The following is a 57,671-nucleotide window of genomic DNA, read 5'->3' on the forward strand; positions in this document are numbered from 1 at the left end:
AACTCTCCAAAAAAGAATCCAAAACTGGCAAAAATCGATCAAGAGCAAAAATGCTACAAAAACGATCAAACCAACAAACAATTGGCATCAATCATTCGACACGCTGTTGAGTTCTCAAAAAACGACCAGACACTCACGTCCGCGCAGCAGGCGCCACGCATCAGCAAGAACTGTGCATCTTGGTTGATGTCCACTCGACTCTTGGGCGGCAAGTCCAGAACCGGAGGCTCTCGACTCTCGCGCACTTGGCTCCGAGCGACGTTGTCAGCCTAGCAGACCATCTGACCGGCTTCAAAATCCGATCAGCCAGTCTTTGGTGGGCGGTTACGAAGGGCTTTCGCTCTCCGCTGTGCCGCCCCGTTGGGCTGACATGAAGAACAGTAGACCACCGACGCGCGAACTACCAAATCGGGGCCATTCCGCCATTTTTCCGCGGTCTTCGTCGCTCGACGGCCGCGGAACCGACGACCAGAACGACCAGTGGCCGGCAGCGAGCTTGCTCGTGCCGGCGACGGCGCACGAGAACTCCATCGAACGACAGGTCCGCGCACCCAACAGCCGAGATCAGGCAACCGACAACACGTGGACGGCCGCAAGACGACGACCAAAACAGTCGGTGTCCGCCACGAGCGACGCTCGTGGCCGACACCGACTGATTTGCGAGGAGTCGAAGCAGACAGCTCGGCTCAGTCGACCAGCAGGCTCAGCAGATCGGCGCGGGTCAGGACACCGACCGGCTTGCCGTCCTGCACCACCATCACCGCGTCGTGTTTGTTCAGCAGGTCGCGTGCTCCCGACACGCGCTCGCCGGCGCCGATCATCGGCAACGGCGCCTCCATGTGACGCTCCACCGGGTCGGCCAGGTGTGCTGCCCCCGTGTAAAGCGCGTCGAGCAGCTCGCGCTCGCTCACCGAACCGGCGACCTCGCCGGCCATCACCGGTGGCTCTGCCTTCACGACGGGCATCTGCGAGACGTCGTACTCACGCAGGATCTGGATCGCATCGCGGATGGTCTCGTTGGGATGGGTGTGCACCAACGCCGGCATCGAGCCTGCCTTGGCGGACAGCACGCTGCCTACGGTCTGCTCCTCCGCCTGCTCCGGGAGGAACCCGTAGCTGCCCATCCAGGTGTCGTCGAAGATCTTCGACAGATAGCCGCGGCCGGAGTCCGGCAACAGCACCACGACGGTCGCCTCGGCAGGCAGCGTCGCTGCGTGTCGCAGCGCGGCCACGACCGCCATACCGCAGGAGCCGCCCACGAGCAGGCCCTCTTCGCGGGCCAGCCTCCGCGTCATCGCGAAGGAGTCGGCGTCGCTGACCGCGATGACGTCGTCGACGACCGACGGATCGTAGGCCCGGGGCCACATGTCCTCGCCGACGCCCTCGACCAGGTAGGGACGGCCGCTGCCGCCCGAGTAGACCGAGCCCTCCGGGTCGGCGCCGATGATCCGCACCCGACCGCCGGGTCGGTCCGCGGAGACCTCGCGCAGGAAGCGGCCGGTGCCGGTGATGGTGCCTCCGGTGCCGATGCCGGCGACGAAGGAGGTCAATTCACCGTCGGTGTCGGCCCAGATCTCCGGACCGGTCGAGTGGTAGTGGGAGTTGGGGCCCTCGGGGTTGGAGTACTGGTCGGCCTTCCACCCGCCGGGCGTCTCCGCGGCGATGCGGTCCGAGACGCTGTAGTAGGAGTCCGGATGCTCCGGCGGCACCGACGTCGGTGTCACGACCACCTGGGCGCCATACGCCTTGAGCACGTTGCGCTTGTCCTCGCTGACCTTGTCCGGGCAGACGAAGATGCACCGGTAACCCTTGCGCTGGCCGACGAGGGCCAGCCCGACACCGGTGTTGCCCGAGGTCGGCTCGACGATGGTGCCGCCCGGCTGCAACGCTCCGGACGCCTCGGCCGCCTCGATCATCCGCAACGCGATGCGGTCCTTGACCGACCCTCCGGGGTTGACGTATTCGACCTTGGCCAGAACGGTGCACGCGATGCCCTCGGTGACCTTCGACAGACGGACCAGCGGGGTACCACCCACCAGATCGGCAATGTGCTCAGCGAACTTCATGCACCGATCGTCTCAGATGTCGGATGATCGCGGGGCCTCATGCCACACACACCCGGCGGACCCGTCGCGGCGAAATGAGAGCATGGGCACCCACGGACGATGACGACATACTAGCGGCAGCAAGGGCGGGTGAGGCAGCGATGAGCCGGGCATCGGTGGCGCGCAAGGTCGCCATGTACACGGCCGAGATCGCCGGGGTGGGCGCGGCTGGGGTCCTCGGCGGATGGGGTGTGCTCAAGGGCGAGGCCGCGATCGCCCGACGGGTCGTCGGTCAGCCGTTCGACGGTGCACCGGACGACAACGGCACCTACGGGGCCGCTCCCGGCGAGCCGATCGACCTGCTGGTGCTGGGAGACTCGACCGCCAAGGGCATGGGCGCGGACAACGCGAGCCAGACCGTCGGGGCGATCATCGCCGCCGCCGTGGCCGCGTTCGCCGGGCGGCCGGTCCGGCTCACCAACGTCGCAGTCGTCGGCGCGACCTCACCGGATCTGGGCGGCCAGCTGGACGCGGCGCTCGAGTCCGTGTCCCACCCGGACGTGGCGTTGATCATGGTCGGCGCCAATGACGTCACCAGCCGGCTGTCGCAGACCGACGCCGTCGAGCACCTGGCCGAGGCCGTCCGCCGGCTGCGCGATGCCGGTAGCCCGGTCGTGGTCGGGACCTGTCCTGACCTGGGCGTCATCAAGCCGGTGCCCCAGCCGCTGCGCCAGCTCGCTCGTCGGTGGTCGCGCCACCTCGCGGCAGCGCAGACCCGCACCGTCGTCGAAATGGGCGGGCGCACCGTCTCGCTCGGCGACCTGCTGGGGCACGAATTCTCCGACAGCCCGACGGTGATGTTCTCTAAGGACCGTTTCCACCCCTCATCCGCCGGCTACGCCCGTGCGGCCTCCGCATTGTTGCCGAGCGTGCTCGACGCGCTCGGCGAGGTCTCCCCGGACACCGGACGCAAACCGGACCGGTTGCGCGGCGAGGCCGTCCGCCCGGTCGCCTCCGCGGCTCGGCGGGCCGCCCGCGACCCCGGCACCGAGGTCACCGGCACCGAGGTCAAGGGTATGGCGCGCAACGCCCGCGGCCCCTGGGCGGTGCTGCTGCGTCGTCACCGCCACCCGCTGCCGGATCCCGAGACCGCCGGCACGGCAGCCGCCGACATCCCGACCGCTCCGCCCGGTGATGCGTCAGCGCACCGGTCGGACGACGCCGCGGACGACACGCCGCCCGACTCCCCCGCGGCGCACCACCCGATCGGCTCGGACTGACCCCGCTCGCGGCCGCCGGCAGAGGTTTACAGTCGGCGGTATGACGACTGAGGCTGACTGCATCTTCTGCAAGATCGTGGCGGGTGCGTTGCCCGCGGACAAGATCCATGAGGACGAGCACACCGTTGCCTTCATGGACCTCAATCCCGGCACCCGCGGCCACGCGCTCGTGGTCCCGAAACAGCACGCCAAGGACCTGCTCGAGATCGCTCCGGACCAGCTCGCCGCGGTCGCCCTGGCCGGCCAGTCCGTCGCACGGCGCGCGATGGATCGGCTCGGCGCGGACGGCATCAACCTGCTCAACTGCTGCGGCTCCGAGGCGTGGCAGACCGTCTTCCACTTCCACCTGCACGTCATACCGCGTTACGAGGACGACCCGCTGCAACTGCCGTGGATCCCCCAACCGGGAGACCCGGACGAGATCGCCGAGGTTGCCGCCCTGCTGCGGGACTGACGCCGACGGCCACGAGGTGCCGGCGGGCCGTCGGCGCGGACGCCATACACTCGAAGGCGGCATACCCGCGAGTAACATCCCGCGATCGGCCACAGCACGTTCCGAAGACCCGCTCCTGCATCGACGGAGGACCCCATGCCCGAAGCTGTCATCGTCTCCACTGCGCGCACCCCGATCGGCCGTGCGTTCAAGGGATCCCTGAAGGACATTCGCCCCGACGACCTCAGCGTGCAGGTGATCCGGGCGGCCTTGGAGCGGGCGCCCGGTCTCGACCCGAAGCTCGTGGAGGACCTCTACCTCGGCTGTGCCGAACCGTGGGCCGAACACGGGAGCAACATGGCGCGCGTCGTGTCGGTGCTCGGCGGCTGGGACCACCTGCCGGGCGCGACCGTCAACCGCTTCTGCTCCTCCTCGGTGCAGACCACCCGGATGGCGGCGCACGCCATCAAGGCCGGTGAAGGCGACGTCTTCATCTCCGCCGGTGTCGAGTGTGTGTCCCGCTACGCCGACTTCTCCGGCGCCGGCGGGAGCAACGTCGCCTGGCAGAACCCGAAGTTCGAGGAGGCCAAGACCCGGACCGAGCAGATCGCCAAGGACAACACTCCCTGGTCCGACCCGCGCGAGGACGGCAAGCTGCCCGACATCTACATCGCGATGGGCCAGACGGCCGAGAATGTCGCGACGCTGCGCGGAGTGAGCCGGGCACGCCAGGACGAGTGGGGCGTCAGCAGCCAGAACCGCGCCGAGAAGGCCATCGCGGACGGCTTCTTCGCCCGGGAGATCGCGCCGGTCACCCTGCCGGACGGCACGGTCGTCAGCACCGACGACGGCCCGCGTGCCGGCGTCACCCTGGAGAAGGTCTCCACGCTGCAGCCGGTGTTCCGGGAGAACGGCACCGTCACCGCCGGCAACTGCTGCCCGCTCAACGACGGCGCGGCCGCGGTGGTGGTGATGAGCGACACCAAGGCCGCCGATCTCGGCCTCACCCCGCTCGCCCGGGTGGTGTCCACCGGCGTCTCCGCGCTGTCGCCGGAGATCATGGGCCTCGGGCCGGTCGAGGCGTCCCGTCAGGCGCTGCAGCGGGCCGGTATGACGATCGACGACCTGGACCTCTACGAGATCAACGAGGCGTTCGCCGCGCAGGTGCTGCCCTCCGCCGACGACCTCGGCATGGACTTCGACAAGCTCAACGTGCACGGCGGCGCCATCGCGCTGGGCCACCCGTTCGGCTCGACCGGCGCGCGGATCACCACCACGCTGCTCAACGGCCTGCAGGAAAGGGACGGCACCTTCGGTCTGGAGACCATGTGTGTCGGTGGCGGTCAGGGTATGGCGATCATCTACGAGCGGCTGTCCTGAACCTCGACGCCGGAACGTAATTCGGCCCCGGACCGCACGTGCGGTCCGGGGCCGAATGGTGGCCGGTGGGGTCAGCTCGTGGCCCCGGCGACCTCGTCGCCCGCGGTGGCCACCTTGCGGGTCCACTGGTAGACACCGGCGATCAGCACGACGAAGAGGACCGCACCCAGGCCCTCCGACCAGTGCAGGAAACCGTCGCCGACCACGGCGAGCGGCGAATCCTTGCCGGTGGCCGCGACGATCGCCGCGAGCAGCACCCCGAACAGGCTCTCCCCGACGATGAAGCCGGTCGCCACCAACACGCCGAGCCGCTTGACCCGCACCGGGTTCGCCGTGTTGCGGTCGGCCCACCGGTCGTAGAACGTCCCGATCACCGCACCCAGCGGGATCATCAGCGTCAGCGAGATCGGCAGGTACATGCCCATGCCGACGGCCAGCGGCGGCAGCCGCAGCCGACCGGTGGTCTTGCCCAGCACCTCGTCGATGACGATCACGACGACGCCGATGGCCGCACCCAGGCCGATCAGGCCCCAGTCGAGGGAGCCGCCGAAGACACCCTTGGCCAGCGATGAGATGAGCGACGCCTGCGGAGCCGCGAGCGCGTCCTTGCCGGCGCCCGGGGCGCCCAGGAAGCCGAAGCTGTTGTTCATCAGATCCATGATCGGCGGTATGACGAGTGAGCCGAACACGACGCCGATCACCAGCGCCACCTGCTGTTTCCACGGCGTGGACCCGACCAGTTGACCGGTCTTGAGGTCCTGGAGGTTGTCGTTGGAGATCGTCGCGACACCGAACACGATCGCAGCGGTGAAGAGGGTGAAGGCCACCAGCGCCTCGGCATGTGCACCGCTGCCGCCGCCGAACATCGCCTTGATGAGCAGAGCGGCTGCCAGCACCACGAGGATGCCGACGCCGGAGATCGGGCTGTTGGACGAACCGATCAGACCTGCCATGTAACCGCAGACCGCTGCGACGACCAGGCCGATCAGCAGCACGAAGATCAGGCTGAGCACGATGAGGCCCACCAGGCTGCCCCTGAGGTTGGTGTCGTGCGCAAAACCCCACAACAGCAACGCGATCGGGATCAACGACAGCAGCACGATGCCGGCGACGATGGTGATCGGCATGTCGCGCTCGGTGACGTCCAGCTCCTCACCGCCCTGCCGCGCACGGTTGGAGACGATCGCGTCCTTGATGCCGCCGATGATGGGGCCGATGATCTTCAGCAGCGTCCAGACTGCGGCGACCGCGATCGCACCGGCGCCGATGAAGCGCACGTCGGTGGCGAACACACCACTGACCGCGTCAGTGATGTCACCGTGAGCGGGCAGGTGACCGGAGGACTTGATCGGCAGCAACACCCCGAACGAGATGAGCAGGCCGACGATCATCGCGATGCCGACGCCGAGACCGACGAGGTGCCCGACACCGATGAGCGCGAGCGAGAGGCTGGAGCCGATCATCGTGCCGCCGCTGCCGACATGAAACACCTTCTGCAGCGATCCGGCGACGACCTTGAGCGCCGCCAGCAGCGAAAACGCCGCCGCGGCAAGCGAACCCACGATGATGACGCGCAGACCGCGCTTGTTCTCGTCCGCACCCTCCCGGGTGTCGCCGACTTTGAGCACCTCGGCGCCTGCGACGCCTTCGGGATAGGGCAGGTCGGATCCCGTGACCAGGGCGCGACGCAACGGGATGGAGTAGGCCACTCCGAGAATGCCGCCGACCAGGCAGACGGCCATGGTCGTCCAGTAGGGGAAGCCGTTCCACCAGCCCACGATCACCAGGCCGGGCAGCACGAAGATGATCGCCGACAGCGTGCCCGCCGCGGAGGCGATCGTCTGCACGATGTTGTTCTCGACCACCGAGTGGTCGGCGAAGTAGCGCAGCACGGCCATCGAGATGACCGCCGCCGGGATGGAGGTGGCGAACGTCAGGCCGACCTTCAGGCCCAGATAGACGTTGGCCGCCGTGAACACCAGGGTGATCAGACCGCCGATGACAATGCCGCGGACAGTCAGCTCCCGCACGACCGACCGGCCCGCAGAGCTCTCAGCGGACATGGAATGGAACCTCCTCGATGGAACACACGAACCAACCCACCCTAAACGCGTCGGCGCTCACGCCCGAATCCCGCCGTACCCGAGCGCCATACGCTGTGGTGGTGGACGACGTCACGACCGAACTGCGGCGGGTGACCCGACGCTGGCAGCAACTCACGGCGCAACAGACCCGCGAAAACGCTTCGCTGCTGCGCGATCTCGCGCAACAGCTGGCCGACCGAACCCGGCGCGAGCAGGCGCTGGAGCCGCTCGACATACCGGACCTGGGGGACGCCGTGCTGGCCGAGCAGCTGACCGTGACGGTGTATGACGCGTGCCGCACGGGCCTGGAGTCGCTGGCGCTGCAGGGCCTGACGCAGGTGCGCCGCGCGCTGCCCTGACGCTGCTCAGCGCAGCGGCGCCAGCACGGCGCGGTAGCGCTCGAGGTGCTGGGCGTCCGGCCGGAGATCGGACAGCACCCGGAAGATCGCGGCGCGCAGCATCGCCTGTCGGGGCGCACCTCGCGTCCAGTCCTGCATCAGTGCCGGATCCGCGCCGCACCACATCACCAGGTCGAGCACGGCCACTGCGTCGCTCCAGCGGACCGGGCGCCAGTAGGGGGCGAAGTCGATGACGACGGGGACATGGGCAGCATCCACCAGCACGTTGCCGGCCAGGTCACCGTGCACCAGCTGCTGCGGACCGAGGTCGTCGTCGGTCCGCAGCATCAGCAACTCGCGCGCCAACTGCGCCTGAGCACAGGAGTATTCGTCCAGCTGGGCCGCTCCGTGCGCGAAGGCGATGCGTTCGGCACGATCCCAGCGGCTGCGCGGTGGTTGTGCGGCGAGGGGCCACCGCCCGATCGCCCGGGCCAGCTCGGCGTGCAGCAGTGCGCCGGTGGCACGCACCACGGCCGGGTCGGTGCAGCTCGTGCTGCCCGGCTCGTAGCGGCTGGCGGACCACCCCTCGACCACCCAGTTGCCGTCACGGGCCGGGATCGGCATGGCGACGCGGACGCTGCGGCGAGCGCGGGTGTCCAGGTCCACTGCCAGCCGGGCCAGGCGGGGGCTGAGCTCGTCGGCGGTCGGGCGGTCGCGCCCCGGGCTGAGCACCAGGTCACCGGCCAGGACGCTGCCACCCTGGCCGCCCGGCAGTCGCCGTAGGTCGTCCGGCACGGCAAAGAGGTCGAGCACGCGCTCCGACGGAAGCGCGTGCTCGACCTGCGTGCTGCTGTGGGCGGCCAGGACTACCGGCTCTGGATCCGGGCGAACAACCGCAGCAACTCGATGTAGAGCCAGACGACCGAGACCAGCAGGCCGTGCGCCATCAACCACGAGTACTTCTGCGGAAGCTGCGCGGCGACGCCGCGCTGGATCGAGTCGAAGTCGACCGCCAGCGAGTATGACGCGAGACCGACGGCGATCACACTGATGATGATGCCGAGCGGGCCGGTGCCGCCGACGCCGAACGGGTTGCTGATCGCGCCGGTCCAGACCAGGGCGACGTTGACCAGGGCGAAGAGCAGGTAGCCGACCGCCATCAGGCCGAAGATCTTGCGCGAGCGTTCGGTCACCCGGATGAGCCCGGACTTCCAACCGGCGAACATGCCGGCGAAGACGCACAGCGTCGCGAGCACCGCCTCGGCGACGACACCGGGGTAGACGCGGTTGAAGAAACCGCTGGCGGCGCCGACGAACAGTCCTTCGCAGACGGCATACGCCAGGATTAGCGGGACCGAGATCTTCCGCTTGAACGAGATCACGAAGCCGATGGCCAGACCGATGAACATGCCGCCCAGCCACAGGGCCATGCCGGCGCCTTGGTTCTCCTTGCCGACGAACCAGCCGACGGCCGCGAAGACCAGCAGCACCCCGAAGAGGCCGAGTGTCTTGGTGACGACGTCGTCCAGGGTCATCCGGCCGGCCTGGAGCGCAGTCGCCGACGGCGCGTCGTACATCTTCTCCAGGTCGGGTCCCTGCGGGTAGCCCTGCTGCGGGTAACCCGGCTGTTGCGGGTAGCCGTAGCGCGAGGCCTGCTGCTGTTCAGGAGTGCTGAACTGGCCGTACTGCGGCTGCGATCCGGTCAACCGCCCCTTGGACAGGTCCTCGTTGAACCGGTTGAACACCGGATTTGATGCCATGGCAGTCCCTAACGTTGATCGATCACTGTGACGGTTGATGCCTGGTCGCAGTCTAGGCGACCGGAACCACACGTACATCCTGGTCAACGTTGCGGCACACCGTCGGTGTTCCGCCCGGGTGCCGGTGGTTCGGCCTCGCCGCCGGTCGTCAGAACTGCGCCAGCACCGAGTGCGCAGCCTCTCGGACCGCGGCGCGGAAGACGTCGGAGCCGGCGATCTCGGCGTCGAAGACCTGTCCGATGCCGAGCATCCGGTCGACCAGTCCAGCGGCCGGTCCGGCGGCCCGCTCGCGCAGCACGTCGGCGAGCGGATCGCGCAACGGCAGTTCCTGACCGGCGACGTCGCGGCCGCGGCGCACATACACCATCCACGCGGCGATCGCGAGCGCGCAGTGGTGCGGGACGGCGCCGGCGCGGAGCCGATCCCGCGCGGTGTCCAGCACCCGGATCGGCAGCTTCTGCGAGCCGTCCATCGCGACCTGGACGGTGGTGTGTCGCAGGTGCGGGTTGGCGAAGCGCTGCAGGATCTGATCGCCGTAGGCCGCCAGGTCCACGCCGGGTGGTGTCTGCAAGGTCGGGAGCGCGTCTTGGCGCTGCAGTCCGCGCGCCGCCTCGAGCAGCGACTCGTCGGCCACCGCGTCGGCGATCGTGCGGTGCCCACTCAACGCACCCAGATACGCCAGCAGGGAGTGGGTGCCGTTCAGCATGCGCAGCTTGGCCTGCTCGTAGGGCGCCACATCCGCGGCGAGGGTCGCACCGGCCTGTTCCCATGCCGGACGCTCGGCGGCGAAACGATCTTCGATCACCCACTGCCCGAACGGTTCGGCGACGACGACGGCCTCGTCCCGCAGGCCCGAGAGCTGCGCCGCCTCGGCACGGTCCTGGTCGGTGGTCGCGGGCACGATGCGGTCCACCATCGTCGACGGGAAGGTCACCGCCTGCTCGAGCCATGCTGTGACGTCGTCGGGTCCGGACGCCGTCACCAGCTCGGTCACGAGTCGGCGCAGCTGTGACCCGTTGCCGGGCAGGTTGTCGCAACTGAGCACGCTGACCGGCTCGGCGCCTGCCCGGAAGCGGGCGGCCAGACCCGCGGCCAGCATGCCCACCGACGATCCGGTGCGGGTGTAACCCTTCTCCGTGATGGTGAGGGTCACCACGCGCACCGCGGGGTCTGCTATCGCGGCGAGCACGTCGCTCGGATCGCCGCCTCCATTGGCAACCCGTCGAACACACCCGACGACATGGAGGGACGAGCGGTCGGACGACTTGGTCAGCACGCCATACAGACCATCCTGCGGTTGCAACTGCTGCACGACCGTCGCTGACCGCCCGGTCACCGCCCACTCACCCCACCGGTCATCTCCCGTCGCCGCGCACGCTCGCTCGGTGTAGACCGCCTGATGCGCTCGGTGGAAGGCACCGATCCCGAGGTGCACCACACCGATCGAGAGGCTGCGAGGATCAACTTCCGGCAGGGTAACTGCGCCGACGCGAGCACCCGGCAACGTCGCGAGGGAGAGCCGATCCACTGCGTCAGTCCTTCGAATCCTCGACGCGGGCGACCAGCTGGGTCGGGTTGACGAAGCGCAACGCGACCACGAGCAGCACCAGCATCGACAGCATGTAGATCACGGCCATCGCGTCCACGGACTGCTGCGCGCGGATGCCGGCGCCCGTCATGGCGGTGAAGAGAGCCACGACCAGGGTGTTGGAGCTGGAGTCGGAGGTGAGGAATGTCAGCTCGAACATGCCGACAGTGCGCACCAGCACCAGCACCGCCGATGCGAGCATTCCCGGGATCAGCAACGGTGCCAGGATGCGCACGAACAACTTCGACGTCGAGGCGCCGCACATGCGGGCCGCGGACTCGATCGAGGGGTTGATCTGCTCGATGAACGGCGTCATCGTCAACACGACGAACGGCACGGACGGCACGAGGTTGGCGAGGATGACCCCGGTCAGCCCGGGAGCCAGGTGGTAGTAGTTCAGCAGCGTCGCGAGCGGGATGCCGTAGGTGATCGGCGGCATCATGATCGGCAGCAGGAAGAGCAGCATCACCAGCTTCGATCCGGGGAACTTCTTGCGGGCCAGGACGTATGACGCCGGCACGCCGATGAGCACCGAGAGCGCCACCACCACGATGGCGACGATCAGCGTCGTCAGCACCACCTGTGTCAGGTCGTACTGCGACCAGGCGGTGCCGTACCACTGCCCGCTGTAGCTGGTCGGCAGCCAACTGTCGAACCACTTGCCGGCGAAGGAATTGACCACGACGGATGCGATGACCCCGAACAGCAGGATCAGGAAGATCGCCATACCGCCCCAGGTCAGGAACTTCCCGGGTGACGCGACGATCCGGCGGCGGCGTCCGGTGGCCACCGGACGCTCGGCGAGAGCGCTCATCAGCCCTTACCTCCTGCCGTCGAACCCTTGTACATGGTCGATCGCAGCATCAGGACGATGCCGATCACGATCATCTCGACCACTCCCATCACGATCGCGGACGCGGACGCCAGCGGGTAGTTGAACATCTGGCCCCATGCGTTGTAGGCGACGTATGCCACGACCCGGGTCGAGCCGGACGGGTCGCCGACGAGGATCGCCGAGGGGAACACACTGAACGCCAGCACGAAGGTCAGGCAGAAGGTGGTGGCCAGGCCGGGTGCCAGCAGCGGCATGATGATCCGGCGGAACCGTTGTTTCCAGTCGGCACCGAGAGTCTTGGCCGCCGCCTCCAGCGACGGGTCGATCCCGGACATGTAGGACAGGATCAGCAGGAACGCGAAGGGGAAGCCGGAGATGATCAGCGACCACAGCACACCCCAGTAGTTCTGCACCAGTTGCACCGGGCCGAGGTCGAAGAGGCCGAGGAAGCGGTTGAACCAGCCGCGCGGACCGAAGAAGTTGAGCAGGCCCTCGGCCGTCAGCACGGTGCCCAGCGTGATGGGCACGACCAGGATGGTCGTCAGCAACCGCTTGCCGCGGAAGTTGCCGCGCATCATGTAGGCCAGCGGGATCGACGCGACGACGTTGATCAGAGCCGCCGGTAAGGAGAGCTTCAAGGTGATCCACAGCGAGTCCCAGCCGCGCATCTCGGGATCGGTGAAGAACGCCTTGTATGCGCCGAACATGCCGCCGTTGTTGGGGTGCAGCGACAGGTTGAGTCCGTAGAGGAACGGATAGACGAACAGCACGATGACGAACAGCAACCCGGGCACCAGCAGGAGCAGTGTGCGATCAATGCCGTGTTCGGCGAGCCGGTGCACCAGTGACGGCTTGTGCGACGGACCGTTCCCCGGCGTCTGCCGCCGCTTGTCGATCACCGGTGCGCTCATGTCGAGACACCAGCTGCTGCAAGGGTTTCTGCTGAGCGGTCGGGCGGTTCAGAGGTGTCAGCAGCCGGCGGGAACACCAGCACGCGACGCGCTTCTGCGGTCAGTCGCACCACCTCACCGGTGGCCGGCCGTGCGCCGGTCCGCACATGGACGGCCTCACCCGAGCGCAGGTGCGCCTCCACGGCGAACTCCCTGCCCTGGTATTCGACCACGTCGACGGTGGCGTCCACGGTGAGCGCGGCCACCGCGCCCGGGTCCCCGATCGTCAGGTCCTCGGGTCGGATGCCGACCTGCACCCGGTCGCCTGGGCCGAGCGGGCCGGCGGCGACACCGCGCGCCGTCGTGCCCAGGACCGAGACGCTCACCTCGCCGCCCTCGACCCGCTCCACCATGCCGTCGAACAGGTTGCGGTAACCCATGAAATCGGCGACATGTGCGTTGCTCGGTCTCTCGTGCAGTTCCTGCGGGGTGCCGACCTGCTGCACCTCGCCGTGTCGCAGCACGACGAGCCGATCGGCGAGCGACAACGCCTCCTCCTGGTCGTGGGTGACGTAGATCGTCGTCAGCCCGAGAGACTGGTGCAGGCGCCGGATCTCGGTGCGCATCTCCAGGCGCAGCTTCGCGTCGAGGTTCGACAGCGGCTCGTCCATCAGCACCAGTGGCGGCCGCAACACCACGGCGCGCGCGATCGCGACGCGCTGCTGCTGGCCGCCGGACATCTGGCCGGGTAGCTTCGTGGCGTGCGGCCCGAGCTGCACCAGCTCGATGGCTTCCGCCACACGACGCTTGATCTCGGCTCGCGGCACCTTGCGCATCTGCAGACCGAAGGCGATGTTCTTGCGCACCGACAGGTGCGGAAACAGGGCGTAATTCTGGAACACCATGCCGAATCCCCGCTTCTCGGGCGGCAACTGGTCCACTGGGTGATCGTCGAGCATGATGCGGCCGGCGGTCAGCGGCAACAGTCCGGCGATGCAGTTCAACGCCGTCGACTTGCCGCAGCCGGAGGGGCCGAGCAGCGCGATGAACTCGCCACGCTGGATCTCCAGGTCGAGACCGTGCAGTGCCGTGTGACCGCTGAAGCTGCGGGTCAGCCCGTCCAGCCGCAGGGTGTTGAAGTCCTCGTGTCGGCCGGTCACTGACTCCCCGCCTTCCCGCTGCCGACCTTCTTGTCCCACATGCTGAAGGCCTTCACCAGCTTCTGCGCGTCGATCGGCGTGACCACCGGGTGGGACGCGATGAGGTCGGCGTACTCGGGCCGGCCGTATTCCTTGATCACCTGCTGGCTCTTGGGCGGCGCCATGTCGATCGTCACGCCCTTGACCGCCGGCCCCGGGTAGAAGTAGCCGTCGTCGAACGTCTTCGCCTGCTGCTTCTGGGTGAGCGCGTAGTTGAGCACCTGCAGGATCGCCGACATCTTGTCCGCCGAGACGCCCTTCGGCACCGCGGCATACTGCGCGTCCGACACCCACTTGAACCCGTCGAGCGAGGTGACCTTGAAGTTCTTCGGCACCTGGTTGAGCGCCCGCGGATTGATGTCCCAGCCGGTGGTGGTCAGGGCCATGTCCCAGGCACCGGTCTTCAGGTTGTTCATCGTGACGCTGGTGCCGGTCGGGTAGGTCTTGACGTACTTGCCGAGCTTCTGCAGGTAGTCCCAGGTCTTGGTCCAGCCGTTGACCGGGTCCTTGGGGTCCTTGTCGCCCAGGATGTAGGGCAGCCCCATCAGCCAAGTGCGGCCGGGGCCGGAGTTCGCCGGTTGGGCGTAGCCGAACTTGCCCGGGTGCGCCTTGGCCCACGCCAGCAGTTCGTCCGCCGTCTTCGGCGGGTTCTTCACCTTGTCCGGGTTGTACTCCAGCAGCGGACCGGACGGGTAGTAGACCAGCTCGACGGCCTGGTCCTGGGCGAGCTTCTGCATGTTCGCCGCGGGTGCCTGGTAGTCGGCCATGTTGGACAGCCGGTCGGAGAACTTCTTCATGTTGACGAACAGGCCCTGCTCGATGCCGGCGGACAGCCCGTCGGTGCCGGTGAGCACCAGGTCGATGTGCAGGTTTCCCGCGTCCTGCTGCGCCTTCACCTTGCCGGCCATGTCCGGCGCTCCCGCGGTCTGCCAGGTGACCTTCGAGATGACGTCGGGGTGCTCGTGGGCGAAGGACGAGAAGATGTCGCCGGTCAGCTGCTTGTTGCCGGCGACGTCGAGGATGTTGAGGGTCACGGGCTTCGATGGTGTGGTCGGCACCGCCGAGGCCTGGAGCGCCTTCGACGGATCGGAGCCGCCGCCTCCCGGCGTTCCGCACGCGGTCATGACGAGCCCTGCCGCCGCGAATGCGGCGACTGCTCCAACTGTGGTGAAACGCATAGGGTTTCGCTCCTTGATGTGTGCGAGCGTGTGGCTCACGCCCTGAACGAGAAAGAGTTCAGCGGTGGTGCGGGGGCACCGAGGTGGACTGCCGAACCACCAGCTGGACCGGCAGGTCTTCCACCGAAGTGGGCCGATCCGTGGGGTTGATCAGATCGACCAGGTTGTTGACCGCGGCCCGACCGACCCGCTTCAACGGAGAGCGCACGGTCGTCAGGCCGGGCGAGACCAGGGTCGCGACGTTGACGTCGTCGATGCCCATGACCGAGAGTTCCTCGGGCACCCGCACACCCCTGGTGCTCAGCCGCGCGAGTATGCCGAGCCCCACCAGGTCGTTGTATGCCAGCGCCGCGGTGGCGCCCGAGGCCAGCACCACATCGGCGGCCGACTGGCCACCGTCGAAGTTCGGCGCATAGGAGCCGACCTTGTCGACCTCGAGATCGTCGAAGGCCGGCGCGATCCGCTCGATGGCCGCCCAGCGTTTCTGGTTGGACCAGGACTTCTCCGGACCTCCGACGTAGGCCACCTTGCGGTGGCCGAGCGCGTGCAGATGCTCCAGCGCCAGGCGGATGATCTCCTCGTCGTCGACGATGACGGAGGTCAGTCCTTCCCACTCACGGTTGATCAGGACCATCATCGTCTGGCCGGCGACGGCCGCGATGTCGGAGGCCGACATACGCGGCGAACACAGGATGAGACCGTCCACCTGCTTGGACAGCTGATGCACCAACTCCAGCTCGGTCCTCGTGTCCTCGTCGGAGTCGGCGATGAACACCGAGTATCCGGCCGCGAGCGCGCGACTCTGCACGCTTTTGGTGATCGAGGCGAAGTAGGGGTTCTCCAGGTCGGGGACCAGCAGCCCGATGTTGTGGGTCGTTCCGGTGATCAGTCCTCGTGCGGCGAGGTTGGGCCGGTAGCCCAGCTGACGGGCGGCCTCGACCACGCGATCGCGGGTGTCGGCCGCTACGGCGGTGTTGCCGGACAGCGCCCGGGACACCGTCGACGCGGACACGCCGGCGGCTTTGGCCACGTCGTGAACGGTGATGGATGTCGCCACCGGCCACCTCCTTGATGTGCGGTGCAGCACAGACTGCAATCGTGCCCACGATCACGTCAATGTCCGTTATCAAACCGTTACCTTCCGAGTTCTGTGCCTCCTGCAAGTCGCGTGCTGGATACGGATTTTGTTGAAGACACTGCAAATAACTCTTGATCAATCCCCGGCCCGCGTGCATAGTGATCTCTGCAATCGGTTGCAAACCATTTCATCGAGAGAGTGCAATGACTGAGCGCTGGCAGCTTGATCCGGACCGGGCCCTCCCCGCCGACCCGACCACTCGCGGGCTGGCCCGCACGATCTACCGGCACGCCGCGGCATGCCCCCTGGTGTCGATGCACGGGCACGTCGACGTCGAGCTGTTCGCCGACGACACACCGTTCGGCGACCCGGCCGAACTGCTCATCACCCCGGATCACTACCTCGTGCGCATGCTGGTGTCGCAGGGCTACCGGCACACCGAACTCGGCGTCGAGTATCGCGGCACCGCGCATCCGCAGGGCGCCACCGGGGCCGAGGCAGGCGCCGGGGACGTCGAGCGTGACCCACGCGCCATCTGGCGCCGCTTCTGCGAGAACTGGCACCTCTTCCGCGGGACGCCGACGCGCTACTGGCTCGAACACGAACTGGTCGAGATCTTCGAGCTGCCCGCACCGCCCTCGGCTGCCGACGCAGACGATCTCTACGACCACCTCATCGCGACGCTGCAGCGCGTCGATTTCCGGCCGCTGGCTCTGCTGGACCGGATGAACGTCCAGATCCTCGCCACCACGGACTCGGCCCTGTCCGATCTGTCGGCACATGCCGCGCTCGCCCAGCGGCTGGGGCCGGACCGGATCGTTCCGACGTTCCGCCCCGATTCACTGGTGCACGTGGGTCACCGGGCGTGGCCCGCCGAGATCGCCCGGCTCGCTGACGTCTCGCACATCGACACCGGCGACTACCGCGGCTACCTCGCTGCGCTGCGCGACCGGCGCCGCGCCTTCATCGCAGCCGGCGCCCGCGCCACCGACCACGGTCATCTCACCGCCGACACGACGCCACTCCCGGCCGCCGAGGCCGAGCGGATCTATCGCGCGGCGCTGCGCGGCGACGTACGTCCGGCGGATGCCGACGCGTTCGCGGCCCACATGCTCTTCCAGATGGCGCAGATGTCCGCCGAGGACGGCCTGGTGATGCAGCTGCACCCGGGCGTGCTGCGCAACCACAACAGTGAGATCTACCGGCTCCACGGCCCCGATCAGGGTTTCGACGTGCCCGTCCGGGTGGAGTTCACCCGCAGCCTGCAGCCGCTGCTGGAGCGGTTCGGCCTGAGCCGCGACTTCCGGTGCATCCTGTTCACCACCGACGAGACCGTCTACTCCCGCGAGCTGGCACCGCTGGCCGGTGCCTATCCCTCCATCCGGCTCGGAGCGCCCTGGTGGTTCCTGGACAGCCCCGAGCAGATGCGCCGTTTCCGGGAGTCGGCCGTGGAGACCGCCGGCTTCTACAACACCAGCGGATTCGTCGATGACACAAGGGCTTTCGCATCGATCCCGGCACGTCACGACCTCGCCCGGCGCATCGACGCGGGCTACCTCGCCAAGCTGGTCGCCGAAGGCCGGCTGGCGATGGACGAAGCCCTGGACACGATGATCGATCTGGCTCACCGACTCGCGCTGGCGGCATACGCCCGCCGCCTCGACTGATCCGCGCAGCGGGCAGGAAGGAGAATCATGGCAATCGCGTCAGCAGAGGTGCTGGTGACCAGCCCCGGCCGCAATTTCGTCACCCTGCGCATCACCACCGGTGACGGCGTCACCGGGCTCGGCGACGCCACGCTCAACGGCCGCGAGCTCGCGGCCGCGGCATACCTGCGCGAGCATGTCGTCCCGTTGCTCATCGGTCGCGACGAAGCGCAGATCGAGGACATCTGGCAGTACCTCTACCGCGGCGCCTACTGGCGACGCGGTCCGGTGACGATGGCGGCCGTCGCCGCCGTCGACATGGCGCTGTGGGACATCAAGGCCAAGACCGCCGGTATGCCGCTGTACCAACTGCTCGGCGGACGCTCGCGGCTCGGCTGCCTGGCCTACGGACATGCCTCCGGCAGCACCACGGACGCGCTGTTCACCTCCATCCGCAACCACCTGGAGCAGGGCTACCGCGCGATCCGGGTGCAGACCGGCGTGCCGGGGCTCGGCCAGGTCTACGGCGTCGCGTCGGACCAGAAGCCTGGCCAGCGCTATGACTACGAACCCGCCAAGCGGCAGCCGCTGCCGGCGGAGGAGTCCTGGGACACCCGCGCCTACCTGCGTCACGTGCCGACGGTCTTCGAAGCGGTGCGCAGCGAGTTCGGCCCCGAACTGCCGCTGCTGCACGACGGGCACCACCGGATGTCGCCGAACGAGGCGGCGATCCTGGGCAAGAGCCTGGAACCCTACGACCTGTTCTGGCTGGAGGACTGCACACCGGGCGAGAACCAGGAGGTGCTGCGGCGGGTGCGGTCCCAGACCACCACTCCGCTGGCCATCGGCGAGGTCTTCAACTCCGTCTTCGACTACCAGACGCTGATCACCGAGCAGCTCATCGACTACGTGCGATCCGCGGTCACGCACACCGGCGGCATCACCGCGCTGAAGAAGCTGATGGACTTCGCGGCGATCTATGGCATCCGGTCCGGTTTCCACGGCCCCACCGACATCTCCCCGGTGGGGCAGGCCGCCCATTTGCATCTCGGCGTCGCATTGCACAACTTCGGCATCCAGGAGTACATGAAGCACTCGCAGGACACGCTGCGGGTCTTCCGCACGAGCTACACCTTTCGCGACGGCCTGCTCGATCCGGGCGAAGCACCGGGACTGGGTGTCGAGTACGACGACCAGGCAGCGGCGTCCTTCGACTACGAACCGGCCTACCTGCCGGTCAATCGGCGAGCCGACGGCACGGTGCACGACTGGTGACGGAGGATCCGATGGCCCGACTGCTGGTGCTTGCCGCCGGTGACGACGTCGCGCTGGCGACCCGCACGTTGTCGGCGGGCGAGGAAGTGGTCGCCGGCGGGCACACTGTGCTCGTCCGCTCCACCGTCCCCCCGGGGCACAAGCTCGCGATCACTGCGCGCGCGGCCGGCGACCCCGTCCGCAAGTACGGTGCGACGATCGGCCGGGCGTCGACCGCGATCTCCCCCGGCGACCACGTCCACGTCCACAACCTCTCGATCACCGAGGCCGACGAACCGCACGAGTTCGGCACTGATCGGCACGTGCCGCCGCTGCCGCCCGGGCCACGGCCGGCCTTCCAGGGCTACCGCCGCGCCGATGGCCGGGTGGGCACCCGCAACTACATCGGTGTGCTGGCCTCGGTGAACTGCTCGGCCAGCACGGCACGGATGATCGCCGACCAGTTCCGCGGGCCGGTGCTCGATGCGTATCCCGACGTGGACGGCGTCGTGGCGCTCACCCATCGCAGTGGCTGCGGGCTGGTCAGCGACAGCGAGGGCGCCCGCATCCTGGTGCGCACCCTGCGCGGGTATGCCGCACACCCCAACATCGCCGGGTTGCTGGTGGTCGGCCTGGGCTGCGAGATGCTGCAATCGGCGAGCATCGTGGAATCGGGGAACATCCCCGCATCCACCGTGATCCGGCAACTGGTCATCCAGGACGAAGGAGGCATCCGCCGCACCGTGCGGGCCGGCGTGGATGCGATCACCGACATGCTCGAACCGATCAATGCGCTGCGCCGCACACCCTGCGATGTCTCCGAACTCGTGCTCGGCCTGAACTGCGGCGGTTCCGACGGATATTCGGGCATCACCGCGAATCCCGCGCTCGGCGTCGCCTCCGACCGGCTGGTGTCGTACGGCGGGACCTCGATCCTGGCGGAGACACCCGAGGTGCACGGCGCGGAGTGCCTGCTGACCCGTCGTGCGGTCTCGGAGGCGGTTGGTCGCAAGCTGCTCGCCCGGCTCGACTGGTGGCGCGCATACACCGCCGCGGGCGGAGGCAGCATGGACAACAACCCGTCGCCGGGCAACAAGGCGGGCGGGCTGACCACCATCCTGGAGAAGTCTCTCGGCGCGGTCGCCAAGAGCGGTCACGCCGAACTCACCGACGTCCTGGAGTATGCCGAGGCGCCGCACGGGCCCGGTCTGGTCTTCATGGACACGCCCGGCTACGACCCGGTGTCGGTCACCGGCATCGTTGCCGGCGGCGCCACGGTGGTGTGCTTCACGACCGGCCGCGGCTCGGTCTTCGGCTGCAAACCGGTCCCCAGCATCAAGCTCGCGACCAGCACCGAACTCTACGAGCGCATGCCGGAGGACATCGACATCAACTGCGGCACGATCGTCGACGGCACCCAGACGCTCGCCGACGTGGGCGACACGATCTTCCGTCAGATCGTCGACGTGGCGTCCGGTCGCCGGACGGTCAGTGAGGAGCTCGACCTCGGCCAGGAGGAATTCGTCCCCTGGCAGCTCGGCGCGGTGACCTGACGCGCATCGGTGCACCACGAATGTGCTGGTTCCGCGCCGAATCTCCGCCGGTCACGACGAGGTGCAATTAGTCGGCTCCGGCCACGTGGCTTCCGCACAATGGCCGACAGGATTCCCACCCCGGGATCCGGAAGATCTCCGACGGGCGCGATCCAGGGCAACCACCCGAGGGAGCGGAGCGGCCTGCCACGTCAGCAGGTCGGATCGGAGGATCCATGCGTCATCTGCGCTCGATCGTCGTCGGCTGCGCGGCAGCCGGTCTCACGGTCGCCACGCCGGGCATCGCCTCGGCGCACCCGAAACCGTCGCCGCCGAGGACCCTGTCGACCTCGGTGGGCGCACCGTTCAACCTGGAGGTCGACGGCCGGCGGGTCCTGATCGCCGACGGTGGGCCCGGCTACGTCGGGCAGCTGCAACGGAACGGCTCCGTCACGCCGGTCGTCGGCGACGTACCCGGCGCGGCCGGGGTCGCGACCCGCGGCCACTGGCTGGCCTACACCTCCACGGTCACCCAGGAGGAGACGTTCGAGAACACCGCGTCGGGGCTGCATGTCCGCCGGCCCGGCGGCCAGACCGTCTACGCCGACACCACGGCATACGAGGCCGCCCACAACCCGGACGGCGCGACCGAGTACGGCCCGCGCAGCACCGATCCGTGCGTGATCGACGTCGTCGGTCCGCGCTACAGCGGCATGCTGGACTCCCACGCCTACTCGGTCGCCAGCTACCGGAACGGCTGGCTGGTCGCCGACGCCGGTGCCAACGACCTGCTCTCGGTGAGCGACAACGGCGCGATCAGCACCGTGGCGACATTCCCGGCGCAGCCCGCGACCGTCACCCAGGAGGCGGCCGATGCGATGGGTATGCCGTCGTGCATGGTCGGCGTGACCTACGACTTCGAGCCCGTGCCGACCGATGTCGAGGTCGGTCCGGGCGGCACCATCTACGTCACCACCCTGCCCGGCGGCCCGGAAGGACCGGAGCTGGGTGCGCGCGGTTCGCTGTGGAAGGTCAACCCCAGCACCCACTCGGTCACCAGGATCGCGACCGGCTTCGCAGGGGCGACCAACCTGGCGATCGGCAAGCACGGCGACATCTACGTCGCCGAACTCTTCGGCGGCAAGATCTCCGTCGTGAACCGGCACGGAGTGTCGACCTTGGTGAATCTGCCCGGCGTGGTCTCGGTCGAGACCGCAGCGAACGGCACGGTGTATGCCGGCACGATGGGGATGGATCAGTCCACTCCCGGCAGCATCGTGGAGATCGCGAACGGCAGGATCCACGCTCGACACCACGTCCACTGAGCGGGTAGGTCGGTGGGCGGCCGATTCCCTGGACTCCGCCCGCCGGCCTACCTTTCGTCCCGGATGCAGCCACCCAGCTGTGCCGGATCCGTCGTGGTGCCCCCGACGGGACTCGAACCCGCACTCCAGCGATTTTAAGTCGCCCGCCTCTGCCAATTGGGCTACGAGGGCGAGAGTCAGGGTACGCGGGACAGTCCCGCTGACCTGGCCGCGGTGCCGCGAGCATCGCCGAGCAGCATCAGAAGTCGACGTTTTGTCCCACCCCAGTCGTAAATACAGCCGACGCTGTGCGACCATCGAACTGTGGACCGCCGTGACCTCACCCGCGCGGACCCGCAGCCGGGTCCGGTTCTCGGGGACAGCCGCGCCCGGGTGTTCTCGGCGTTGCAGCGGCGCGCCGAGGGCACGTCGGTGACCGACGTAGCGCGGCAGGTCGGACTGCACCCGAACACAGCGCGTTTCCACCTCGACGGTCTCGTCGAGCAAGGTTTGGCCGTGCGCGAGACGGAGCGCCGCGACGCGCCCGGCCGGCCGCGGACGCTGTATCGCGCCAGTACCGACAGCCACCGTGGCGGCCGCCGCAGCTACCGCCTGCTCGCCGAGATCCTCACCAGTTGGCTGGCGACGCAGTCCCCCCACGCCGGCGAGGCAGCGCAAGCTGCCGGGTCCGCGTGGGGCCGGTTTCTCACCGACCGCCCTGCGCCGTTCCGTCGGGTCGACACCGCGTCCGCCATACGGCAACTCACCGAGATCCTCGATGACATCGGTTTCGCCCCGGAGCCCGTCGCGGCCGCCGGCGAACAGCGGATCTTGTTGCACCACTGTCCGTTTCGCGAGGTGGCCGAGCAGCATCCCGAGGTGGCTTGTGCCGTGCACCTGGGACTCATGCGCGGCGTGCTGTCCGAGCTGAGCGCTCCTGCCGAGGCTGTTGCGCTGGACGCGTTCGTCGAGCCCAACCTGTGCGTGACTCGCCTGACCGACCGCCGATCGGAAGACGGCTGAGTTCGGCTGCATCGTCGGCGTCTGCCGGGTCGTCGCCCCCGGGCTGATCGCTCAGTTCCGCGAACCTGATCGCCCGCCGCGCTCGGCCCCGCTTCAACGCGCGCCGTTCCTCCGCGGTCAACCCACCCCAGATGCCGGCGTCTTCACCGCCCGCCAGCGCTGCCGCCAGACACTGCGCGGCGACGGGGCAATGACGACAGATCTCCTTCGCCCGCTCGATCTGCTGCAGCGCAGGGCCGCTGGTCCCGACGGGGAAGAACAGCTCGGGGTTCTCGCCTCGACATGCCGCCTGCTCTCGCCAGTTGTCCGCCATGGCACCTCCTGCGCGGTCCGATCCGTCCATGGGCGACCATCCCTGCCCATGTCACTGATGCGGTGCGAGGGCGCGATACAGATGCAACCAATCGCCGCCGACCTGCGACACCCATGACAACGCGGGTGTCCCGTCGAGCTCCGGGTAGCGTCGCGCGTCGCTCAGCACCGGATCGGTGTCGACGGCCAAGCGGAGGATTTCCCTGCCCAACCGGCGCACGGCATCCTGTCCGGACAACGTGGCACCGTCGACCAGCAGAACGGGCAACTGCGGCGCACCCATCTGCTGCCACTCGTTGCGCCATGCGCGCACCCGGCGATACGCACGCGAACTGATCGGATCGCGGTGCGGTCCGACGGCGTAACCGAACCGCCGCACCGGGTCGCAGTCCGCACCCGAGCGCAACATCGGCCCCGCCAACGGGCTACGCAGCACCGTGGGATTCCCGATGTCTGCACCGTCCGTCCAATAAAGATCGAACAGCAGCCGCCGCACCTCGGCATCCACCGGCGTGCCATGAGCCTGCGCGTACGCCGACACCGCCGCCTGCGTCTTGGGAACGAGCGCCGAAGGATGCCAGGGCAACCACTCGCCGGGCAACAGGAGTCGCTGCAGCGCCTGCATCCGGTACCGCAATCGCTCCTGCTCACCGGGGGTGGCGATGCCGGTGACCGGCCGGCCCGGGCAGCACTCGACGGCCCGCCAGTCCACCGTGACCGTTTCGGGTTGCGCTGGTCCGCAGCTCTGCGTCAGCGCATCGACGCGGCGGTTGGCCAGGTAGCACTCCGGCTCAGTGAAGTCCGCATAAACGACCAGGTCCACCGCGATCCTCCGATCGGGAGTCGTGTGGCGCGATACCACTCTTTTTAACGAGTATAATAGTTTTTATTAACGACGTGAAGGCTTCACCGCGAAGCGCAGCGGCGCGGGGGGGGTTTCGGTCAGGCGAGGCCGAGGGCGATGCCGTCGAGGATGTCGTGCTCGCTGGCCAGCACCGTGCGGATGCCGGCGGCGCCCGCGACCCGGGCGACGATCGCGCGCCAGATCAATGCCCCGGAGCCGATGACGTCCACGCGGCCGGGGTGCATGTAGCCCAACGCCGCGCGCTGGGCACGCGTGGCGTGAAGCAGCGCATCGCAGGACGCCTCGATCCGATCCACCGGCAGGCGTGCGCCGTGGATGCGCTCGGCGTCGTACCTCGGGAGACCGAGGGCATGCGCCGTGATCGTGGTGACCGACCCGGCCAGTCCGATCAGTGTCCCGGTCCGATCCAGCGGCACGACCGTCGCGGCCTCGTCGATCGCCGCGTGGATGTCGGTCAGCGCTGCCTCGATCTCCGCCTCTGTCGGGGGGTCACTGTGCAGGTGTCGTTCGGTGAGCCGGACACAACCGATGTTCGTCGAGAGCGCGGCGTCCACCTTGCGGCTGCCGAGCACGAACTCCGTGGAGCCGCCGCCCAGGTCCACCACGAGGTATGGCGCGGGCGCCGACGCATCCGCCGCGCTGGTCGCGCCGCGGAAGCTGAGGTGTGCCTCCTCGTCACCGGTCACGACCTCCGGTTCGATGCCGAACCGGCTGAAGGCAGCAGCGATCCCGCGAGTGAACTCGGCCGCGTTGCGCGCGTCCCGGGATGCCGACGTCGCCACGAAACGTATCCGCTCCACACCGGACGCGATGCACGCGGCGGCATACCGGCGCGCCACCCGCAGCGTGCGCTCCATCGCCTCGGGCGCGATGCGACCGGTGACGTCGACGCCCTGCCCCAGCCGGACGATCTCCATGGTGCGGACCACGTCGGTCAGCGTGCTGCCGTCGGTATCAGCGATGAGCAGCCGGATGGAGTTGGTGCCGCAGTCGACGGCGGCGACGCGGGTCACGCCTGCCCCGAGACGGGTTCGCAGCAACCGCCCTCCCACCAGGCGGGCAGCGCCGCCAGTGCTTCGTCGCCGAGCGGATTGACACCGGGCCCGACCGCCATGGCATGGGCGACCAGCACGTGCAGGCACTTCACCCGGTCGGGCATGCCGCCGGCGGAGATGCCGTCGATCTCCGGTACCTCACCCAGCTCCGCCCGGCGCCGGAGGTAGTCCTCGTGCGCTCCGCGGTAGGCGGCGGCCAGCTCGGGTTCGGTCGCGAGCCGCTCGGTCATCTCGCGCATCATTCCCTGCGACTCGAGCGTGCCGATCGCGGCGGTCAGCCGCGGGCACGTCGCGTAGAAGCTGGTCGGGAACGGCGTGCCGTCCGGTAGCCGCGGCAGGGTGCGCACCACGGCAGGGCAGCCGCACGGGCAGCGGGCGGCGATCTCGACGACGCCTCGCGGCAGCCGGCCGAGTTGGCGCTGGACGACGCCGAGATCAGCGGGGTCGACGGAAGGTGAAGGGTGCTGGGTCATCAATCTGTGATCGTTCGGCGTAGGGGTCAGTGATCGCCGGACGCTACGACGGACTGCCAGAGCGTGCCGTACCAGGTCTGCCGCGCCTGCGCCTGCTTCGCGGCGGCTTCCTCGGACTTCTGGTCGGTGACGTAGACGGTCAGCGTCTTGCCCGGCTTGGCGAAGCCGAGCCGCTGCCCGGCCTGCGCGGCGACATACTTGGGATCACTCCACTTGCGCTTGGTCTCCTGCAGCGAGGCGACATTCGCCTGCTGGGCGGCCACCTGGGCCTGCAGGCGGGACACGTGCTGACGCTCGGAGATGTACGAGCGCACGGTGGGCGCGATCACCACGGCCAGGAAGACGATCAGGGCTCCGAGTACGGCCAGGCGACGCATCGACCGTGGCGAACGCGGCGTGCGGACGGCCCGGCCGGTCGGTGAGCTGCCCCGCCCGCCGGTCTGGGCCGGCTTGGCCGACGCGGTGCGCACCGTCGTGGTGCGCCCGGCGCCGGACCGTCGGCGGGCGGCCGAAGGCCCCGAGGGGCGTGATGTCGCGCGGGACCGGCCGGGTGCGGTCTTGCGCGAATCGCGTGTCACAAGTCGGCCTTTCGTTGCGTGCGTGTCGTCGGGGCGGGAGATCGGCTCAGGCCGTGAAGCGTGGGAACGCCCCGGCGCCGGCGTAGACCGCAGCGTCGTCCAGCTCCTCCTCGATGCGCAGCAGCTGGTTGTACTTGGCGACGCGGTCGGAGCGTGCCGGGGCGCCGGTTTTGATCTGACCGCAGTTGGTGGCGACCGCGAGGTCGGCGATGGTGGTGTCCTCGGTCTCCCCGGAGCGGTGGCTCATCATGCACCGGAAACCGTTGCTCTGGGCGAGCGACACGGCGTCGAGGGTCTCGGTGAGCGTGCCGATCTGGTTGACCTTGACCAGCAGCGCGTTGGCCGTGCCGGACTGGATGCCCCGAGCCAGCCGCGTCGGGTTGGTCACGAACAGGTCGTCGCCGACGATCTGCACCTTCTCACCCAGCTCGTCGGTGAGGGTCTTCCAACCCTCCCAGTCCTCCTCGTGCAGCGGGTCCTCGATCGAGACCAGCGGGTAGGACGCGACCAGCTCTGCGTAGTAGGCGGTCATCTCGGCGGCCGACTTCCGGGCGCCCTCGAAGGTGTAGCTGCCGCCCTCGGAGAACTCGCTGGCGGCCACGTCGAGCGCGAGCGCGATGTCCTTGCCGGGGGTGTAACCGGCAGCCTTGATCGCGTCGAGGATCAGGTCGAGTGCGGCCCGGTTGGACTCCAGGTCGGGCGCGAAACCGCCCTCGTCGCCGAGACCGGTCGACAGACCGCGCTCCTTCAGGACACCCTTGAGGGAGTGGTAGACCTCCGCGCCCCAGCGCAGCGCCTCCCGGAACGAGCCGGCGCCGATCGGCGCGATCATGAACTCCTGGATGTCGACGTTGGAGTCGGCGTGCGCGCCGCCATTGAGGATGTTCATCATCGGCACCGGCAGCAGGTGCGCGTTGGGTCCGCCGACGTAACGGAACAACGGCAGGTCCGCGGACTCCGCTGCCGCCTGCGCCACCGCGAGGCTGACCCCGAGGATCGCGTTGGCCCCGATACGGCCCTTGTTGTCGGTGCCGTCGATGCCGATCATCTCCTGGTCGACCAACCGCTGCTCGCTGGCGTCATACCCGAGCACATGCGGGGCGATCTCCTCGGCGACCGCATCGACGGCGTCCTGCACGCCCTTGCCCAGGTAGCGCTTCTTGTCGCCGTCCCGCCGCTCGACGGCCTCGAACTGGCCGGTGCTGGCACCGGAGGGGACCGCGGCCCGGCCGACCGTGCCGTCGTCGAGGGCGACCTCGACCTCGACGGTCGGGTTGCCTCGGGAGTCGAGGATCTCGCGGGCGAGCAGGGCGTCAATCGTGGCCACTTGGTGAGTCTCCTGGCGCATCGTCGGTGAGTCCGGCAGGCACGATGCCCGCGTCGCTTTCTGCGCCCAGACTATCGCTGAAGACGGCCGGATCCGGGAGGACCCGCTCACACCGGGCCAACCGTCCCGACGGCCGGACGATCGCAGGTTCAGGCGACGGCCGCGACCGCGCCGATGTCGGCGATCTCGGTCGCGTCCGCGTTGCCGCCGGTGCATACGACGGCGCAGCGCTGCGGGCGGTCGGTGTGCTGCAGCAGGCCGGCGAGTGCCGCGGCGCCGGCGCCCTCGGCCAGCGTGTGCGCGGCGGTGCTGAACAACCGCATCGCCGCCATGATCTGCGCGTCGTCCACCAGCAGGAAGTCGTCGAGCCTCCCGTGCATCACCGACAGCGGCAGCTGCGAGCCGCGGGAGGTCGCCACGCCGCTGAAACGGGTGCCGCACTCGGCCTGCTCCACGCGGCCACTGCGCCAGGAGTTGTATGCCGCGGGCGCGGCCGCGCTCTGCACGCCGATGATCCGGCAGCCGGGGACCAGCTGGTCGCGGACCACGCACGCCCCGGCCGCGCCGGAACCGCTGCCGACCGGCACGTAGACGGCCTCCAGGTCGGGGTGCCGGCGCAGCAGCTCCAGATAGATCGTGGCGTGCCCGTGCACGATGGCCGGGTCGTCGCCCGGACTGACGAATCGCATGCCCCGCTCGGTCGCGAGCTGCACTGCGTGGTCGCACGACTCGCCCATCGTCGCGCCGTACCGGATGACCTCCGCGCCGAGCAGCCGCGTCGCGTGCGCTTTCTCCTCAGGCGCCGTCACCGGCATCACCACGATGGTGGGTGCCTTGGCGAGCCGGCCGGCATACGCCAGGCTCTGCGCGTGGTTGCCGGTCGACGCGCTGATCAGGCCGGCGCGACGCTCGTCCTCGGTCAGGTCCGCGGCGAGGGACACCCCACCTCGTACCTTGAAAGCGCCTGTCGGCTGGACGTTCTCGTGCTTGACGACGACCTCGGCACCGACTGCCTCATTGAGCGCTGGGTAGGTCCAGGACGGCGTCGGCGGCAGCTCGGCCGCGATCGCGTCGGCTGCGTGCAGGACTCCGGCGAAGGTCAGTGCGCTCATGCCGATCAGTGTGAGCGGTCCGCGTCCCATCGGTCCAATAGATGTTTTCTCGGAATGAGAACGACAACATCGATACATTGTCTGCATGCTCGATCTGCGTCGACTGCAGGCACTGGTCGCCGTCGCCCGCACCGGATCGGTGTCCGGGGCGGCCGAGGAGTTGCACTACGGCCAGCCGACCATCTCCCACCACCTGCGCCGGCTCGAGGCCGAGACCCACACGGTGCTGGTGCAGCGGGTCGGCCGCGGCATCCGGCTGACCGCGGAGGGCCAGGCGCTGGCACACCGCGCCGAGGAGATCCTCGCGCTCGGCAGGCGTGCCGAGGAGGAGCTGCAGCTGGCCGCCGGGCTGCGAGCCGGCCGTGTCCGGCTCGCGGCCTTCCCGTCCGCAGCCGCCACTCTGGTGCCGCCCGCGCTCACCTCGCTGCGCACCTCCGCGCCCGGCGTGGCCATCGAGCTCGTCGAGGCGGAACCGCCCGATGCCATCGAACTGCTGCGGGCCGGCCGGGTGGACCTGGCGATCACCTTCACGTATGACGACAGCGACGCCGAGCTGCTCAGCGCCGACACCGTGCTGACCGACCATCTCTACCTCGTCGAACCGGCCGGCGCACGGCGCCGGACCGCCGGGCGCGCGCTGCGCGCGCATCGTCATACGCCGTGGGTGGCAGGCTGCGAGCGGTGCCGGGCGCAACTGGTCCAGTTGTGCGCGGCCGGTGGGTACGAGCCCGAGATCAGCTTCGCGACCGACGACTACCTGGCCGTGCAGGCGCTCGTGGCCCAGGGCGCGCTGGTCAGCATCCTGCCCGGCCTCACGCTCGCCGTACACCGGCATCCCGGCGTGCGCGCCACCCGGCTGCCCGCCACCCGGCAGGTGCAGGTCGTCACCTACGGCGCACCGCCGCGCCCCCGGGCGGTCGACGCCGTGGCCGATGCCATCGTGGCCGCGGCCCGCGAGGTCGTGACACCGGACTGAGCGACGGAGACCGGATTGCGCTACCGCACGACCGCCGTCAGCAGTTCACCGCCCCGACACCGCGCATCGCCACGACGAGCGGCGTGGTGCCCGCCTCGGCCTCGATACCGTCAGCGGCGCCACCGCGGTCCGCGCTGCTGCGGTGGGCACTGACCTTGAACTTGCCGATCCGAGAGATCCGCAGCTCGACCCCGACGATCTTGTCGAGCTGTTCGGCGAGGTAGTCGGTGGGCGCCTGACCCATGTGCCACGCGTCATCGCGCCCCCGCTCCATCGCGCCGGTGAGCTTGGCGACCACGCCACGGGTCCAGCGCGGGTCGTCGTGTACGACGAGCTCGCCGTACACGTGCGCCACGAGGTAGTTCCAGGTCGGCACGACCCGGTGGTGCTCCTGCTTGGACGGATACCAGGTGGGCGACACGTAATGATCGGACCCGTTGAACACCACCAGCGTCTCCCCCTCGTGGTGGCCCTCGCGCCATACGTCGTTGGCCCGCGCGACGTGCCCGACCAGCCGGTCGTCGCCGCTCCCGCTCTCCAGCAGAAGCGGAATGTGGTTGGCGCTCAACGTGTTGCCGTCACTGGTCACGACCGTGGCAAGCGGCACGTCGGCGATCAGTCCGGCGATCTCGGCGGCGGACGTCGCTGCGTCGTGGGCGGGCAGATAGACCATGCGGTCATCGTGGCACTTCGGAGCCGTCGGCGCCGGGTCAGGGCGTCGGTCAGGGCGATGAGGGCCGCGCGACGCGGCGCAGTACGTCGCGCAGGGCGGCGTCGGCCGACGTCCCGGCAGCACCCGCCTCCGCCACCAGGGCGAGCAGCCGGCCACCGAGGTCCACCCTGTCGTCATACGCCAGTTGTATGCCGCGCCGGTCCGCGCGGGTCAGGACCTTCTCGGCCGTGAGCAACGGGGACAAGGACACCGGTATGCCGGCCAGCAGGTCGTCCTGGTCGCGGTCGGCCTTCTCCGCCGCCTTGATGCGCTCCCAGGACTGCTCAACCTCGTCCGGCGTGGTCGCGTCACCGTCGCCGAACACGTGCGGGTGCCGGCGGATGAGCTTGTCCACCAACCCCGCTGCGACCTGATCGATGTCGAAACCGGGGTCCTCGTCAGCGGCGATGCGTGCATGGAAGAGCACTTGCAGCAGCACGTCGCCAAGTTCCTCGGCCACGTGAGCGGTGTCGCCGATCTCGATCGCCTCGACCGTCTCGTGGGCCTCCTCGAGGAGATATTTGGCCAGCGATTCGTGCGTCTGCGCCGCATCCCAGGGGCAGCCGCCCGGCGACCGGAGGCTGTCCATGACCGAGACGGCGTCCAGCAGGCGTGCTCCCGGCAGGTCCCAGGAGCCCACCAGCACCTCGATCTGCGGCGGCGACTCCAGCCGGGTGAGTTCCTCGGCCAGCGCGTCGGTCAGTCCGGGATCGGCATCGGGCGAGCCGATCCACACCACCGAGCCGGCTGCCGCCGCTTCGACCAGCGCGCGAGCGGCCGCGGCGGCCGAGTCGAACGGCATCGCCGTGACCTCGAGACCGGAGGCGGCAACGGCCGACGGCAACGGGTCGTCCACATCCGCGGCGAGCACCCGATCGGCGTTCTCGAGCGCGACCCAGGCGTCCCGGGACATCAGCCCGGCCGGCACGCGGGGGCTGGTGACCAGGACGGTCAGCAACAGGTCGGCGCTCAACCCTGGCCTTGGGCCTGGCCCTGCGGCTGAGCCGCCTGACCCGACGGCGTCGCCTTGATCCACGGATCGGAGTCGGCGACCATGCCCTTGCCCTTCTCCCAGGCGCCGTACCGCGGATTGACCGTGACGTTGCTCTTCTTGGTCAGTGCCTGCAGGCTGGCGTTGTCCAGATCGCCGTTGTTGGCCAGGGTGCTGATCAGCGCATCGACCTCCAGCGCCTTCAACGCGACGTCGGACAGCTCGGCCTTGGGCTTCTGCGCCTGGATCTGGCTGGCCGTGATGGGCGACTGGCCCTTCTGCGCGGCATACTTCTCGACCTGCGGGCCGATCGCCAGCCGGCCGGCCACCACACCGGGATCCACCGGACCACCGACGAATGCGGAGATGTCCTTGGCCGCGGTCTGCAACTGATCGTTGGTCACCGTCTTGCCGTCATACGTCAGCGCGGTGCTGCCGTCGTGCATCACGCCGCTGCTCCCGCATCCTGCGAGCGCGAGGGTGCACAGCATTGCTGCGCCGCCCAGGGCGAATCGACCGCGACGGAAGCTCGGCATGGCAGATGGGCCTTTCTCGGTACGTTGTCGTCGTGGCGTGGAGCGACGCCACGCCTCATGCATCATGCCAGCCCGACCTGGGGCGACGCCGGTCCGGGTCGCGGGTCACGATGCAGCACCGGCGGCCGCCCCGATATCGTCCAGCAGCACCGCCTTGATCAGCTGCGCGGCCCAGCGCAACACCTCGGTGTCGCGCAGCGGCTTGCCGCCGACGGGTGCCGTCTTGGGCTGCGGCACCAGGATCTGATGGATGGCGGGCTTGACCATCGTGCCCTTGTAGAGCCGCTCCAGCCGTAGTTGCTGGCTCTCCCGCAGGTCGACCGGCCCGAAACGCACCATCCGGCCCTGCACCGCGATGTCGCCGATGCCGGCCCGGCGCGCGATGACCCTCAGTCGCGCCACCTCGAACAGGTGCTGCACCGGCTCCGGCGGGGCGCCGTAGCGGTCGCGCAGTTCGGCCTCGATCTCTCCCAACCCCGCCTCGTCCTCGACGATGGCCAGCTTCTTGTAGGCCTCCAGCCGCAACCGCTCCCCCGGCACGTAGTCGTGCGGCAGGTGGGCATCGACCGGCAGCTCGATCTTGACCTCCGTGGGCGCCGCGGAGGTGCCGTCGCCCCGGAAGTCGGCGACCGCCTCGCCGACCATGCGGACATAGAGATCGAAGCCGACGCCCGCGATGTGACCGGACTGCTCACCGCCCAGCAGGTTGCCGGCACCGCGGATCTCCAGGTCCTTCATCGCCACCTGCATGCCGGCACCGAGATCGGTGTGGCTGGCGATCGTCTGCAGGCGGTCGTGCGCGGTGTCGGTCAGCGGCTTCTCCGGCGGGAAGAGGAAGTAGGAGTAGGCGCGCTCGCGGCCGCGGCCGACCCGTCCGCGCAACTGGTGCAGCTGGGACAGGCCGAGCTGGTCGGCCCGGTCCACGATCAGGGTGTTGGCGTTGGAGATGTCCAATCCGGTCTCGATGATGGTGGTGCACACCAGCACGTCGAACTCGCGATCCCAGAAGGACGTGACGACGTCCTCCAGTCGATGCTCCGACATCTTCCCGTGCGCCGTCGCCACCCGGGCCTCCGGCACGAGCTCACGCAGCCGGGAGGCGACCTTCTCGATCGTGCCGACCTTGTTGTGGACGAAGAACACCTGCCCCTCGCGCATGAGTTCACGGCGTATGGCGGCGGCGATCTGCTTCTCCTCGTAGCCGCCGACGAAGGTCAGCACCGGATGACGTTCCTCCGGGGGTGTCGCCAGCGTCGACATCTCGCGGATGCCGGTTACCGCCATCTCCAACGTGCGCGGGATCGGGGTTGCGGACATGGCCAGCACGTCGACCGCGGTGCGCATCTGCTTCAGCTGCTCCTTGTGCTCCACACCGAAACGCTGTTCCTCGTCGATGACGGCCAACCCGAGGTCCTTGAACTTCACCTCGTTGCCGAGCAGGCGGTGCGTGCCGATGACCAGATCGACTGCTCCGGAACGCAACCCGTCGAGGACCTCACGCGCCTCGCGGTCGCTCTGGAAGCGGGACAGCGCCTTCACCACCACCGGAAAACCGGCATAGCGCTCGGTGAATGTCTGGTAGTGCTGCTTGACCAGCAACGTCGTCGGCACCAGCACCGCGACCTGCTTGCCGTCCTGGATCGCCTTGAACGCGGCCCGGATGGCGATCTCGGTCTTGCCGTAGCCGACGTCGCCGCAGATGAGGCGGTCCATCGGCACCGACTTCTCCATGTCGGCCTTGACCTCGTCGATGCTGCTGGCCTGGTCCGGGGTCTCGATGTAGGCGAACGCGTCCTCCAGCTCCCGCTGCCACGGGGTGTCCGGCCCGAAGGCGTGACCCTCGGTCGCCATACGGGCGGAGTAGAGCTGGATCAGCTCGGCCGCGATCTGCCGCACGTGCCGGCGGGCCCGCGATTTGGTGGTCTGCCAGTCGGATCCGCCCATCTTGTTCAGGGACGGCGCCTCGCCACCGACGTAGCGAGTGACCTGGTCCAGCTGATCGGTCGGCACGTAGAGCTGGTCGGCCGGCTGTCCCTTCTTAGCCGGTGCGTAGTCGATCACCAGGTATTCACGGGTGGCGCCACCGACGGTGCGCTGCATCATCTTGGCGAACCGTCCGACGCCGTGCTGCTCGTGCACCACGAAGTCGCCCGGGTGCAGCTGCAGCGGGTCGACGACGTTGCGCCGCCGCGACGGCATCTTGCGCATGTCCTTGGTGCTGCCGCCGTGGGTCGAGGAACCGGTGAGGTCGCCTTCGGTGAGGAGGACGAAATCGCTTGAGCCGAGCGTGAATCCGTGGCCCAGAGCACCTGTGGCGAGCTCGACCGAACCCGTCGCCAGGTCCTCGATCCGACGTGACGGCACGTCGTGGTCGCGCAGCACCTCCCCGATGCGGTGCCCCAGCCCGGGGCCCTCGGTGACGATCAGCACCCGGTTGCCCTCGCGGATCCAGTCGCGGATGTCCCCGATCGCCTGCTCGGTGTTGCCGCGGTAGAGCGGGACCTCTGCGGTGCCGAGGGTCACCTGCTCACCGGCCAGGGCGTCGTCCTCCTGGAACTGCGTGAGCTCGTCATCGCTGGCGAAGGACGAGAACGCCCACCAGGCAAGGCCTTCGGACAGTGCGTGGTCGCGCAGCTCCGGCAACGACCAGTAGGACGCGGTTCCGAGCACCGACTGCAGGTCGACCGGCACGGCGTTGCCGGCCGCCGCGTTGGCCCAGCTCGCGTCGAGGAACTCCGCACTGGTCGCGACCAGGTCATGGGCGCGCGTGCGCACGCGTTCGGGGTCCGCGACCAGGACGTGGGTGCCCTGCGGCAGCACGTCCAGCAGCGTCTCCATGCCTCCGGCGGTCCCACCGGCCAGCAGGATCGGCGCGAGCGACTCCATGCCCTCGACCGCGATCCCCTCGGCGACCTTCAGGAGCATGTCTTGCACGCCGGGCAGCTGAGTCGCCAAGGTGGCGGCGCGCGAGCGCACGTCCTCGGTGAGCAGCAGCTCGCGGCACGGCGGCGCCCACAACCCGTGCTCGGCGACCTCCAGGCTGCGCTGGTCGGCAACCTTGAACCACCGGATCTCCTCGACCGTGTCCCCCCAGAACTCCACGCGGACGGGGTGTTCCTCGGTCGGTGGGAAGACGTCGAGAATGCCTCCGCGCACGGCGAATTCGCCGCGCCGCTCGACCAGGTCGGTGCGGGTGTATGCCGCCCCGGCCAACGCCTCGACGACATCCGGCAACAGGGCATCCTGCCCTACCCGCAACGACACCGGCGCCAGGTCGCCCAGCCCCTTCGCGATCGGCTGCATGAGCGCCCGGACGCTGGCGATGACCACGCTGATCTCGCCATACGTCTCGTCGCCGGCATCGGGGTGCGCCAGCCGGCGCAGCACGGCCAGGCGCCGGCCGACGGTGTCGCTGCGCGGGCTGAGGCGTTCGTGCGGCAGCGTCTCCCAGCTGGGGAACTCCACGACGCGTTCGGCGGGCAGGAAGCCGCGCAGACAGGCGGCGAGGTCCTGCGCTTCCCGGCCGGTGGCTGTCACGGCGAGCACGGTGCGTGCCGGACGGCCGGCCGCGCCCTGGGCCACCATCGCCGTCAGCGGGCCGCGAGCGCCCGGCGCACAGGCGATGTCGACGACGTTCGCGGTGCCGACGTGACTCATCAGCCGGGCGACGGCCGCGTCGCGTGCCAGCAGGTCGAGGACGGGTTGCAAGCTCACCGGTGAGCAGCTCCTTCGGGCATCGTGGCCGCGCTCGCGGACACGCAAAAGGGCCCCGTTCGCAGGCGAGACGGGGTTGACGAGGTCAATTCTAGACGTGGCCGGCGACAGCCGCGGCGCCGCGACGGTTGCTCAGCGGGCGTGGACGATGTTCTGACTGTCCGTGAGCCCCTTGGTCATCAGCAGTTCGACGGCCTCGACGGCGTCGGGCACCAGGAAGTCCAACTCCTTGCGCTCGGTCGCGTTGAAGTCCTTCAGCACGTATGCCGCGGCGTCCATCCGGCCCGGGGGCCGGCCGATGCCGACCCGCACCCGCAGGTAGTCCTTGCTGCCGACCGACTTGCTGATCGACTTCAGGCCGTTGTGGCCGCCCTCGCCGCCGCCGCGCTTGAGCCGCAGGGTCGCGAAATCGATGTCGAGTTCGTCGTGCACCACGATGAGGTGTTCCAGCGGGACCTTGAAGAAGCGCAGCAGGCCCGCCACCGGGCCGCCCGACTCGTTCATGTAGCTGGTCGGCGTCGCGATGACCGCCGGCCGGCCGGCGACGTGCACCTGCGCGGCGAGTGCGCCGGCCTTGTGGGCTCGCAGGCCCGTGCCGGCATCGGACGCCAGCCGGTCGATCACCATCGCGCCGACGTTGTGCCGGTTGCCGGCGTACTTGGGGCCGGGGTTGCCGAGACCGACGATGAGGAACACGAGAACACGGTATACGGGCCGCCCGATCGACGACTTCATGACCCGATCCCCTGACGGTGCAATTAATCCGCGACGCCTTCCGGGGTCGGATTTACTGACTCGGCCGAGGGGACTTCACCCAGGTTTTACCGCAGTTATGAGGGGGCGGCCATTCGTTGTTCACCGATATCTCGGACGGTCGTCCCGCCGCAGTCGCGGCCGGTCGTGACCGCCGGAGGTGATGCCGCGATCAACCGTCCCCCGTCTCGTTCCGAGGGCACCGGGTCACACCCGTCCGCCACAGACCGGAGGTCACAGTTGATGGCTGCCAGAACCGCTGCCTCACCGCAGCCCGGAGTCGGCGCGGACCAGGTCTCGTCGTCGCTGATACTCCGCGTCGGCACCGACGTGCAGGCCATCGCCAGTGTCACCGAATCGATACAGCGGCACGGCCGGCGCTACCTGGATCGCATGTTCACCGCGCAGGAGGTCGAATCGTGCGGCGGCTACGACGCCGAACCGTACGTGCTCGCTCCGGGGCTGACGGCGCGGTTCTGTGCCAAAGAAGCCGTGCTGAAAGCGCTGCGGCCGCTCAGCATCATCCCCGAATGGCGCGACATCGAAATCGTCCGGATGCCCGGCGGGTGGGTGGGCGTGCGACTGGTCCGCGGCGCCAAGACACTCGCCGAGGACAACCAGCTGCTCAATTTCGAGATATCGCTCTCGCACGACCGGGAGGTCGCCGTGGCGACCGCCGTCGCCATCGGCTTCCGCGAACCGGAGGACGACCGATGACTGCCCCGACAGCTGGGCGTGGCGCTCGGACCATCGGCGACCACCAGCCACGACGTTCGAATCTTCGATAGGGAGGACTCAGCAATGGAAACACGCATCAAGTCGGTCCTGGCGGCATACGGCCGATTGCCCCGTCCGGTCGAGGAACTCGGCCGCGAGGACGACCTCTACCGAGCCGGACTCACCTCACATGCCAGCGTCAACGTCATGCTCGGTCTGGAGGACGAGTTCGACATCGAATTCCCGGACTCGATGCTGCGCAAGAGCACTTTCGAATCAATCATCGCAATCGAATCGGCGCTGCGCGAGCTCACCGATCAGACGCAGCTACCTGCCTGAAGCCGGAGGATCGCATGTCCAGCATTGCCGAGACCGTCGTCGCCCCCACCAGCCTGTCACCGGTCGAGATCGCGTCCGCGATCGCCGCGGACGTCGCCGCGCCGGCGGCCGAATCGGTCGACCGGGAGTCGCGTTTCCCCTCCGAGGCGATCGGGGCGATGCGGGATGCCGGCATGCTCGGCGCGCTCATACCCGTCGCCGACGGCGGGCTCGGGTGGTCACTGGAGGATGTCGCCCGGTCGATCACCGAGCTGGCCAAGGGCTGCTCGTCGGCCGCGATGGTCTACGCGATGCACCAGATCCAGGTCGCCTGCCTGGTGCGGCACGGCAGCAACGCGGCGCTGCGCGAATTCACCCGGCGCGTCGCCGCCGAGGGGCTCCTGCTCGCGTCCGCGACCACCGAGGTCGGCATCGGCGGCAACGTCCGCAACAGCAGTTGCGCGGTCGAGACCGACGGCGACCGCTTCTCATTGACGAAGCAGGCCCCGGTCATCTCCTACGGGCAGCACGCCGACGCCATACTGGCCACCGCCCGGCGCACGCAAAACAGCCCACCGAACGATCAGGTGCTCGTGCTGTGCCGAGGCGAGAACGTCACGCTGGAGCCGAAATCCGGCTGGGACGCGCTCGGTTTCCGCGGCACCTGCAGTCTCGGCTTCGTCCTGTCGGTGACCGGTGACCTCGAGGACGTCCTGCCGGTCCCGTACGGCGACATCTCCTCGCAGACGATGCTGCCGGTCTCCCACATCCTGTGGTCGTCTCTCTGGTTCGGGATCGCCAGCGCCGCGAGCGACAAGGCGCGTCGCTTCGTGCAAGCGGCCGCGCGCAAGAACCCGGATGTGACACCGCCCAACGCGTTGCGGCTGGCCGAGCTGACCACGGTGCTGCAGCAGTTCCAGGACCTGGTCATCGCCGCCCGCGATCGTTACACCGCGATCGCCGAGGACCAGTCGCAGACGACGTCGATCGGCTTCGCGATCAACATGAACTCCCTGAAGGTCTCGGCTTCCACACTCGTCGTCGACGTCGTCCAGCGAGCCCTGCTGATCTGCGGGATGGCGGGTTACGCCAACCACAGCCCGTTCACGCTCGGGCGGCTGCTGCGCGATGCGTATGGCGCCCAGTTGATGGTCAACAACGATCGCATCAACGCCAACAACGCCCAACTGCTGCTCGTGTCACGGGGTTGAGAACAATGGTCCAGCACACGACTCTCGCCACCGACCGGCTGGCGGCACAACGTGAATTCCGCACGGAGCTGATCGATTCCGGCGTGCTGGTCGCGACCTCGGTCGACGGTCTCTATCAGCGCTCGGCCGTCTTCGAGTCCGTGGTCCGCGGTCTCGAACGTCGGGTGTCGGCCGAGGGCGCCGACCGGTACGAACCGCTGCTGTTCTTCCCGCCCGTGCTGCCGCGGGACGTGTTCGTCCGCAGCGACTACCTGCGTTCCTTCCCCGACCTGACCGGGTCGGTGGACACCTTCGTGGGCGACGATCGTGACCATGCCGAGTTGCTGCAGGCGCTGGACTCGGGTGCAGACTGGACGCAGTACCTGACGCCCGCCGAGGTGATGCTGTGCTCGGCGGCCTGCCACCCGCTCTACCCGAGCCTGACGGGCACCTTGCCGGTGGGCGGCCGGCGGATGGAGGTGCAAGGGTTCTGCTTCCGCCACGAACCGAGCATCGACCCGGCTCGGATGCAGGTCTTCCGCCAGCACGAGTTCGTCGCCGTAGGCGACCCGGAGGTCTGTGTCGCGCACCGGGAGGAGTGGCTCGAGCGGGCGCTGCGCATCCTTGGCGATCTGGGTCTTGCGGTTCGCAAGGTCGTCGCCAACGACCCGTTCTTCGGACGCGCCGGCCGCATGCTGGCAGCGAACCAGCGTGACACCGCCCTGAAGTACGAGATCGTCTGCCCGATCACCTCCGCGGAGTTCCCGACAGCGATCGCCTCGGGCAATTACCACATCGACCACTTCGGCGGGCCGTTCTCGATCCGCACCGCCGACGGCGACACGGCGCACTCGGCCTGCATCGGCTTCGGGATGGAACGGATCACCCTGGCACTGTTGAAGACCCACGGCCTCGACCCGCAGTGCTGGCCGAGCACGGTGCGGACGCAGCTGGCACTATGACCATCCACCGCTGGCCCGCCGCCGAGGCACCGCCCTCGGTGACCACGCAGCTGCTGCCGGTGCGCGCCGACGACTACCGGACCCATGCACTGCACTCGACCGACCGGATCTGGACCGAGACCAACTGCTACGTCGACGTCTGGTGGGAGGTGCTGCACTGCCTCGGACTGGACCCGATGGTGGCCGGCGCCTTCGCAGTCGGCGCAGACTTCGAGGGCGACCAATGGACCTTCTTCAAGTACCCCGAGGCGGACCTGCGGCGTGCCTATGGCATCGACGTGCATGAGATGAACCCCTGGCGCGGCGTGCTCGAGCACGTCGTCGAACAACTCTCGCTCGGTCGGTTGATGACCGTCGAGGCGGACTCCTTCCACCTGCCGGACACACGAGGGGTCGCGTACCAACTCGAGCACGTCAAGTCGACGATCGTGCCGAATGCGGTGGATGTCGCGGGCCGGTTCCTCGGCTACTTCCACAATGCAGGCTACTTCGAGTTGCAGGGCGACGACTTCGACGGCGTCTTCCGGCGGGGCGAGCATGCAGCGTCCGGCGCCCTGCCGCCATACACGGAGATCATCCGGCTCGAGGGGATGCGCCGGCTGGCCGACCGGCAGGCGACCGCACTGGCCGTGGACCTGCTCGCCGAGCACATCGCGCGAGCACCGGTCGACAACCCGGTCACCCGCCTGGCGGGACGGATGACGACCGACCTGCCCTGGTTGCGGAACCAGCCACCGGAGACGTTCCACCTGTGGGCATTCGGGACCGTGCGGCAATGCGGAGCATCCGCCGAGACCGCGGCGTCGTTCCTGACCTGGCTCGCCGACCGCGGTGGTCCGGCCGATGCCCGTGCGGCTGCCGAGCCGTGGATGCACCTCGCGGACCAGGCCAAGTCCTTGCAGTTCGCGCTTGCTCGTGTCGCTCGCGGCCGGACGATCGATCTGCGGCAGAGCATGCGCCAGATGGCTCACGAGTGGGAGCGGGCCCGCACCCTCACCGCGGCGTTGGTCGGGTCGTGAACGCTGCGGCCGATCTGCTCGCCGGCGCCTCATGGGAGTGCGCTGCCGCAGCTGTGGGGTCCACGGATGCGCCCGGGCACGGCTGGACGCCCGCGCCCGTGCCCGGGACCGCGGCGCACGCGCTCGTGCTGGCCGGGGACCCGGGTGCGCTGGCGCGCGACTACGACAACGAGGACTGGTGGTGGCGCTGCGAGTTCGTCACTGACAGAGCAGGCCGCTACACCCTGGTCAGCGACGGGCTGGCGACGTATGGCGAGGTGCTGATCGACGACGAGCCCGTGCTGGAGACCCGCAACATGTTCGTCGGTCAGCGCGCCGAGATCAGGCTCGACAAGGGCGCTCACCTGCTCCACATCCACTGCCGCTCGCTCCAACCCGTGCTGGCCCGACGCCATCCCCGGCCGCGGTGGAAGAGCCCCGATCTGGTGCACCAGAACCTGCGCTGGATCCGCACCTCGCTGGTCGGTCGCCAGGTCGGCGGGGTCCCGGCTCCGGCCCCCGTCGGCCCGTGGCGACCGCTCACCCTGCATCGTGCGGACGACCGCCACGCCCGGACGACCGCGCTGCGGGCCGAGTGCGCTCCGGATGGGTCGGGGACCGTCCAGGTCACCGTCGAGGTCACCGGCATCGGCAGCACTGCACCCGTGGAGATCCGGGTCGGGCACGTCACCGCGCCCTGTGACGTCACCCGGCGGCGCAACGCCGCCGTCGTCAGCGCCCGGGTCCACCTGCCACACGTCGAACGCTGGTGGCCGCACACACATGGCGACCAGCCGCTCTACGACGTCGTCCTCGTCGCCGGGCAGACCGAGTTGCCGGTCGGACGCGTCGGCTTCCGCACGGTCGCGGTCGACCGCACCGACGGCGCCTTCACATTGCTGGTCAACGACACCCCGATCTTCACCCGTGGCGCCTGCTGGTCACCGACCGACCCCATCTCCCTGCAGGACGGGCCGGTGCGGCAGCAGCTGCAGACGGTGCGCGACGGCGGGCACAACATCGTGCGCGTCAGCGGCACCGGTGTCTATCCCAGCACCGACTTCCTGGACCACTGCGACGACCTGGGCCTGTTGGTCTGGCAGGACTGCATGCTGGCGTTCTTCGACGCGCCCGATGACGTGGACTTCGCGGCCGATCTGCGCGCGGAGGTCGAGCACCTGCTGCGGGCCTTCGGCGGACGGCCCTGCCTGGCAGTGCTGTGCGGGAGCAGTGACGCCGAGGAACAGGCCGCCTATCTCGGCCTGCCACCGGACCGGTGGGTCGCGTCGGTCGCGGCACAGGACATTCCGCAGCTGGTCGAAGAGTTGGCGCCCGGCACGCCATACGTGCGTAGCTCGCCCGGCGAGAGCCCCCTGCCCAGCATGGTCAGCTCCGGGCCCTCCCACTACTACGGCGTCGGCGCCTACCTCCAGCCGACAACCGACGCCCGCCGCGCGGGAGTGCGGTTCGCCTCCGAGTGCCTGTGTATGGCGTGCCCGGCCGATGTCGAGGACAGTGTCGACGGCGTCCTGGCGCACCGCCGGCTCGGGCACCATCCCTCGTGGAAAGCGTTGATCCACAGGGATGCCCAGTCGTCGTGGGATCTGGAGGACGTTCGAGAGTGGTACACCCGCCACCTCTTCGGGCTCGACCCGATCGAGCTGCGCCGGTCCGACGGCGCCCGCGCTGCAGCGGTCGCGCGAGCAACCGTCGCCACCGTCTTCGACGATGTGCTCTCCGAATGGCGTCGGCCCGGCTCCACCTGCGCCGGTGCGATCGTCTTCGAGGGTCACGATGTCGGCTTCGGCGGCGGGATCGGCATCGTCGACGGGCACGGCCGGCCCAAGGCACCGTGGTACGTGATGCGGCGGTTGATGCAACCGGTCGCCGTGATGATCACCGACGAGGGCGTCAACGGGCTCGGCATACACGTCGCCAATGACGGCCCGCGCACCTGGGACGGGACGCTCCGTGTCGACCTGGTCCAGGACGGGGAGCACATCGCCGATGCGATCACCGTTCCCGTACGAGCGCCCGCACCGGGAACCACGGTCGATCTGGCGACGGCGCTCGGCGGCTTCCGGGACATCAGCTATGTGCACCGCTTCGGTCCTCCAGCGTATGACGTCGTCGCGGTGACCCTCGTCGCAGCGGACGGCTCCGAGGTCTCCCAGGCGAGTTTCGTGGCCGGCGAACGGTTGCGGCCGGTGGACGCCCACCTCGGGCTGGCGGCGACAGCCCGCCAGGATGCCTCGCGGCAATGGGTGCTGGACGTCTCCGCTGCCCGTTTCGCGCAATGGGTGCAGGTGTGCATCGACGGTTGGCAACCGGAGGACAGCTGGTTCCATCTGTTGCCCGGTGTGCCGCGGTCGGTGCCGCTGCACCGCCGGGCCGACGCGCTGCCGGGTCCGCCGCGCGGCGACGTCACCGCGCTGAACGCCGTGCGCTCGACTCGGATCGAGGTGGCGATGTGATCGACACCCCCACCTGGTTCGGACCGGCGGACCGTGCGCTGTTCGGGTGGTTCTGCACGCCCGACTCCGGTTGCGCCGACTACGGCGTCCTGCTGTGCCCGCCGATCGGGGAAGAGGAACACAACGCCCACGAGACGATCCGTCGTACGGCCTGGGGCCTCGCCGGGAAGGGGATCGCGACACTGCGTTTCGACTATCACGGCACCGGCGACTCGATGGGCCGCTGGACCGACGAGGGCCGCGTCGCGGCGTGGTTGACCAGCATCACCGATGCGTACGACGCCCTGCGCGCAACCGGTGTCCCACAACTGGGCGGGCTCGGGATGCGTGTGGGCGCAACACTTCTCGCGACCGCACTGGCCCGTGGCGCCATTGATCAGAACCTCCTGGTCCTGTGGGACGCGTGCAGCGGCAAGAGCATGCTGCGGGAAGGTCTGGCGCGCAGCCCGGGCGCCACCGAACGCCACGACGGATCGATCGAGACACCGGGCTACCTCTATGCGCCGCAGACCGTCATGGATCTGCACACCATCGACCCCGCCACACTGGACGCCGGCATCGTGGGCGACACGGTGCTGGTGCTCAACCGTGACGACCGGCCGGCGCCGCGCGGACTGCGTCGGCGGCTGCCGCCCTCGGACCGAGTGCACTGGCAGACCTGCTCCGGCATGTCCGACATGCTCGACGTCCCGATGGACAAGAACACCGTGCCGGATGCCGCGGTCGAGCAGGTCGTCGGGTGGATCGAACAACACGTCGAACGTGGCGAGCCCGCGACACTGAAGATCCCGTGCGCCACGGTCGACCTGCCCCAGCATGACGGTCCCACGGTGATCGAGTCGGCGATCCGGCTCGGCGACGTGGGCCTGTTCGGCATCTGCACCGAACCGGCCGAGCGAACGCGCGGAGTGACGGTCGTGTTCGTCAATGTCGCCAACGACCGACAGACCGGTCCCGGACGTCGATGGGTCGACATGGCGCGGGCGCTCGCTGCGGACGGCTTCCGGTGCATCCGGCTCAGCCAGTCCGGCACCGGTGACAGTCCGACCGGGCAGGGACAGACCTTCGGCGATCTGTACTGTCCGCAGTGGCTCACCGACCTGCCGGACGCGCTGTCCGATCCACTGGTGTGCGGGACGCTCGGCGCTGAACGAATCGCGTTGGTCTCGTTGTGTTCCGGTGCGTACAGCGCGCTCGAGGCGGCGATGCGTGTCCCGGTCGCGGTCGTCTACCCGATCAACGTCATCCTGACCATCTACGACACCAGTCGTGGCCAGCGGCTGCACAGCGACGAGCGGCTGGTGGCCCGACCGGTCGGCCATGCCTTCCTGCCCCGTTCGATGCCGTGCTCGGCCGCCGTCGCGCGCAGGCGGCTGATCGCATGGCGGGTCTACCGGCAGGTCGCCGTGCGGAACGCACCGCTTTCCGCCATACACAGCCTGATCCGCCGTGGTACGGCGGTCGTGCTGCTGATGAGTCCGGACGACGGACGACATTTCTGGGAGTCGGCCTTCTGGTCCGGGCTCTTCTCCTGGCGCTGGCGGCGGGCCGGAATGTTCCGGCTGCCGATCGATGAGCGGATCGACCACCCGCTCATGACTCAGGACGGCCAACAGGCCGTGGTCACCTTCATCCATCGGGACCTTCGTGACCGCTTCCCGAGCGGGTAGTACGCGTCCCGGGCCAAGGAGCACAACATGAGCGATCGTCCGGCCCACCCCGTGCCAGCAGCACCCGTGGCCGCAGATGTGAACGATCCGGTCTGGACGGCGACCGCTGCCACCTACCGGACCCACTTCAACTGGAACGACGCCGGTGAACGCGTCGTCATCCGGCAGCTGGCCGACGAGGTCCGCGATAGCCGCATCCTGGACGTCGGCGTCGGCGCCGGACGGACCAGCTGGTTGATCGGGCTGCTCACCGCCCGGTACACCGGGGTCGACTACACGCCGGCGATGGTCGAAGCGGCCCGGCAGAACTGCCCGTGGGCCGACATACGGCTCGGCGACGCGTGCTCGTTGGAGTTCGCGGACCGGTCGGTCGACCTGGTCTTCTTCAGCAACGCCGGCATCGATTCGCTCGACCACGCGAACCGGTCGCGGGCACTGAGCGAGTTCGCGCGGGTGCTGCGCCCGGGTGGACTGCTGGTCTACTCGACCCTGAACCGGTCAGGGCCGTTCTTCGGTGCTCATCCCGGCCCCGTCCACGCACCCGGCAAGCCGCCGTCGCCGTACCGGGTGGGCAGGTTCGCGGCGCGGGCCGTGTTGCACCCGGCCATGCACCTGACCGGTTTCCGGAACGTCCGGCACCACACGGACCTCTTCGAGGATCACCAGGACTGGGCGATCGACACCATGCCGACGCACGACTGGTCCCTGATCGTGCACTACGTCACGCCCGACGCAGCCCGGGCCGAGGTGGCGGCCCATGGCTTCGGGGGGACGCGCCTGGTGGATCATCTCGGTCTGCCGATCGACCCGTCCGACGCCGCGGATCGTTCGGCGTGGTTCTACGTCGTCACCCGGCGACGACCGAATGACGAACCGTCGCGAGGAAATGAGGGTCCTGCGCCGGTGCCGGCCGTCAGCTGATCGCAGGCTGCGCGAGCAGTTCCCAGGCGGCCTGACGCACCGGCATCGCGGTGCGTGACTTGGCGGAGATCATCATCGCGACGTCCTCGGGGCGACACTCACCGGTGAAGTCGTGGATCTCCTTGTCGTGCATCGGCACGGTGCCCCAGTACTCGTGACACAGTGAGCGGCCCCGGTGGAGTTCGGGTCGGTCACGCCAACCGAGCACCTCGTCGGCGAAGACGCCGTAGAGGGTCCACTCCGAGAAGTGGAGCTGCCGTGCCAGCACCCGCTGCCAGGAGACACCGTGCCGGCGTTCCAGGTGAGCTCGCAACAGCTTCACCACCTCGGCGTCCACAGCGATGAAGCCGCTGATGTAGTCGTGGTACGGCGGTTCGATCATCGGCAATCCCAACAGCGCACGAGCCGCCTTGTGCCATCGCACGTGGTCCGGCAACGCCGTCGTGACCGCGTTGTCACGGCGGTAGAGCACCGTGCGACCGTCGTGCTGGAACACGTCCGCTCGGACCGGCCGGATGAGTTCGACGTCGGAGTCGGCCACCAGGACCGTCGCCGCCGCCAGTCGATCCGCTGCGGCGAGCTTGAGCACCTGCTGCAGGATCCAGCCCCGGATCGGCGGCAACGGGTGGCGCGGCTCGATCGCCACCACGCGCGCGGACGACGGCACGCGGGGCAGCCGGTCGCTGAGCCGGGACAACCACGGGGTCAAGCGGATCGATGTGGTGAGGAGCTCCCGCGCCGACCACACCACACAACTCGGTCCGCCGAACGGTGCGAAGAGCGGCACGTCCTCCTCGGGAACGATGAGGTAGTGGATCGTCCCGGGTGGCGCGAAGCGTTCGACCGACCGGCGCAATCGCGTGAAGACCGCGTAGTCGACCGAGTAGGTCGGCGTGACGATCGCCAGCGCGTCGCCGTTCTTGGCGTCCCTGGTGCTCATCGCGCACCACCCCCGGCGGCTCGGGTCAGCGACGGGACCGCACGGGTGGACGGCACCCGCTCGCCGGTGAGCACGACGTAGTCGGCGGGCATCGAGGGATCCGACGGATCCCTCGGCCCCACCCGGATCCGCGTGTCGTCGCGATAGCGACGCATGACCTGGTCGGGTGTCGCATCGGTGATGACTGCCCACAGGGCCGCCCGGGATCGCGCGCGCCGCAAGCGCAGGGTGTTCTCGAGCACGAACTGCGCCCGGCGCAACGCACCGCGGCCGGTCCGGCTCTCCCGGCGGATGCGATTGATCTGGGAGAGGGCATGCCGCCAGGGCGCGTTGGCGTCGCCGAACACGGTGCGGGCGACGACGGCTTGCGGCACGTACCAGACCAGCAGACCGGCCTGCGCGACGCGCTCGCAGAAGTCGACCTCCTCCTCGTACATGAAGTACTCCTCGTTCCACGGACCCACTCGATCGAGGCACTGCCCGGAGATGGCGAGGAGACCACCGCACGCCCATCCCACGGCATGTGCGCGCCCATACGCGGACGTGTCACGGATGACCTCCACCGGCAGCCCGAGCGCTGCGGTCCGCCGGGCGCCGACGCAGGCACTCACCAGCCCTGCCCACACATTGGGCAATCGACTGAGTGAATCGTCACGGACGCCGTGCTGGTCGACGATCTTCGGGCAGCTCACCCCGACGCCCTCCAGCTCCAAGGCGTTGACCAGCAACCTGACGGCACCGGGTCCCAGCACGACATCGGGATTGGCGACGACGAAGGCCCTGGCTCCCCCGGTCCTTCGAACATGGTCGACACCGACGTTGATGCCCGCCGCATATCCGCAGTTGGCCGTCATCACGCAGATGTCGACCGCCGGTGAGGCGGCCCGGACCACCTCCGGCGTGCCGTCCGTGGACGCGCTGTCCACGACCACGACCCGGTAGGTCGCGGTGGTGTCGTCGGCCCGGACGGCATGCAGGAAACCGGCGACCAGGTCGGCGCTGTTGTGGGTGACACAGATGATCGCGGCGTCCGCGCACTCCCGCGCCGGAGCCGGCCGGGAAAGCTCGTCAATCGACATGTCTGTCCTCCTGCTCGGCACGAATCACCCGTTGCGTGACGCGCGACTCGGCTAGGGGCTGCGGTGGGTCGGCCGCGTGGATGCGCGCCAGCGCCCCGATCATCCCGACGACGAGGAAGAGCAGGCACGGCACCATCGGAAACCCCATCGTGTCGAACGTCCCGAAGCTTGCGAACGCCGAGATCACCGCAGCCGCAAGCGATCTCGACAGTGAGTCCGACCACATGCCACGGGTCGAACTGCGCATGATGCGTACGGCGGTGACGATCGCGGCGCGGGCGAACCAGATCGTCAACAACAGACCCACCACCCCGCCGCCGATCAGCACACCGAGGGCCATGTTGTCGAGGATCCGGTACTGCGGCAGGAAGGTTCCGTAGCCTCGGCCGAAGATCGGCCAGCGTCCGATGAATTCAAAGGCGTAGGCGTAGCTGTCGGTGCGTGACTTGGCACTGCCGTCGGTGCTGATCCCGGTGAACATGCCGGCCAAGGTCCCGAGCATTCCGGGGACCAGTTCGTAGAAGACCACGAGTACCCCGAGGGTCACGAGGTACATCACCCGGCGCCGGTGGCGCGGCCAGGCCGCGACGACGACGGGCAGGGACAGCACCAGGCACATGATCGTGGTGCGGGAGATGCTCACCGGACAGGCCATCGCGAGCGCGGCCACCGGCCACCACCTGCGCAGCACCGATCGGCCCTCGCGGCCGTGCATGGCGTCGTGGATGGCGATCGGCAGGCACATGGCGATGATCACGCCGAACTCGATCGGGTGGGTCGCGGTCCCGGCCGGGCGGTCGAAGCCGCTCCGGCTGACCGTCTCCAGATCGAAGTTGAAACTCAGTCCCGGGATCTGGATCAGATCGATCCACTGTCGCTTGGTGACGAACTGGATCAAGCCGAGTGCCCCGACGGCACCGCCGGACACCGCGATCCGGTGCACGAGCAGGGCGAGGCGTTCACGGCTGGCGATGCCGTCGAGCGCGACCAGCAGCACGCCGCTCCATGCCACCAGGCTGATCAACGACCGATCCGAACCGTTGATCTCCAACGGAGCGATCGGTCGGGTCGCGGCAGCGACGTACGCAGCGGTCATCCCCCACGCATAGGCAGTCAGCCCGAACCGCACGGTCGCTCCGCCCACGTGCCCTCGCTCGCCGCGCCGGAGCCGCTCGGCGGCCCACCACAGGAACGCCAGGATGCCGAGCATCTGGGCCGGTGTGCCGGCGGCGCCCAGTGGTGCGAAGACCAGCACGGACGGGATGAAGGCGAACATCCACACATACAGCGACAGGACCGCCGTGGCGTCGAAGCGCCAGATGCGCCAGTCCGCGGCGGGCGCACCGGCCGGTTCGGCGTCCAGCGCCTGTTCCGTCGCACGGACCTGAAGGTCGGTCATCATTGCCTTCGCGACGCCGCCAGGTCAGGAACGACTGCTCAGATGCGGTGCGTCCAGACCGCTGAGTGCCGGCTCGTCGTCGGGGTCCAATGCGATGCGGGAGGAGGACGCGTCACTCGTCGCGCCGATCAGGTCGTCGACGGCCGCCGTCTCGCTGTCGCGGGGCACTGCCGGTGGTGTCAGGCTGTCGTGCCCCTTGCCCTTGCCCTTGCCCTTGCCCCTGCGCCGGCCACCGGGACGGGCTGCGCGCCGCCGGCTTCGCCGGCCGGCGAAACCATCGGTGAACGCCGCAGCAAGGACGGTCAATGCCACGCCGAGCGCCGCGACGAGCAGCGCGGCGCGTTGCTGACTCTTATGGCTGGCAACGGGTTTGCTGTCCTGCGCCACCAGGTCGGTGGTGATGTGCCCCGGTGACGGTGTGTTCGCCGCCGACTGCAGTTCGTTGAGTTGCTGCGGCGCCAGCGCGGCCAGCAGCTTCATCACGTTCGCGGCACCGGAGGACGTCGTGTCCTTCACATCGATGATGAGCACGGCGCCGCTCGTCGCTGGGTCCGGGGCCACCGTATAGCTCGCGGTGGGACTCACCTCGCGCACGGCCTGAGCGGTCTGTTGGCTGAGCATCGAATCGGACAGAACACCGACCACCGGCTGCATGCTGCCCAGGTTGAGGTAGGGATTGCCGGCTTTGGGCACGCTCGCGCCCGGTGGCAACAGCACCAGCATCGCCTTGGCCTCGTACTTGACGCCGACGAACTGCAGAGCGCCGAGGCACAACATCGGGGTGAGCAACAAACCGAGGAGGACGACATACCAACGCCGACGTAGCGCTCCTGAGAGATCTACCTTCAACGGGATCCCCCTCCGTTCAGATTTCGACGAAATTATTTCCGGTTCACCGTCGACCCGCTGTTACTTTATGGACCACCTCAGCGGAAGGCAGGTTTTCTCCGTGGTACCGGTCCTGCGAAAACAACCCCTCGACAACAGGGTTCGGTTGCTACGTACCCGTGCGCCATTGCTCCTCGTGCTGGTGTGTCTGACAGCGGGCTGGATGTGGGCTTATCGCATTCACGGCGCCTATCAGGGAACGGTTCAGGTGACCTTCGCCTCGCCGAATCCACAAGACGCTCGTGACCCGTTCACCCAGGCGATCAATCCGCTGACGTCCGAGTCCCGCCACAGCCTGATCGACCTGGCCGGCATCACGGTCCGCGCGGTCACCGGGCTGCACACCCCGCCACAGGCCGTGTCCGGCGACGTCACGCTGCTGGACAGCGGTGTGTATGACGGCTCCTCGGTCATCCAACCCAACGTCGGCGGCCAGTGGTCCTACTCCTTCAGCGAAGCGGGAATGCAGGTGCAGGCGACGGGGCCGACCGCCGAGGCGGTGACCGCGAAGATCGACAATCTGGTGAGCCGCATCCGCGCGAGTGTGACCGCCCGCGAGGATGCCAAGCATGTCGCCGCGAACCAGCGGGTGAAGATCCTGGTCAGTTCCGGACCGCCGCCGGTCTATTTCGTCTCCGGCAGCCGCACTCGGGCACTTGCCGGAATGGCGATGGTCTCCGCGCTCACCATCGCGGCCATGACACAGCTCCTGCGAGGTCGTGAATCCTGGTTCTGAACGGTCCGGTGCGGTGACATTCCGCGGGTCCGTGCGTCTTGCACAATCACCCCGTCCGGGGCCGTGCCGCCGCCATACTCGCCGGCATGATCGACGTGGACCGCTACACCGGGGGCATTCTCGTCCTTTCCTGCGACGAGCAGCGGGGCGGCCCTGATCCCGCCGTCGCGTTGCGACGTGCGGGCGTCATCGCACCCACCTCGGTGCGGCACGGCAACGTCACGGTGGCCGTCTGGGGGCAATTGGCGACGGAGCGGGCGGGTGGCTCCCCCATCGTCGTCAGTGGGTTGGCCCGAGGGCCGCACGCCGACGTCCCGACCGGGCAGATCGACCTGGCGAACGGTGTGGCCGGCGGCCACTCGATCGCCGAGCTGATGCCGCCGTTCGCTGCGGTGCAGATCGAGCACGATGCCCGCGACGCCGCCCCGCACAGCACGGTGCGGGCAGTCACCGACGCGCTCGGCTACCGGCACGTCTATCACCGCGAGGGCAACGGCTGGAGTGCGGTCTCGACCTCGAGCCTCGCGCTCGCACACCTCGACGACGCGCACCTGGACCGTGCGGGATTCGCGGTCCAGGCGATGCTGGGCTGGCAATTGGGGCATCGGACGCTCTTCGGCGGTGTCGACAAGTTGCGTCAGCGCGAGCGTGTCACTCTCCGCCACGGCCGATCCATGATCGACCACTACGCGCCCGACGCGCGCCGACCCCGCGCGCGGCTGGACCGGGCCGTCAGCGATGCCTCGGCGCTGCTGCGGGACTACGTGGTCGACTACCTCGACGACCACCCGGACGCGATACTGCAGCTGACGGGGGGCCTCGACTCTCGCATCCTGCTGGCGGCGATCCCGCCCGACCGGCGGCGCGGCATCCGGGTCCTGACGCTGGAGAGCGGTCCGGGTTCGGAGGACGTCCGCATCGCCCGGCAACTGGCCGAGCGCTACGGGATGCGGCACCTCGTCCAGGGACTGTCGCGGCTGGACGACATGGACCCGGCGGCGGCACACGACCTGGTCATGTCCGCCGCGCGCGACCTGAACGGTATGGCGGACCCGGTCGCCCACGCCGCCCTGCTGACCGTGGAGTCGACCTTCCCGCAGGGGGACCGGATCTCCGGCCTGGGCGGGGAGGTGGCCCGCGGCTTCTACTACGTCGGCCCGGTCGTCGGCTACCCCGTCGCGCGACCGCTGACGCGCGCCCTCGTCGGATGGCGGATGTTCGCCAACGACTCGGTGTCGCCCGATGCACTGGACCGCGAATTCGGTCCGTGGGCAAGGGAATTCGCGACCGATGAGGTGCACCGCATCCTGCAGGGATCCGGCATGGCGTGGCCGGACGCGACCGACCAGCTGTACCTCTACGAGCGCATGCAGCGTTGGGCCGGAGTGACCGACAGCGCGGTCTGCCTGGGCCGGGCGACGGTGAATCCGATGCTCGATCCGCGGTTCATCGACATCGCCAACTCACTGGCGCCCGCAGACAAGGCGCACGCCGGCTTCCTGGCCCGACTCGTCTGCCGGCTCGACCCCGGCCTCGCCGAAGTCCCGCTGGACGGCCGGCGCGCACCCTCGGCATACGCCGCTCCCGGGCCGCGCCAGCGGCTGGCGAACGGTGTTCCGATGGCGCAGAAGGCCCGGCGCAAGATCGTCCAACGGCTGCGCAACGACCGGCGGCCACCGGCGGGTGGCGACACCCTCACCGCCCTGGTGACCGAACACTGGCGGGGTCACCCGGAGCTGCTGGATCCGGTCCGGGAGACGCACCTCTTCGACGACCAGTGGCTGGACGCGCTGATCGCCGGCGGGTCGGCCGATCCCTCGACCACCGCGCTGCTCGCGACCACCGTCGCGCTCACGACGACCTGAGGTGACGGAGGCCTGCTTCGGCGAACTGCCTTCGCTCCGCGCCGCACTCAGTCACGCACTGCGGCGGCCGACGGTCGGCGCAGGTGGTGGTACAGCGGGTAGCGTGCCCAGTCCCCCAGCCCGACCCGGCCGAGCAACCGCATCACCCGGCCGGGGAGAAAACGACCCATCACCGGCAGTCCGAAGCCGAGGTAGACGACGCTGCCCACGGTCAGCCCCAGGGCGAGCCGCAACACCGTCACATCGGTCACCTGCTTGGCCGCCCACGCCGCGAGCGCGCTGACGACGGTGAGCCCGAGAGCCGGCATGGTCGACGCCAGCAGGATCCTGCCCAGGTGATCGACCAGCCGCCGGGTGAGCGCGAAGTATGCCGGCAGCACGACCAGCACGATGACCGCGACATGGGCCCAGGCCGCGCCTCGCATTCCGTCGAACTCGACACCGGCGAACATCGCCGGCACGAGCACGACGAGCCAGATCACCTGCACGACCAGGTTGCGGGTCGGCATCCCGGCACCGACCAGCAGGTTGCTGAGCAACAGCGAGCAGACGAAGAGGCTGCCGTAGACGCCCAGCACGACGATCACCGGGGCGGCATCGATCCAACGGTGCCCGTAGAGGGTGTCGACGATCTCGCCGGAGAGCACCAGGGTGAATCCGGAGATCGGGAACGCCGCCAGGCAGATGAGACTCAGTGAACTGCGCAGCGCCCGTCCCAGGCGGTCGGGGTCGCTCTTGGCATGGCTGAACATCGGCATGGCCACGTTCATCACCATCGAACTCAACGTCGCGGTCGCCCACGAACTGACGTTGAAGGCAAGGGTGTAGATGCCCAGCCGCACCGGGCCCAGCACTTTGCTCACGAACAGGTAGTCCGCGTTGAGGAGCATGAATCCCACGAGGTTCGCCGCCGCGATCGGCAGGCCGAAACGCAGCACGCGCCGGGCCTGCCGGGCGTCGAACCGGGGACGGTAGAACTTCCTGGCGAACCACAGCAACACACCACCGGTCACCAGCTGGCCGAACACTCGCGACCACGCGAAGGCGATGTCGCCCGGACCGTTGAGTGCGAGCAGCAACATCAGCACATTGCCCGGGACGAACGCTGCGGCCGCCCCGAAGAACATTGCGTCCTGGCGGAATTCGCGGGCGAGCAGGCCGCACGGCACGGTGAACAGACCGACCATCGCGATGCACAACGCCAGGATCCGCAGCGCGTTCGCGCTGTCGGGCGCACCGAGGAGGACCGCCAGCTGCGGTGCCAGGAGCAACATCACGCCTGCGAGACCGAGGCCGATGACGATGGACAGGAAGGACACCGTGGGACCGACCTCGGCCGGGTCCATGTCGGCCTGCGCCATACAGGCGGTGAGCCCGAGCTCGGAGAACGAGCTCACCACGGTGAAGACCGCGAGCGCGACGGCGTAATTGCCGAACTGCGCCGGCGTCACGATCCGCAGCATGACCATGGTGATCACCACACCGGACAAGCGCATGGCCACCGTGTTGACGCCGCTCCACAGCGCTGCCCGGGTCACTCGGCCGGCAAGCGAATCGGGCACGACGCCTCCCGCGCAGCCATGGTTGCGAACACTCCGAGCAATCGGAGGAGGACCCGGTGACCTCTGCTTGGTGTCACTCCCGGCCCAGCGCTAGGAACTATAGGGCTGCCGCGGAGGCCGCCATCGGTTATTTCAGCGGACCGTGAAACCGGAAATTCCGACCGGAAAGTGCTGATTCCCAGACGTTTTCGCCGCGCCGGGAAGGGACCGGGAACTTCTCGGCATCGGTGCCGCAACTCGTCCATCATCGGGTCATGCAACGGCGTGACGGAAGCGTCCCCCCGGCGGCGGCGTGGGTGCGGGCAGCCTTGTGGTTGATGTGCGGCGGCTGCCTGCTGCTGGCGGTGGTGCTCACACCGATGCACTGGATCGACGTGTCACGACCACGGTTGGTCGAACTGGCCGCCTTCACACCACTGGGCACCGTCTTCGCCCTCGCCGTGGTGGCGATCGGCGTCGTACTCCTCGCGGTACATCGAGCCCGCACGCGGGAGGTCGGTGCCATCCTCGCGGCCGGCGCAGTGCTGCTCGCCCTGCACCTGTGGTGGATCGGGCCGCTGTATGTCGGACCCCGGCCTGCGACCAGTGGCCGGCCATTGGTGATCCTCAGCCAGAACTTCGAGTACGGCGATCCGGCAGCGTTGGCGCGACTGGTGGCGCAGGAGAAGGTGGACGTCCTGGTGCTCACCGATCTCGACAGCCGGCGCGTCGCCGAACTGCAGGCGACCGACATACCGCGGCTGCTCCCGCACGCCATCGGCACCGAACCGGACCAGACGATCTCCTCCGTCGTCTTCAGCCGCTACCCCATCGATTCCGTCCGCAGCGGACCACATTCGTCCCACGCGGACCTGGTCCGGCTGCACACCCCGACGCTCGGCGATGTCGACCTGGTGGCCGTGCATCCGCAACCGCCGTACACCGTGCGCTGGCGCCCGGATTACCGGGCGCTGACGTCATACCTGCGCAGCGCCGTGCCACAACCGGCGCGCCGTCCCACGATCGTGGCGGGCGACTTCAACGCGACGACGGACAACGTGCCGTTCCGAGCCGTGCTCGGCCTGGGGTATGCCGACGCCATCGCACAACGACGTGGCGGTTTTCAGCCCACCTGGCCGGACTCGGCGACCAAGCGCTACCTGGGCGTGCCAGTCCCGCGGCTGGTGACGATCGACCACATCCTGCTGTCGAGCACGGTGGCCGCCTCGTCCGCGCGGACCGTGCACGTGTCGGGCGCGGACCATCGCGGCGTGCTGGCGTCGGTGGCTCAACGCGCCGGCTGAGCGGTCCGTCGCCGGCGCAGTGCTCGATCGGTCGCCCTGGCAGCGGACCGGGACAACACCGCGACCACGGTCTCCAGCGGCCCCTTCCAACGCAGCGCGGCGAACACGACACCGACGGCCAGGACCACCGAGACCTCCGGCAGCAGCCTGCGCTGACCGTAGTCGGGCCACGTCTGCGGCAGCACCATGATCAGGTGCACGCTGTAGAGGGTGAGCGTCATGGCGCCCGCCCCGCAGAGCACCTGCCAGCACCGGGCCGCCACCCGGGTCACCAGCAGGGCCAGCCCGATGACTGCGAGCGCCACCCCGCTCGTGAACGCCAGATCCGCAACGGAGCCGGAATGTGGTGCGTTCACCGCCAGCCACCACCAGCTGTGTGTCGGGGTGACGCCTTCCAGACCCGCCTGCACGTGCGGCTGCAGCGCCGGCCAGGACGACACGGCGGGACCGGTCCAGCTCTGCACGAGGCGTGCATGCACCGCCGTGCCGGACGTGAGGAGGTATGACGCGAGGCTCGCGGCCACCGCGAGCAGCGCACCGGCGCACATCACCTGGATCGCCCGGTCCTTGCGGCGCAGATCCAGCCGACCGACGGCCAGCCCGCAGGCCAGGTAGGCCAGCCAGGTGAACGCCGGGTATTCACCGGTCACCAGCAGCCGGAGCAGGATCCCCGCGACACTCAGACCGCTGAAGCCACCGGCGACCGATGTCGGGTCGAGCAGCCGGAACGCCTGAGAAGCCACCGGTGCCCACAGCATCCACACCCCGGCCACCAGGAACAGCCGTGACGGCCGCAGCCACAGCAACGGCAACCCGAGGACGAACAGCACCCCGTAGTAAGGCAGTATCACCGCGATCCCCGCCGGGTGCAGGTGTTCCAGCAGCATCCCGATCAGGCAGATCACCCCGGCCCGTACGACGATCCCCGCCGCGTCGGCGGTCCGGCGGCGACGCCCGGTGTGCGGTGTGGACCCTCCGGTCAGCAGCGCCAGCGACACCCCCGCCAGCACGGCGAACAGCGCCGCTGCATTGCCGGTCGCCACGCGCTGGGCCAACGGCACCCGGCCACCGATCATCTTCGGCAGGATGTGCGCCACCATCATGCCGAGCAGCGCCAGGCACCGGGCGACGTCGATCCCGACGAACCGGCCGCCCTCGACCGCGCTCCACCGTCGCGCCCGCACCGCCGCGGACGCCGGTGCGGCCGGCGACGACCCGGTCGCTGTCGGCAGTGAGGCAGCCGCCGGCGCTGATGCCGGTCGCGATCTCAATGTCCGCTCCCGTCGCCCGCCGGGCGCCTACAATGCGATGCATGGCGCGGCCACCGGTGACGGAGGGATGGCAGTCCGACACGCCTCCTCCGGACGACTTCGCAGATGACGTCTCTCCCAATTACGTCGACGCCGCCACCGTGGCGCTGCGTTTCGCGTCCACGTCGGTCGATGCGAGCGCGGCGCAGCCCTCCGGCCTGACCGAAGCGGTCACGCCTCGCTCGCTGCGCGACGCGATGGGTTGTCTCGCGACCGGCGTGTGCGTGATCACCACCTTCTCCGGCGACAACGACGTCGCGATGACCGCCAACTCGGTGACCTCGGTGTCCTTGGAGCCGCCGCTCGTGCTGGTGTGCATCGCAAAGACGGCTCGGTTCCACGAGGCGATCCTTCGATCCGCCCGGTGGGGTGTCAGCATCCTGGACGCCGGATCGCATGAGCTGTCAACCCAATTCGCGACCCCGGGCCGCGATGCCGCTGGTCAACTGGCCCAGGTGCGTTTCGATCGAGGACCCGAGACGGGTGTGGCGTTGCTGTCCGGATCGGTCGCCCAGTTGGAGTGCGTCACGACCGACGTGCACCCGGCCGGCGATCACGACGTGATCATCGGCGAAGTGAGATCCCTTGCACAGGTCGGCCCCGGCAAGCACCCGTTGCTGTTCCACCGCGGGCGCTACCGGTGGCTGCTCTGAGCGCACCCTCATCGGTCAGGCCCAGCTCTTGCGCAGTTTGTTCATCGCCGAACACACCCGGCGCGGCATACGATTCGCGTCCCGGACCATGCGAGACAGCGACTCCGGCGTGACTCCGCTCTGCACACTGAAGCGGGCCTGCAGCCAGGAGTCGACGGCGGCGGGCTGCCGGTCGCTGGTGAAGACGGTAGTGTAGCCGGCACTCCGAGCGGCCTTGAGCACTTCCCGGTTGTACTGGCCGAGCGGCAGAGCAGCGGTCCGGACCGCTTCTCCGCTCAGCACGCTGAGCGCGGCCCGAGCCTCGATCACCTCGCGCTCCAGTTCCTCGTCGCTGAACCTGGTCCACGGTTCGTGGGTCCATCCGTGGTTGCCGAGGGTCATGCCCGACCGCACCAGCTCGCGTACATCCGTCCTGGACAGGCTGCCCGGACGGCCCAACCGGTCGACGACGACGA

51 protein-coding genes, 1 tRNA gene and 1 pseudogene (1 of these 53 running past the window's edge) are annotated in these 57,671 nt (G+C 68.9%); 23 read left to right on the plus strand and 30 right to left on the minus strand.

Translation table 11 applies throughout. The features are described 5' to 3' along the window. On the plus strand, positions 1 to 273 hold a 273-nt coding region (locus tag ACYVBN_RS17990), incomplete at its 5' end, for a hypothetical protein (protein ID WP_460601710.1). A 413-nt stretch (positions 274 to 686) separates the two neighbouring features. On the opposite strand, the gene ACYVBN_RS17995 is transcribed toward ACYVBN_RS17990, so the two are convergent. Continuing rightward, a complete protein-coding gene (locus tag ACYVBN_RS17995) occupies positions 687 to 2,066 on the minus strand; it encodes a cystathionine beta-synthase (protein ID WP_460601711.1) in 1,380 nt (459 codons plus the stop codon). A gap of 140 nt (positions 2,067 to 2,206) precedes the next feature. Between ACYVBN_RS17995 and ACYVBN_RS18000 the strand changes: the two genes are divergently transcribed. The 3 genes from ACYVBN_RS18000 to ACYVBN_RS18010 all read left to right on the plus strand — a co-directional run bounded on the left by ACYVBN_RS18000 (position 2,207) and on the right by ACYVBN_RS18010 (position 5,138). Beyond that, positions 2,207 to 3,325, plus strand: a complete 1,119-nt coding sequence (locus ACYVBN_RS18000) for an SGNH/GDSL hydrolase family protein (RefSeq protein ID WP_460601712.1) — start codon at positions 2,207 to 2,209, stop codon at positions 3,323 to 3,325. Positions 3,326 to 3,365: 40 nt separating this feature from the next. Further along, a complete protein-coding gene (locus ACYVBN_RS18005) occupies positions 3,366 to 3,779 on the plus strand; it encodes an HIT family protein (RefSeq protein WP_440282347.1) in 414 nt (137 codons plus the stop codon). Between the two features lie 135 nt (positions 3,780 to 3,914). Further along, on the plus strand, positions 3,915 to 5,138 hold the full coding sequence (locus ACYVBN_RS18010; protein WP_460601713.1) for an acetyl-CoA C-acetyltransferase: 1,224 nt from the start codon (positions 3,915 to 3,917) through the stop codon (positions 5,136 to 5,138). A gap of 71 nt (positions 5,139 to 5,209) precedes the next feature. Here the strand turns inward: ACYVBN_RS18010 and ACYVBN_RS18015 are convergent, their stop codons facing one another. Continuing rightward, a complete protein-coding gene (locus tag ACYVBN_RS18015; protein WP_460601714.1) occupies positions 5,210 to 7,201 on the minus strand; it encodes an OPT family oligopeptide transporter in 1,992 nt (663 codons plus the stop codon). A 101-nt stretch (positions 7,202 to 7,302) separates the two neighbouring features. On the opposite strand from ACYVBN_RS18015, the gene ACYVBN_RS18020 reads away from it, so the two are divergent. Further along, positions 7,303 to 7,581, plus strand: a complete 279-nt coding sequence (locus ACYVBN_RS18020; RefSeq protein WP_440282350.1) for a hypothetical protein — start codon at positions 7,303 to 7,305, stop codon at positions 7,579 to 7,581. Between the two features lie 6 nt (positions 7,582 to 7,587). On the opposite strand, the gene ACYVBN_RS18025 is transcribed toward ACYVBN_RS18020, so the two are convergent. The 8 genes from ACYVBN_RS18025 to ACYVBN_RS18060 all read right to left on the minus strand — a co-directional run bounded on the left by ACYVBN_RS18025 (position 7,588) and on the right by ACYVBN_RS18060 (position 16,067). Continuing rightward, on the minus strand, positions 7,588 to 8,373 hold the full coding sequence (locus ACYVBN_RS18025; RefSeq protein WP_460601715.1) for an aminoglycoside phosphotransferase: 786 nt from the start codon (positions 8,371 to 8,373) through the stop codon (positions 7,588 to 7,590). Between the two features lie 53 nt (positions 8,374 to 8,426). After that, the gene (locus tag ACYVBN_RS18030) at positions 8,427 to 9,320 is read right to left on the minus strand and encodes a Bax inhibitor-1/YccA family protein (protein ID WP_460601716.1); all 894 of its coding nucleotides are present in this window, start codon (positions 9,318 to 9,320) and stop codon (positions 8,427 to 8,429) included. Positions 9,321 to 9,468: 148 nt separating this feature from the next. Beyond that, positions 9,469 to 10,848 (minus strand): mannitol dehydrogenase family protein, encoded by a 1,380-nt coding sequence (locus ACYVBN_RS18035; protein ID WP_460601717.1) that lies wholly within the window; start codon positions 10,846 to 10,848, stop codon positions 9,469 to 9,471. 4 nt (positions 10,849 to 10,852) lie between these two features. Next, positions 10,853 to 11,722 (minus strand): ABC transporter permease, encoded by an 870-nt coding sequence (locus ACYVBN_RS18040; RefSeq protein ID WP_460601718.1) that lies wholly within the window; start codon positions 11,720 to 11,722, stop codon positions 10,853 to 10,855. After that, complete coding sequence (locus tag ACYVBN_RS18045; protein WP_460601719.1) at positions 11,722 to 12,654, minus strand: ABC transporter permease; 933 nt, start codon at positions 12,652 to 12,654, stop codon at positions 11,722 to 11,724. Before ACYVBN_RS18045 ends, ACYVBN_RS18040 begins: the two co-directional genes overlap by 1 nt. Further along, on the minus strand, positions 12,651 to 13,793 hold the full coding sequence (locus tag ACYVBN_RS18050; protein WP_460601720.1) for an ABC transporter ATP-binding protein: 1,143 nt from the start codon (positions 13,791 to 13,793) through the stop codon (positions 12,651 to 12,653). The genes ACYVBN_RS18045 and ACYVBN_RS18050 overlap by 4 nt, the downstream gene beginning before the upstream one ends. Further along, positions 13,790 to 14,866, minus strand: a complete 1,077-nt coding sequence (locus ACYVBN_RS18055) for an extracellular solute-binding protein (RefSeq protein ID WP_460601721.1) — start codon at positions 14,864 to 14,866, stop codon at positions 13,790 to 13,792. Before ACYVBN_RS18055 ends, ACYVBN_RS18050 begins: the two co-directional genes overlap by 4 nt. 202 nt (positions 14,867 to 15,068) lie before the next feature. Further along, positions 15,069 to 16,067, minus strand: coding sequence for a LacI family DNA-binding transcriptional regulator (locus ACYVBN_RS18060; RefSeq protein WP_460601722.1), 999 nt, complete (start codon positions 16,065 to 16,067; stop codon positions 15,069 to 15,071). 224 nt (positions 16,068 to 16,291) lie between these two features. On the opposite strand from ACYVBN_RS18060, the gene uxaC reads away from it, so the two are divergent. From uxaC to ACYVBN_RS18080, 4 genes are all read left to right on the plus strand, one after another. Then, positions 16,292 to 17,755, plus strand: coding sequence for a glucuronate isomerase (gene uxaC, locus ACYVBN_RS18065; protein ID WP_460601723.1), 1,464 nt, complete (start codon positions 16,292 to 16,294; stop codon positions 17,753 to 17,755). 27 nt (positions 17,756 to 17,782) lie between these two features. Next, positions 17,783 to 19,009 (plus strand): D-galactonate dehydratase family protein, encoded by a 1,227-nt coding sequence (gene manD, locus ACYVBN_RS18070; RefSeq protein ID WP_460601724.1) that lies wholly within the window; start codon positions 17,783 to 17,785, stop codon positions 19,007 to 19,009. Continuing rightward, the gene (locus tag ACYVBN_RS18075) at positions 19,006 to 20,541 is read left to right on the plus strand and encodes a UxaA family hydrolase (RefSeq protein WP_460601725.1); all 1,536 of its coding nucleotides are present in this window, start codon (positions 19,006 to 19,008) and stop codon (positions 20,539 to 20,541) included. Before manD ends, ACYVBN_RS18075 begins: the two co-directional genes overlap by 4 nt. 215 nt (positions 20,542 to 20,756) lie before the next feature. Beyond that, complete coding sequence (locus tag ACYVBN_RS18080; protein ID WP_460601726.1) at positions 20,757 to 21,845, plus strand: ScyD/ScyE family protein; 1,089 nt, start codon at positions 20,757 to 20,759, stop codon at positions 21,843 to 21,845. Between the two features lie 94 nt (positions 21,846 to 21,939). Here the strand turns inward: ACYVBN_RS18080 and ACYVBN_RS18085 are convergent. Then, positions 21,940 to 22,016 (minus strand) — tRNA-Leu (locus ACYVBN_RS18085). A gap of 132 nt (positions 22,017 to 22,148) precedes the next feature. Here ACYVBN_RS18085 and ACYVBN_RS18090 point away from each other — a divergent pair. Then, a complete protein-coding gene (locus tag ACYVBN_RS18090; protein WP_460601727.1) occupies positions 22,149 to 22,847 on the plus strand; it encodes a helix-turn-helix transcriptional regulator in 699 nt (232 codons plus the stop codon). Between the two features lie 70 nt (positions 22,848 to 22,917). On the opposite strand, the pseudogene ACYVBN_RS18095 reads toward ACYVBN_RS18090, so the two are convergent. From ACYVBN_RS18095 to ACYVBN_RS18125, 7 genes and pseudogenes are all read right to left on the minus strand, one after another. Next, positions 22,918 to 23,160, minus strand: a pseudogene (locus tag ACYVBN_RS18095) (WhiB family transcriptional regulator); the annotation flags it as partial. A 51-nt stretch (positions 23,161 to 23,211) separates the two neighbouring features. Then, positions 23,212 to 23,982 carry a DsbA family oxidoreductase gene (locus tag ACYVBN_RS18100; protein WP_460601728.1) on the minus strand — a complete coding sequence of 257 codons (771 nt, stop codon included), beginning with the start codon at positions 23,980 to 23,982 and terminating at the stop codon, positions 23,212 to 23,214. 119 nt (positions 23,983 to 24,101) lie between these two features. Next, the gene (locus ACYVBN_RS18105; RefSeq protein WP_460601729.1) at positions 24,102 to 25,064 is read right to left on the minus strand and encodes a Ppx/GppA phosphatase family protein; all 963 of its coding nucleotides are present in this window, start codon (positions 25,062 to 25,064) and stop codon (positions 24,102 to 24,104) included. Continuing rightward, the gene (locus ACYVBN_RS18110; RefSeq protein ID WP_460601730.1) at positions 25,034 to 25,552 is read right to left on the minus strand and encodes a DUF501 domain-containing protein; all 519 of its coding nucleotides are present in this window, start codon (positions 25,550 to 25,552) and stop codon (positions 25,034 to 25,036) included. Before ACYVBN_RS18110 ends, ACYVBN_RS18105 begins: the two co-directional genes overlap by 31 nt. Before the next feature lie 26 nt (positions 25,553 to 25,578). After that, the gene (locus ACYVBN_RS18115; protein ID WP_460601731.1) at positions 25,579 to 26,130 is read right to left on the minus strand and encodes a septum formation initiator family protein; all 552 of its coding nucleotides are present in this window, start codon (positions 26,128 to 26,130) and stop codon (positions 25,579 to 25,581) included. A 46-nt stretch (positions 26,131 to 26,176) separates the two neighbouring features. Beyond that, on the minus strand, positions 26,177 to 27,457 hold the full coding sequence (gene eno / locus ACYVBN_RS18120) for a phosphopyruvate hydratase (protein ID WP_460601732.1): 1,281 nt from the start codon (positions 27,455 to 27,457) through the stop codon (positions 26,177 to 26,179). A 149-nt stretch (positions 27,458 to 27,606) separates the two neighbouring features. Continuing rightward, positions 27,607 to 28,569 (minus strand): threonine ammonia-lyase, encoded by a 963-nt coding sequence (locus tag ACYVBN_RS18125; RefSeq protein ID WP_460601733.1) that lies wholly within the window; start codon positions 28,567 to 28,569, stop codon positions 27,607 to 27,609. Between the two features lie 85 nt (positions 28,570 to 28,654). Here ACYVBN_RS18125 and ACYVBN_RS18130 point away from each other — a divergent pair, with 85 nt between their 5' ends. Further along, entirely contained in the window at positions 28,655 to 29,545 is an 891-nt protein-coding gene (locus ACYVBN_RS18130; protein ID WP_460601734.1) for a LysR family transcriptional regulator, read from the plus strand. A gap of 37 nt (positions 29,546 to 29,582) precedes the next feature. On the opposite strand, the gene ACYVBN_RS18135 is transcribed toward ACYVBN_RS18130, so the two are convergent. From ACYVBN_RS18135 to pth, 5 genes are all read right to left on the minus strand, one after another. Continuing rightward, complete coding sequence (locus ACYVBN_RS18135) at positions 29,583 to 30,218, minus strand: FMN-binding negative transcriptional regulator (protein ID WP_460601735.1); 636 nt, start codon at positions 30,216 to 30,218, stop codon at positions 29,583 to 29,585. Positions 30,219 to 30,267: 49 nt separating this feature from the next. Next, positions 30,268 to 31,230, minus strand: coding sequence for a MazG family protein (locus ACYVBN_RS18140; protein ID WP_460601736.1), 963 nt, complete (start codon positions 31,228 to 31,230; stop codon positions 30,268 to 30,270). Then, complete coding sequence (locus ACYVBN_RS18145) at positions 31,227 to 31,784, minus strand: YgdI/YgdR family lipoprotein (protein ID WP_460601737.1); 558 nt, start codon at positions 31,782 to 31,784, stop codon at positions 31,227 to 31,229. Before ACYVBN_RS18145 ends, ACYVBN_RS18140 begins: the two co-directional genes overlap by 4 nt. Positions 31,785 to 31,889: 105 nt before the next feature. Continuing rightward, complete coding sequence (mfd, locus tag ACYVBN_RS18150; RefSeq protein ID WP_460601738.1) at positions 31,890 to 35,498, minus strand: transcription-repair coupling factor; 3,609 nt, start codon at positions 35,496 to 35,498, stop codon at positions 31,890 to 31,892. Between the two features lie 132 nt (positions 35,499 to 35,630). Further along, a complete protein-coding gene (gene pth / locus ACYVBN_RS18155) occupies positions 35,631 to 36,233 on the minus strand; it encodes an aminoacyl-tRNA hydrolase (protein WP_440280812.1) in 603 nt (200 codons plus the stop codon). Between the two features lie 261 nt (positions 36,234 to 36,494). On the opposite strand from pth, the gene ACYVBN_RS18160 reads away from it, so the two are divergent. The 8 genes from ACYVBN_RS18160 to ACYVBN_RS18195 all read left to right on the plus strand — a co-directional run bounded on the left by ACYVBN_RS18160 (position 36,495) and on the right by ACYVBN_RS18195 (position 45,501). Continuing rightward, positions 36,495 to 36,968, plus strand: a complete 474-nt coding sequence (locus ACYVBN_RS18160; protein WP_460601739.1) for a holo-ACP synthase — start codon at positions 36,495 to 36,497, stop codon at positions 36,966 to 36,968. Between the two features lie 84 nt (positions 36,969 to 37,052). Next, positions 37,053 to 37,307, plus strand: coding sequence for an acyl carrier protein (locus ACYVBN_RS18165; RefSeq protein WP_440280810.1), 255 nt, complete (start codon positions 37,053 to 37,055; stop codon positions 37,305 to 37,307). A 14-nt stretch (positions 37,308 to 37,321) separates the two neighbouring features. After that, positions 37,322 to 38,497, plus strand: a complete 1,176-nt coding sequence (locus ACYVBN_RS18170; protein WP_460601740.1) for an acyl-CoA dehydrogenase family protein — start codon at positions 37,322 to 37,324, stop codon at positions 38,495 to 38,497. A 5-nt stretch (positions 38,498 to 38,502) separates the two neighbouring features. Next, positions 38,503 to 39,438, plus strand: a complete 936-nt coding sequence (locus tag ACYVBN_RS18175) for a class-II aminoacyl-tRNA synthetase family protein (RefSeq protein ID WP_460601741.1) — start codon at positions 38,503 to 38,505, stop codon at positions 39,436 to 39,438. Next, positions 39,435 to 40,457, plus strand: a complete 1,023-nt coding sequence (locus ACYVBN_RS18180; RefSeq protein WP_460601742.1) for a DUF1839 family protein — start codon at positions 39,435 to 39,437, stop codon at positions 40,455 to 40,457. Before ACYVBN_RS18175 ends, ACYVBN_RS18180 begins: the two co-directional genes overlap by 4 nt. Next, positions 40,454 to 42,910, plus strand: a complete 2,457-nt coding sequence (locus ACYVBN_RS18185) for a glycoside hydrolase family 2 protein (protein WP_460601743.1) — start codon at positions 40,454 to 40,456, stop codon at positions 42,908 to 42,910. Before ACYVBN_RS18180 ends, ACYVBN_RS18185 begins: the two co-directional genes overlap by 4 nt. After that, positions 42,907 to 44,580, plus strand: a complete 1,674-nt coding sequence (locus tag ACYVBN_RS18190; protein ID WP_460601744.1) for a hypothetical protein — start codon at positions 42,907 to 42,909, stop codon at positions 44,578 to 44,580. The genes ACYVBN_RS18185 and ACYVBN_RS18190 overlap by 4 nt, the downstream gene beginning before the upstream one ends. A gap of 27 nt (positions 44,581 to 44,607) precedes the next feature. After that, positions 44,608 to 45,501, plus strand: a complete 894-nt coding sequence (locus tag ACYVBN_RS18195) for a class I SAM-dependent methyltransferase (RefSeq protein ID WP_460601745.1) — start codon at positions 44,608 to 44,610, stop codon at positions 45,499 to 45,501. Here ACYVBN_RS18195 and ACYVBN_RS18200 read toward each other — a convergent pair. Genes ACYVBN_RS18200 through ACYVBN_RS18215 form a run of 4 tightly spaced genes read right to left on the minus strand, consistent with a single transcriptional unit; the run spans position 45,494 to position 49,768 of the window. Then, positions 45,494 to 46,441, minus strand: a complete 948-nt coding sequence (locus tag ACYVBN_RS18200; protein ID WP_460601746.1) for a DUF6492 family protein — start codon at positions 46,439 to 46,441, stop codon at positions 45,494 to 45,496. The genes ACYVBN_RS18195 and ACYVBN_RS18200 overlap by 8 nt on opposite strands. Beyond that, entirely contained in the window at positions 46,438 to 47,520 is a 1,083-nt protein-coding gene (locus tag ACYVBN_RS18205; RefSeq protein ID WP_460601747.1) for a glycosyltransferase family protein, read from the minus strand. Before ACYVBN_RS18205 ends, ACYVBN_RS18200 begins: the two co-directional genes overlap by 4 nt. Then, entirely contained in the window at positions 47,510 to 48,919 is a 1,410-nt protein-coding gene (locus tag ACYVBN_RS18210) for an O-antigen ligase family protein (RefSeq protein ID WP_460601748.1), read from the minus strand. Before ACYVBN_RS18210 ends, ACYVBN_RS18205 begins: the two co-directional genes overlap by 11 nt. A 24-nt stretch (positions 48,920 to 48,943) precedes the next feature. Next, positions 48,944 to 49,768 (minus strand): hypothetical protein, encoded by an 825-nt coding sequence (locus ACYVBN_RS18215; RefSeq protein ID WP_460601749.1) that lies wholly within the window; start codon positions 49,766 to 49,768, stop codon positions 48,944 to 48,946. 67 nt (positions 49,769 to 49,835) lie between these two features. Here ACYVBN_RS18215 and ACYVBN_RS18220 point away from each other — a divergent pair, with 67 nt between their 5' ends. Together ACYVBN_RS18220 and ACYVBN_RS18225 are read left to right on the plus strand one after the other, a co-directional pair. Then, complete coding sequence (locus tag ACYVBN_RS18220) at positions 49,836 to 50,543, plus strand: hypothetical protein (RefSeq protein WP_460601750.1); 708 nt, start codon at positions 49,836 to 49,838, stop codon at positions 50,541 to 50,543. 86 nt (positions 50,544 to 50,629) lie between these two features. After that, positions 50,630 to 52,408 (plus strand): hypothetical protein, encoded by a 1,779-nt coding sequence (locus ACYVBN_RS18225; protein ID WP_460601751.1) that lies wholly within the window; start codon positions 50,630 to 50,632, stop codon positions 52,406 to 52,408. Between the two features lie 47 nt (positions 52,409 to 52,455). Here ACYVBN_RS18225 and ACYVBN_RS18230 read toward each other — a convergent pair whose 3' ends face one another. Beyond that, on the minus strand, positions 52,456 to 53,970 hold the full coding sequence (locus ACYVBN_RS18230) for an MATE family efflux transporter (protein WP_460601752.1): 1,515 nt from the start codon (positions 53,968 to 53,970) through the stop codon (positions 52,456 to 52,458). Between the two features lie 254 nt (positions 53,971 to 54,224). Between ACYVBN_RS18230 and ACYVBN_RS18235 the strand changes: the two genes are divergently transcribed. Continuing rightward, positions 54,225 to 55,253: an endonuclease/exonuclease/phosphatase family protein gene (locus ACYVBN_RS18235; RefSeq protein WP_460601753.1), complete on the plus strand. Its 1,029-nt coding sequence runs from the start codon at positions 54,225 to 54,227 to the stop codon at positions 55,251 to 55,253. Here ACYVBN_RS18235 and ACYVBN_RS18240 read toward each other — a convergent pair. Next, positions 55,238 to 56,524 carry a heparan-alpha-glucosaminide N-acetyltransferase domain-containing protein gene (locus ACYVBN_RS18240; protein ID WP_460601754.1) on the minus strand — a complete coding sequence of 429 codons (1,287 nt, stop codon included), beginning with the start codon at positions 56,522 to 56,524 and terminating at the stop codon, positions 55,238 to 55,240. The genes ACYVBN_RS18235 and ACYVBN_RS18240 overlap by 16 nt on opposite strands. A 41-nt stretch (positions 56,525 to 56,565) precedes the next feature. On the opposite strand from ACYVBN_RS18240, the gene ACYVBN_RS18245 reads away from it, so the two are divergent. Next, positions 56,566 to 57,216: a flavin reductase family protein gene (locus ACYVBN_RS18245; RefSeq protein WP_460601755.1), complete on the plus strand. Its 651-nt coding sequence runs from the start codon at positions 56,566 to 56,568 to the stop codon at positions 57,214 to 57,216. A 15-nt stretch (positions 57,217 to 57,231) separates the two neighbouring features. Here the strand turns inward: ACYVBN_RS18245 and ACYVBN_RS18250 are convergent, their stop codons facing one another. Then, on the minus strand, positions 57,232 to 57,671 hold the 3' portion of the coding sequence (locus ACYVBN_RS18250) for a polysaccharide deacetylase family protein (RefSeq protein WP_440280793.1). 250 nt of this gene lie beyond the right edge of the window; the window shows 440 of its 690 coding nt (coding positions 251-690); the start codon falls outside the window, past its right edge — the gene reads right to left on this strand; it ends in the stop codon at positions 57,232 to 57,234.

The sequence above is a fragment of the Flexivirga lutea genome (assembly GCF_054778955.1).

Bases quoted from the DNA above. Each gene is read 5' to 3' on its own strand.
- ACYVBN_RS18235 (WP_460601753.1), top strand. From the start codon at position 54,225: ATGCAACGGCGTGACGGAAGCGTCCCCCCGGCGGCGGCGTGGGTGCGG.
- ACYVBN_RS18015 (WP_460601714.1), bottom strand. From the start codon at position 7,201: ATGTCCGCTGAGAGCTCTGCGGGCCGGTCGGTCGTGCGGGAGCTGACT.
- pth (WP_440280812.1), bottom strand. From the start codon at position 36,233: ATGAAGTCGTCGATCGGGCGGCCCGTATACCGTGTTCTCGTGTTCCTC.
- ACYVBN_RS18160 (WP_460601739.1), top strand. From the start codon at position 36,495: ATGGCTGCCAGAACCGCTGCCTCACCGCAGCCCGGAGTCGGCGCGGAC.
- ACYVBN_RS18005 (WP_440282347.1), top strand. From the start codon at position 3,366: ATGACGACTGAGGCTGACTGCATCTTCTGCAAGATCGTGGCGGGTGCG.
- ACYVBN_RS18225 (WP_460601751.1), top strand. From the start codon at position 50,630: ATGATCGACGTGGACCGCTACACCGGGGGCATTCTCGTCCTTTCCTGC.
- ACYVBN_RS18180 (WP_460601742.1), top strand. From the start codon at position 39,435: ATGACCATCCACCGCTGGCCCGCCGCCGAGGCACCGCCCTCGGTGACC.
- ACYVBN_RS18010 (WP_460601713.1), top strand. From the start codon at position 3,915: ATGCCCGAAGCTGTCATCGTCTCCACTGCGCGCACCCCGATCGGCCGT.
- uxaC (WP_460601723.1), top strand. From the start codon at position 16,292: ATGACTGAGCGCTGGCAGCTTGATCCGGACCGGGCCCTCCCCGCCGAC.
- ACYVBN_RS18125 (WP_460601733.1), bottom strand. From the start codon at position 28,569: ATGAGCGCACTGACCTTCGCCGGAGTCCTGCACGCAGCCGACGCGATC.
- manD (WP_460601724.1), top strand. From the start codon at position 17,783: ATGGCAATCGCGTCAGCAGAGGTGCTGGTGACCAGCCCCGGCCGCAAT.
- ACYVBN_RS18110 (WP_460601730.1), bottom strand. From the start codon at position 25,552: ATGACCCAGCACCCTTCACCTTCCGTCGACCCCGCTGATCTCGGCGTC.
- ACYVBN_RS17995 (WP_460601711.1), bottom strand. From the start codon at position 2,066: ATGAAGTTCGCTGAGCACATTGCCGATCTGGTGGGTGGTACCCCGCTG.
- ACYVBN_RS18000 (WP_460601712.1), top strand. From the start codon at position 2,207: ATGAGCCGGGCATCGGTGGCGCGCAAGGTCGCCATGTACACGGCCGAG.
- ACYVBN_RS18245 (WP_460601755.1), top strand. From the start codon at position 56,566: ATGGCGCGGCCACCGGTGACGGAGGGATGGCAGTCCGACACGCCTCCT.
- ACYVBN_RS18045 (WP_460601719.1), bottom strand. From the start codon at position 12,654: ATGAGCGCACCGGTGATCGACAAGCGGCGGCAGACGCCGGGGAACGGT.
- ACYVBN_RS18220 (WP_460601750.1), top strand. From the start codon at position 49,836: ATGGACCACCTCAGCGGAAGGCAGGTTTTCTCCGTGGTACCGGTCCTG.
- ACYVBN_RS18175 (WP_460601741.1), top strand. From the start codon at position 38,503: ATGGTCCAGCACACGACTCTCGCCACCGACCGGCTGGCGGCACAACGT.
- ACYVBN_RS18145 (WP_460601737.1), bottom strand. From the start codon at position 31,784: ATGCCGAGCTTCCGTCGCGGTCGATTCGCCCTGGGCGGCGCAGCAATG.
- ACYVBN_RS18210 (WP_460601748.1), bottom strand. From the start codon at position 48,919: ATGACCGACCTTCAGGTCCGTGCGACGGAACAGGCGCTGGACGCCGAA.
- ACYVBN_RS18195 (WP_460601745.1), top strand. From the start codon at position 44,608: ATGAGCGATCGTCCGGCCCACCCCGTGCCAGCAGCACCCGTGGCCGCA.
- ACYVBN_RS18205 (WP_460601747.1), bottom strand. From the start codon at position 47,520: ATGTCGATTGACGAGCTTTCCCGGCCGGCTCCGGCGCGGGAGTGCGCG.
- ACYVBN_RS18130 (WP_460601734.1), top strand. From the start codon at position 28,655: ATGCTCGATCTGCGTCGACTGCAGGCACTGGTCGCCGTCGCCCGCACC.
- ACYVBN_RS18040 (WP_460601718.1), bottom strand. From the start codon at position 11,722: ATGAGCGCTCTCGCCGAGCGTCCGGTGGCCACCGGACGCCGCCGCCGG.
- ACYVBN_RS18080 (WP_460601726.1), top strand. From the start codon at position 20,757: ATGCGTCATCTGCGCTCGATCGTCGTCGGCTGCGCGGCAGCCGGTCTC.
- ACYVBN_RS18200 (WP_460601746.1), bottom strand. From the start codon at position 46,441: ATGAGCACCAGGGACGCCAAGAACGGCGACGCGCTGGCGATCGTCACG.
- ACYVBN_RS18135 (WP_460601735.1), bottom strand. From the start codon at position 30,218: ATGGTCTATCTGCCCGCCCACGACGCAGCGACGTCCGCCGCCGAGATC.
- ACYVBN_RS18170 (WP_460601740.1), top strand. From the start codon at position 37,322: ATGTCCAGCATTGCCGAGACCGTCGTCGCCCCCACCAGCCTGTCACCG.
- ACYVBN_RS18030 (WP_460601716.1), bottom strand. From the start codon at position 9,320: ATGGCATCAAATCCGGTGTTCAACCGGTTCAACGAGGACCTGTCCAAG.
- ACYVBN_RS18165 (WP_440280810.1), top strand. From the start codon at position 37,053: ATGGAAACACGCATCAAGTCGGTCCTGGCGGCATACGGCCGATTGCCC.